Consider the following 57671-nt stretch of genomic DNA (forward strand, 5'->3'; position numbering starts at 1 on the left):
GTTCGTCTCGCGCACTTGCGCGTCGAGATCGGATACGCGCGCGACGCTGCGCGCGCGGCGCGGCTCGCCGTTGCTCAAAACGGCCACGCCGCACGAGTCGTAGCCGCGATATTCGAGCCGGCGCAGACCTCCGACCAGCACCGAGACGATGTTACGTTGCGCTACCGCGCCGACAATTCCGCACATAACGGTTTTTCCTTGAATCGAAGAATCAGGCGTGGGAGACGGACGCTTACGCGCGCGCTAAAAGATAGCGAAGCACCGACGAAAATGTCGTCGCACACTTTGACTGACAGGGGAGTACCGGATTATGAGGCCCATTAAATAGGCGGCGTTGCCTTCCGGATCTACTAGGAAAACGTTAGCGGAATCTGCCAGCAAAGTTTTAGTTCTAGAGATAAAGAATTAATGGCTTTCTTTTTTCCGAGCCACTCTCGGGTTCGCAAAGCCATTCTCTCATCCATGAGACGGGTCGACCACGCCAGTTGACGAAAGCCGCGTGAATCGCACGCGAGCGTTATTCATTTTTAGGGAGAAATTTCACTCCGAGCGGCATCTTATCATCTCCTTGTCATCGTGATAAGAAAAAAATTTATGACGTGCTTGATTGCGACAGCGATTTTGAACGAACGAGTCCCGGAAAGATGCGCGGACAGCGCTCCAAGTACCATGCCACGGCGTTGGAAACTGGCAGCCGGTTGATCTCTTCGCGCCAAAAGAACCCGGCGCCTGCGCCCTCGTTCACGCGAATGTCCTCCCAATGCACGCTGGGCCGATAGAGGAAGAGGGCGGCCAGGCGTCCACGGCTGTCGACGCGCTCGCCGATCGGCTCAAAGTCACTGCGTTGCGCGCATACGCATAGCTCTTCACTTAGCTCACGCGCTGCGGCATGATGCGCACTCTCGTCGTCGGCATCGACTGCGCCGCCCCAGAAGCCCCACATCAACGGCGAGCTCCTCGCCGCGCTATCGCGCATCTGCAGCAGTGTGCGCCCCCGCGAGTCGCGAACGACGATATTCACGCTGCTCAAAACGACAGGACTGACTTGCATATGCTTCACCTTATCGAAGAAACGACAATTTGCGGATTGCGCAATCTGAGCGATCCGGCCGGACACACGCACGTGCTGTCGCTGATCGATCCAGAGTGGGCGGATCCCGTGGAATTCTCTGGATGGCAGCCCGACCGCTGGCTTCTGCTACGCTTCTACGACGACATAGAGCAGCGCAACGATCGCGCGCTGCCGACCCGTCAGCATGTCGCCGAAATTTTAGCCTTCGGCCGCCGCGCGTGCGCCGAACCCGGCGCGCGCCTGTTCATCCACTGTCTTTCGGGAAAGTCGCGGTCGACTGCCGCTGCCACGATGATCTGGGCGCAGGCCTTGCCCTATTGCGACGCGGATACCATCGTCGCCCATCTGTTGCGCAAGCGCCCCCAAGCGTGGCCCAACCTCCTAATGATCCAGTACGCCGACGAGTTATTAAACCGCAACGGCGCATTGGTGAATGCCGTCCATAAGCTTTATAGGCAAGGCCTCAAAGCCGATCCCGACTGGGCTGGTTCATTGCGGCGAATGGGCCGTTCGGCCGAAATCATACTTTAAGGAACGCGCTTCACGGTTTTCCCAGGTGCGAGAAGCTGGGAGAGTATGTTACCCGGAAAAATTTACCGTCGCAAATTCGACACGCGCTGTCATTAGCAACAAAAATTTGACAGAATTTGTAAGTGTTCGGTTAAGATCCGTGTCGGTCATTTTGCCGAGCAATAAAATTACCAGCAGGCCAAAATCCCTCATTGTTTTTATTCACAAACTTCTTTTATAGAAGTTAGAGTTGAGGCGCGTGTTCATGACCGAGGGTGATGAACGGGCGCACATTAAAATTTAAAGGCGGTTGCACCGCTGCGTATTATTCGAGGTTCTCTTGGTTATCGATAAGATTGCCGTATGTGGCTTGGGTTATGTGGGCCTGCCGGTCGCTGTCGCATTTGCGCGCCGTTTCAACGTAATTGGTTTTGACGTAGATAGCCGTCGTATCGAGTCTCTTCGCAGCGGAGAAGACTGGACCGGCGAGATCGAATCAGACGTGTTGAGCGCGTCGACGATGCGCTTCACTGATCAGGCAGCGGATCTCACCGACTGCAATTTCTTCGTGGTCGCCGTGCCGACTCCGGTCGACGAAAAATGCAGCCCGGATTTCTCGCTGCTCGTGCGTGCATGTCAGACGATCGGGCCCGTGCTGCGCGCCGGCAGCATCGTCGTGTTCGAGTCGACCGTCCATCCGGGCGCGACCGAGGAAATCTGCGGTCCTGAACTCGAGAAGGCGTCGGGCCTGCGTTGCGGCATCGACTTCAAACTCGGCTACAGCCCCGAGCGTATCAACCCGGGCGACCGCGAGCATCCACTGGAAAAGATCGTCAAGATCGTGTCGGGTCAGGACGACGAGTCGTCCGAAATCATCGCCGACGTGTACAGCCAGATCATCGAGGCGGGCGTGCATCGCGCGTCATCCATCAAGGTCGCGGAAGCAGCGAAGGTGCTGGAGAACACGCAGCGCGACATCAACATCGCGCTGATGAACGAAATGTCGAAGATCTGCGATCTGGTCGGCATCTCGACTTCGGAGGTCTTGGCGGCGGCGGGCACGAAGTGGAACTTCTTGCGCTTCACGCCGGGTCTCGTCGGCGGCCATTGCATCGGCGTCGACCCATACTATCTGACCTCCAAGGCGCAGGAACTCGGTTACCACCCCGAAGTGATTCTCGCGGGCCGGCGCATCAATGACGGCATGGCCGATCACGTCGCGTCGCGCCTCGTGCAGATTCTCGCCCGCACCCACCGACTTTCGCCGACGACGCGCGTGGGCGTGCTCGGCATGACGTTCAAGGAGAACGTGCCCGATATCCGCAACTCGAAGGTTGTCGATCTATATCGCGGTCTAGAGCGCTTCGGCATCGCGCCGCTCGCCTACGACCCGATGGCCGACAAGGCGCAGATGGAGCATGAGTACGGCATCACGCTCGTCGCGAAGTCGGAGCTCGCCAATATGGACGTGCTGATTCTGGCGGTGCCGCATCGCGACATCATGGACAGCATCTGGACGGATCTGCCGCACATGATCAAGGACGGCGGCGTGCTGTGCGATCTTAAGTCCGCGCTGGATCGCAGCCGTCTGAAGTCCGATATCCAGTACTGGTCGCTGTAAGCGAGCTTCTTCGATCCTCTAGTCAGAATCTGTCATGGCCGTTTCAAAGCTGCTGATTGCCCCTGTCGGTACATGCCGTATTCACGGTCCGCTCCGCAAGGGCGTGTCGCGTTACCCCGTCGAGGCGCATACGTTGCGCAACTATGGATTCGTGCACTGCAGCGCAGAAGTGCTCCAGCAATTGCGCTTCATGTTCGGCACGCAGTCGGTGCCGGCCCACGTTCGGCGGCTGGCGTTCCGGCCTGACATGTCCACGGCCGAGCTGGAAAAGCCTTATGTTCCGGCGGATGTGTATGTAGTCGAGTTGTCGTCGCGCAAGCTGCTGACGGCGGATGGTTACCCCATCCAGGCGAATTACACGGGGCGCTATTTCGGTGATTTCTTCGCCGACCGCAGCCGGGCGCGCACGTTCTGGTCGATGGCGTCGGTCGAGCAACAGGCGGAACGCCGCACGTGGCTCGACACCGATTCTGTGTTCCGCCGATTGTCGACCGAGGACCGCGATCTGCTCGCGAGCATCGTCCGGCGCGTGCAGCCCGATGAAGAAGTGGAGCGGGAGATGGCGGAGATCGCCGAGATCGTCGGCAACGACAAGCTCGTATTCGTTACGCACGTCGATGCCAAAACGCCCGACGGCGACCTGATTGAGCAGCGGCATCAACTGATTGAATTGGTGAAGACGTGCGCCGCGCGCCTCGGTGTGCGTTGCTACGATCCCACGTCGGCCATGTTGGAACTCGGGCAGGTAAACGCGCTGGAACAAGGCGGGCGCGACTTGACTCATTACACGACTGAATTCGCTGAACGGCTTTTCGATGACTGGTATGTGAATTACCTCATCCAACGCATCGGTCCGTCGGCTCCATTGCCGATGCGCTCGCGCGTCGATTCGGTTACCGCCATTGAAGCGGCATGGAGCGCAGGCGATCTTCGTGGAGCATCGCGTCGCGTGCACGCGGTCTTGCGCGCGAATCCGGCACACGGCGGGCATCGCATGCTGCTCGCGCGCATGCAGTCCGAGTTGGGCGATTACGAAAGCGCCATCGCAAATGCGGAAAAGTCGAGAAGTGAAAGCGGAATGACCGACCAGACCGACGAAATATTGATGCGATGCAATTTCGAACTCGGACGGTATGCGCAAGCGTACGACGTCGCCGCCGGCCTGCTGCGCGGCGAACACGAAACGGCAGAAATTCTGCGTATCTCCGCGCTGTCGGCGACTCGGATCGAGAAGCATGAAAATGCGATCGTCAACTGGAAGCGTTTGTTCCGCCTCTCGCAGGACAGTGTCGAAGCCGCGAGCGCGGTGCTCGAACTTTTTGAAGCCTTGGGCGACGAGCAAGCCCTCGGTGAATGGGCGAACGAAGTACGCGACGCGTTGCCGTCTCATGCGCCGAGCTACGCCGTCCAGTGGAAGCGCGGTGTTGCGTCCGGCAACCGTTCCGCGTTGCGTGCGCTTGCCGACGACGCACCTGGTCTCGACAATCAACTGCTCCTTTCGCTCGCGAACCTTGCTTCGAGCAAAGGCTTCGCGCTCGCGGCGGCGGCGTTGATTGAGGCGCAGGACCCGGACAACCGCAACGCGGAAGTCGCGCAATGGATCACAACACAGATGACGCAGTGGCTCATGGATGCCGAACGGGCGCTCGAGCGTGACGACTTGCTCGTCGCGGTCGACCGCATCGGGGCGAGTTGTCTGCTCGATCCGACGAACAGGTCGGCCATGCGCGCGGAATGGACGCTCGAAAAGCGCTTGCAGAAAGATGTCCGCGCTGCATTCAATGAGCGCAATTACCAGTGGCTGGCGGACCTCGTCGACAGCGTTATCGAAGCGGGTTTGTCTTTCCCGGAAATGGACATGCATCGCGGCCGGGCCGCCGAAGCGCTCGGTGACGTGAACGCGGCGGTGAATTATCTGCGGCGTGCGGCGGATCAGCCCGGTGCTCCGATTTCCGCGCGTCTCTATCTCGCACGCGTGGCCGCGCGCAGCGACTGCTTTAAAGAAGCGCTTGAGGCCTTCGAGCAACTCGCGTCGGACCGCCATGCCGATCAGGCCCTGCAGAATGAGGCGCTGCGCCAGCTTGGGATCGTGAGAACGCGCTGCATTCGGGCCGCGCGTGAACTAAATGCGCGTGGAGCGCACTGCGAGGCGTGGGCGCTGCTCGACTTGATCGGGGGCGACGTCGATGTCGCGTCCGAACGCAAGCGCGTGCTTTCGTCTCTACACGCCAGACTGCGGTTGGTCGACTCGTCCGAGCCGAGCGCGCGCATCGCGATCGCCCAGACCATCCTCGGCCTCGCACCCGACGACCAGGTTGCACTCAAAGCCGCCGCCGTCGCAGCGATGCGATTGCAACGCTACGGCGAGGCGCTGCCGCACTGGCAGGCGCTGCGGCGGTCATCCGAGAACGAGGATTACATCCAAAGCAACATTAATCGATGCGAGACGCTCATCGCGCGAGCGAACCGCCCGGCGAGAGCCGCTCTTAAAACGCTCGTTCCGTCCGACTGACTCAGGCCCGTGAGTATCGATCTATCGTACTCACGGACAAGGCACGTCACTTGTCTGTACTCCTTACGACATCAAGCTCATCGATGAAAGAAAAAAACAACGAGCAGAAACCGGCTGTCGTCGTCACTTTGACGGATGAGCCGGGGACGAACGCGGACGCGGCTGACGCAGTGACAAGCGACGCTCTCGAATCGGTACGCGACGAGCTCGCGCACCTGGTCGCGCACGCGAGCGCCGTTCAGGCCGCGCAGAAAGCGCTCGTGGAAGCGGAGCGGGTCGCGACCGGTCATCTCGGCGACTGGACCGTGCGCTTCATGCTGCTTCAGTTGAAGGAGGCGGCCGGTCATACGGCGCAGATGTTCGAGCAATGGTCCGAATTGCTGCTTGAGCAGCCGGACAATCTGCGCATCGTGCGCTATTGCGCGTCGCATCTCGTCAGGGAGCATCGCGACGCCGAGGCGTTCGCGCTCATCGATCGATACATGCCCGAAACGCTCGACGATCACCGCGCGGGTCTCGCGCGCGCCGAGTTGCTCGCGGATATCCGCGCCTTCGCGCCGTCCGATGCCCTGTTCCGCAAGCTGATCGAGCAGCATGGCCGCCGGGAGCTGCGGGTCGCGTTCGCGAAGCGCCTATCGAAGCGCGGCCTGCTGGCCGATGCTGTTGAGACGCTTGCACCCGTGGCCGCGACCCTCGCGCCGGAAACGAAGGCGGGCCAGCTCGCCGCATCGCTCGCCGGCGACTACGCGTTCTTCAGGCGCTTCGAAACGGAAGACGGGCTCGCGGGCCGCGACATCAAGATCATGTCGATGAAGCACGCGATTCTCGCCTTCCGCGATCGCGCGATCGCCGAGCCCGATCCGCGGAGCGCGCCGTCGATCGCGCTGGTCACCGGCAGTCTCGGACCTGGTGGCGCGGAGCGTCAACTGACGCGGCTCGCCTGCAATCTGCAAAGACTGTCGAAGCTGTCGGAGGACGCGGAGCGCGGCCCGAAAGACGTCGCTATCACGCGGCCGAAGGCGGTCGAAGTACTCGTGAAGCAATACACGGATCAGAGCGGCACGGGCAAGCATCGTATGGACTTTTTTGCCGGTAATCTGCACGAAGCGGGCGTGCCGCTCGCGGAAATCAACGCGCTGCCCGCTGTGGCGGTGAGCCATCAGCCGGTCGATGACGGCGATCTGCGCCGTCTGCTCGAAATGCTGCCCGCGCCGGTCCACTACGGCGTAACGCGGCTCGCGCCGCGCCTGCGCGAACGCGGCTTCGACGTCGTCAGCCTGTGGCAGGACGGCACCTGTCTGTTCGGCGCGCTCGCCGCGCTGCTCGCGGGCGTGCCCGTTATCCATCTGGTGTTCCGCGGTTTGCCGCCGAGCATCCGCAAGGAACGCGACCGGCCCGAATACGAAGTGCTGTATCGCGCGCTCGCGCAGGTGCCGGGCGTGCAGTTCGTCAGCAACAGCCGCACGGCCGCCGAGGAATACGCGCGCTGGCTCGATCTGCCGCTCACGCGCTTCCAGATTCTCTACAACGGCGTGCCCGATCTCGAGACGAACGCGCCGGCCGAAGAGCGCGCCCGCTGGCAAGCCTTCGTCGACGCGACGCCGGACGCAACCGAAACCATCGGCGGCGTGTTCCGTTTCGAGCCGGACAAGCGTCCGCTGCTGTTCATCAAGCTTGCCGCGCGCTATCTGAAACGGCGTCCGCACGCGCGCTTCATGATCGTCGGCGACGGGCGGCTCCAGGACAAGGCGATGGAGCTCGCGGCCGAGCTGGGCGTTGCGCATCGCCTGCTGTTCGTGGGCCTGTCGTCGCACGTCGGCTTCTGGTACTCGAAGATGGACGCGAAGGTGCTGCTGTCGCGCTACGAAGGCTTGCCGAACGTGCTGATCGAGGCGCAACTGCTCGGCATCGCGACCTTGTCGACGCCTGCGGGCGGCGCGGGCGAATGCTTCGTCGACGGCGTGACCGGGCACCTGCTCGACTGCGCAGAGCAGCCCGACCTGAACGCGGCTTGCGACAAGCTCGCCGCGCTAATCGACGGTTTCCAGGCGGACGACGCCATACGCGAGCACGCGCGCCATCGCGCACGCATGCTGTTCTCGGTCGACGCGATGATTGAACGGTTCTCGGCGCTATGTGCGCCTGTTGAGATCGCCGTCGCCGACGAAATCGACTACGACGAAATCGCCGAAAAGCCACTGCCGGCCTGACGCGATTCACAGATATTTCGAGACGCTTGTCTCTCACGGTTCTTGAAGACGAAACATGAAGTCGACTGACCTCCGGCGCAGGCGGTTCGCCCGCTGGCTACCGTCATCCACCCGCGCGGCCGCGCTACTGCTGGCCGTATCCGGCGCGCTCGCGCTGCAAGGCTGCGGCCTGCCGCGCAGCGGGCCGCTGCGCAGCGAAGTCGATGCCGCGCGCGATAACAGCAGCATCGTGCTCGTGCCGGTGACCGAGGAACTCGCGCGCGCGAGCCGCGGACCGGCACGCGCGAGCTTTCCCGCCGCGTTCCTCGGCGCCACGCCGTTCGAGTACGAGCGTTTCGCGCCGGGTGACGGCGTCCAGGTCACGCTCTGGGAACACGGCGGGCTCGGCCTCTTCACCGCGGGCGATCGCGGCGCGTCGGATCTCGGCGAGCAGATCGTCGATCGCGCCGGCGATATCCATCTGCCATACATCGGCACGGTGCGCGCGCAGGGGCTGACGCCGGCGCAATTGCGCGACGCCATCATGCGGCGCGTGAGCCGTCTCGTCGTTGGTGCGGATGTGAGCGTGCAGGCCACGCCGCGCCGCGGACAAACCATTACCGTGCAGGGCGATCTGCTGAAGCCGGGCGTCTACCCGCTCGGCCACGACACCGAACGTCTGAGCGGCGTGCTCGGACTCGCCGCGCCGAACCAGACCAATGCGGAGCAGCTGTCGGTCACCGTGCGGCGCAATGGCGTCGCGGGTTCCGTGCGGCTTGCCGATATCTACAGCAATCCCGCCGAGGACGTGGCGCTGCGCCCTGGCGATTCAATCGTGGTGAACGACATCGTCGAACGCCTGACGGTGCTGGGCGCGGCCGGGGTGCAAGGGCGCGTCAAGCTGTCCAAGCGCAACTACAGCGTACTGGATGCGCTCGGCGACTCGCGCGGCCTGAACGATTCGCTCGCGAATCCGCGCGCGGTCTATCTGCTGCGCCGCCCGTCGTTGCCGCAGAACGTGGAGCCCGCCGATACGCGTGCGCAGGTCTATCAGTTCGACTTCACGCAGCCGGGCCAGATCGTGCTCGCGGGCGAGTTCGTCGTGCGTGACGGCGACGCGATCCTGATTTCCGATGCGCCGTTCACGCAGGTGCAGAAGCTGCTGTCGACCTTCAGCGCGACGCTCGGCACCGCGCGTTCGGTCAGCGCGCTGTCCAACTAGCGCGGACGCGATGAGCAACAACGATCGCATCTCGAAGTGGCGCGCGCGTCAGGCGGCGGGCAATGCCATCGGCGCGGGCGCGTTCAGCCGGCCCGACCCGGCGACGGAGCAGGTCGACGCTCGTCTGGTCGACGCCGTCGAAGGCAAGGATGCGGCGTCGGCGGAACCTTTCGGCGCGGCGGCTTTTCAGGCGCGCAAGCGCGCCTTCGTGCCTGAGCAGCCGGAGCAAAAGGAGCATCCGGAAGACGAAGCGACGGCCCATGACGGCGAGCGCCCCACGACGCTGCTGGCGCGCATGCTCGCCGCACTGCGCGATCTGCCGCGTCAGACGGTCGCCGACCGCCGCGCCGCGTACGAGGCTCTGAGCGCGCAACTCGATGACGAAGCGGCCGACGAGGAGCTCGGCGAAGAAGCCGCCGATTTTCGCAGCCGCACGCTGCGCACCACTATCCGTCTTCTGGAAGACGATATCCGGGCGGGCGTCGATGTCTTCGCGGCCGGTTACGCGCCTGCGACGCTGGCGGCGCACGAAGCGCGTCTTGCATCCGGCTACGAAATGCGCGCGCAACGCCGCCGCGACGAGCAGGCGCGCGAGGCACGCCGCCTCGCATCGCGCCAGGACACCGCGTTCGAAGTCGAGCTCGCACCCGACGAAGCCGCCGACGTCGCCACGCTGCGCCGGCGCATCGCGATGCTGCACGCGCGCCAGCGCACGGTCGCGCCGGACGCCGAGCGTTCGAAGCTGTCCGCGCTGCTTCCGCTTCTGATCCTGCAACTGCACACGATCCACGGCGAAAGCCGCTTCGCGCTGGTGTGGGCGTTGTGCGGTCCCGCCGTGCTGCTGGCGCTGATCTCGTCGCTGTATTTCCTGACGGGCACGCATTTCATTCTCGGCATGGACGTGCCGACGTTTTCGTTGCTCGGTGCGACGACATGGATCATGTTCCGCCAGATCATCTTCCGCAGCAGCACGGCGTACGTTTCGGCGCGCGGAGTGCTGAATCTGCCGAGCATCACGCCTCTGATGAACGTCATCGTGCAGGCGACGATCTATCTCGTCATCTATCTGCTCGTCTTCGTGATTCTCATCGGCATCGGCTATCGCTACGACTTCGTGAGTCTGCCGGCGAGCTGGTCGACCTTCGCCTGCTATGTCGTGTCGATGGCGATCGGCGGCACCGCGATGGGCCTTCTGTTCGGCACGATCGCGACGAGTTGGCATTTCTTTCTGCGCCTCGCCGCCGTCATCGAACGTTTCCTCGAAGTGTTCAGCGGCGTGTTCTTCGTTTCGGAGCAATTGCCCGAGCAGTTTCGCGCGTACTTTCTGTGGTCGCCGTTCGCGCATGGCATGCAGCTTTTGCGCTCGTCGTACTTCGAGAGCTACAAGTCGACGGACGCGAGCTTCTCCTATTACCTAACGTCGCTCGTGTTGCTGATGGTCGTCGCGCTCGCCTGCGAACGCCTCGCCCGCAGCCGCGTTCAGCCGATGTAAGCGCCATGATCAGTCTCATCGACGTCACCGATTCGCCCAAGGTCTTCGGCTCGCATCTACCGTTGTTCAGCCACGCGGATCTCGATCTGCCCCAGGGACGCTACGCGCTGCTTTCGCGCACGCCCGAGTTGCATCGCAGCGTCATCGACGTGCTCGCGGGCCTGCGTCCGCCGCGCGAGGGCTTCGTCAAGCATCACTGCCGGGTGTCGTGGCCACTCGGGCGTCAGGGCTTCATCCGCGGCAAGGCGAGTGGGCTGCATATGATCCACTTCGTGTCGTCGCTCTATGAGCTCGACGCGCAGGTGACCATCGAGCTGGTCGCCGATCTGCTGACCACGCCCGAGCATCTGGCCCGTCCGATGGAGCACTGGCCGCTCTATACGCGGCAGGAGTTTTCCTTTGCGTTGGCGCTCGCGGCGGCGTTCGATGTCTACGTGATCGAAGGCGCGATTCCGTTCGAGCCATGCCGCTTTACGCGTCTGTGGCTCGCGCTGTTCGAAGAGCGTCTCGTGGGCCGGACGTTGATACTTTCCACTTACCGCCAGAATCAGCTGGCGGATTACTGCACCAAAGGTTTGGTTTATGAGCGAAGTAGCCTTCGAATCGAGGAAGACCTCGACGAGTGCATCCGCCGATATTCTACGCGGCGTTCCAGAAGCGAATCCGCAGACGCAGGAGAAGAGCTCCCGGCCGACGCCTTCTCAGGCGCACAGTTCGGGCTCTGATAGCGAGTCGGCGATCGACGCGCGCGTCCGGGCGCGCGCCGCCGCGCAGCGCGAGCGCCGACGCCGCCGCTGGGTCACCCTCAGCGTGATTCTCGCGCCGGTGGTGCTTGCCGTCGTCTACGCGAATTTCATCGCGGTGCCGCGCTATTCGGCCGACGCGCGCTTTTCCGTGCGCTCCAGCAGCAGCCAGTCCGCGTTTCCGGGCGCGGCGGGCGGGCTGCTGACGACGGGCGACAGTTCGGGTCTCGCGGGCGGTTTCGTCGACGGCTGGGCGGTCAGCGACTTCCTGAACTCGCGCGACTGCATGCAGCAGGTCGACCGCAAGATCGATCTGCGCAAGCGTCTCGCGCATACCGGCCTCGATCCCGCCACGCGGCTCGCGCCCAACGCGACGGAAGACGAGCTGTACCGCGCCTACAAGGCGTCGGTGAAGGTCTCGTACAACATGATGGAGCAGGTCGATGTGATGAAGGTGAGCGCCTTCTCGCCGCACGACGCCGCCGTGATCTCCGACGCGCTGCTCGAGACCGCGCAGGAATTCGTCAATCGCATGGACGAGAAGGGCGTGAGCGATGCGCTGAAGGTGAGCCGCCAGGCGGTGTCGCTCGCCGAAAAGGATGCGCGCGCCGCGCGCGCGGCGCTGACGAAATGGCGCGTCCAGCACGGCAACATGGACCCCAACGCCGATGCGACCATGCTACTCACGCTCGTCGGGCAGATCGAAGGCGAGCTGAACGCCGCGCAGATCAATCTGGACAAGATCCGCGCGGTCGGCAATCCGGATCATCCGATGCTGCGGCCCGCGCAAACGCTCGTGACGACGCTCGAAAAGCGCCTCGCCGATACACGCCGCCGTCTGAGCGGCGCGGGCAACACCGAGGCGACGCAGTTGCGCGAATATGAAGAGTTGCGCAACGCGCAGACCTTCGCCGATTCGGCGTTAACGGCGGCGCAACAGAGCTACCAGCAGGCCTTCACCGACACGCTGCGGCTGCAGCGGTATCTGAGCGTGATCGCAAAGCCGCTGCCGGGAGACCGGCCGTCGAGCCCCGATACGCTCGTGCTGCTGCTCGAAGCCCTGGCGGCGGGCTTCGTGCTTGCGCTGGTCGTGCGTTTCGGCTGCGCGCTCGGCAAGGAGTTCCGTCATGGCTGAGGTCGCAACGTCCGCAACGAACCTCGCGCCGGCCTTCGAAGCGTGCCGCAAGGCCGTGCGCGCGGGCAACTGGAGCGAAGGTCTCGCCGCCTGGCGGGACGCGCTCGATACCGGCGCGGCGCCGTCGGCGCAGGACACGCTGTATCGCGTCATCGCGCGGATCCGCTCGGAGTCCGATCCGCTGACGGGCATCGCTGAACTCGATCCGTCGATGGTGACCGACGAAGCGGCGCGCATGGACGTGCGCCGCTTCGTCGTGACGCCGCTCGTGCGCGACGGCGCGCTCACGCCCGCCGCCACGGCCTTGCGCGTGCTGGTGCAGGCGTGGCCGAATCGGGCCGACGACCGGCGTCTCTTCGCGAGCGTGCTCGGCCGCCTGAAGCGCTGGGATGAAGCCATCGAACAGATCGATGCGGCGTCGCAAATCGATCCGCATGACACCGGCCTTCTGGCTTCGCGCATCCAGTTGCGGCTGCAGGCGTCGCAGGTCGCGGACGCGGCACGCCTCGCCCGAGCGACGCTCGATGCGATCGAAGCCGGCGACGCCAACGCCCACTTCTGGTTGACCGCGCTGATCCGCAACGGCGACGGCGCGTTGGCGGCGCAGCTGGCCTCGAAGCTCGACGCCGCCGTGCTGCCGAACGAACGAGCGGCAGCCGCGGCGGTCCAGGCGCTGCTCGCCGACAAGCGCATCGGCGCGGCCATCGCCGCAGGCGAGCACGCGCTCGCGGCGGGCCACGAGGGGGCGGCGCTGCGCTCGGCCATCGGGCAGGCGTATCTTGCGCGCGGCCATCACGACGACCGCGCCGTGCATGCGCTGAATCACTTCGCGCGCGGCGTCGAGCTCGCGCCCAAGGACGTGCGGCTGGTGTCGTCGTACGGCGAGGCCTTGCTGCGCGCGGGTCAGTATGCGGAGTCGATCGAGCCGCTGAAGAAGGCCTGCGAGCTCGCGCCCGAGATGGAGCATATGCGCGCGATGCTGGCGCGGGCGATGCGCTACGCCGGCCGCCACGGCGATGCCGCCGAGGAACTGCTGACGCTCGTGCGCCAGCAGCCCGAACGCCTGCGCTTTCAGCGTGCGGCGGTCGCGGCGCTGTCGCAGTCGGGACGCAAGGACGAAGCGTCGACGCTGTACGAAAGCTATCTGAAGAAGCGCGCCGACGTGCTGCCCGCGACTTTCTCGGAAGCGCTCCAGCAGCTCGACCAGAAGATCGACTCCACGCCGATTACGCAGGCGCGGCTCGACTGGGCCTGGTCGATGAGACGCGACACTGCCCATATCAATCGCGCGGAGTGGGAACGTGCGGCGCGCTGGGGTTATCTCGTCGACTATCTGTTGCTCGAATGGCTGGAGTGCCGGGAAGCGCAGATCGAAGAGGCGATGTCACTGCTCGGCAATCTCGACGAAGCCGAAGCCTTCTTCGCGCCGCTGCTCGCCACCGGCAAAGGCTTCGTGATCGCGACGGCCCACGTCGGCCCGATGTACGCCGGTCTGATGACGCTCGAACTGCTCGGCATTCCGTCGCGCTGGCTGTCGACGACGCCGAGCGTGACGCGAGCGAGCTACGCGTCGGCGCTGATTTCCACCGCCGATCAGACCGAAGCGCAAGTGGCGAAGGAATGCCTGCGCGCGCTCCAGTCCGGCTACGCGGTGTGTCTCGCGGTCGAAGGCGCACCGAATCCGTCGGCGCCGCGCGTGATCTTCGAAGGCCAGGAGGTCACTTACTCGAGCTTCGCGTCGCGGGCCGCCTATCGGCTCGGCCTGCCGTCGCTCTTCTATGCGCCGCGCTGGCAGAAGGGCGAGATCGTGCATACCTTCGAAATGCTGCCGAATCCTGAGCCGGGCGAAGATGTCGAAGCGTTCGCGCTGCGGTGGCAAGCCGCTTACTTCGGGCATCTGCGCGATCACATCGCGGGGCCGCCGGAAAATCTGCGGCTGAGCGGCGGCATCTGGCGTCATGTCACGAGCGTCGATCGCTCGGACGACGGCAGGCACGCGAACGGCGCCGCACGGACGGCGTCAGAATCGAAGCACGCGTCCGGCGACATCACTGAAAACATCGACGAAACGGTTTGAATGAACGTGAAAGCAGAACTCTTTGCAAATGAATCGAACGGTCCTGGCTGGATGCTGGACGAGACCCAGGCGAGCTTGTGCGAATTCCTGCTCATGAACCGCTTCCGCTGGCTCGTGACGGGCGCAGCAGGCTTCATCGGCTCGAATCTGGTCGAATCGCTGCTGATGCTCGGTCAGGACGTGCGCGGCATGGATAACTTCGCGACCGGCCATCAGCGCAATCTCAACGAGGTCGAAAAGCGCGTGGGCGCGGACCGCTGGTCGCGTTTCTCGTTGCAGCGCGCCGACATTCGGGAGATGAGCGATTGCGAACGCGCGGTCGAAGGCATCGATTACGTGCTGCATCAGGCCGCGCTCGGTTCCGTGCCGCGCTCGGTGAAGGATCCGATCACGACCAACGACGTCAACACGTCGGGCTTTCTCAATATGCTCGATGCGGCGCGCCGCGCGGGCGTGCAGCGCTTCGTCTACGCGGCGTCGAGCTCCACGTACGGTGACGAGCCGAACCTGCCGAAGCGCGAAGAGCGCATCGGCAATCCGCTGTCGCCGTATGCGGTGACCAAACTCGTCAACGAAATCTATGCCGGCGTGTATGCGCGCACGTATGGGTTCGCGTCGGTCGGGCTGCGCTACTTCAACGTCTTCGGTCCGCGCCAGGATCCGGACGGTGCGTATGCCGCCGTGATCCCGAAGTGGATCGCCGCGATGCTCGCCGACGACGACGTCCACATCAACGGCGACGGCGAGACGAGCCGCGATTTCTGCTTCGTCGGCAACGTCGTGCAGGCGAATCTGCGCGCCGCGCTCAGCAAAGATCTGACGGCGAGCGAAGTCTATAACGTGGCGGTCGGCGGGCGCACCACGCTCAACGATCTTTTTCACGTGATCCGCGACGGTCTCGCGGGACTGGGTGTCACCTACGAAAAGGGCCCTGCGTACCGCGATTTCCGCGCGGGCGACGTGCGTCATTCGCAAGCCGATGTCTCGAAGGCGCGCGCCCAGTTGTCGTATGCGCCGCTGTTCGATCTGCGTGCCGGCATGGCCGAAGCGCTGCCGTGGTATCTGAACTTCCTGCGCAGCGAAGCCCAGCGCGCGGCGGGCTGAAGGCGCATGATGAGCGGATCGTTCATGCGGGGTTTTCCGGGCAAGCGCATCGTGAGTCATTCGATCTGCACAGTGGGCGTGTTGTCGGCGCTGACGAGCCAGCCCGCCGCCTCCGAGGACTGCCGCGCCGCAGATACGTCATGCGCGACGGTGTCGTCGCTTTTGAGCCAGCGCGAAGGGTACGGCCGCGCGGCGACGGGCGGCCAGGGCGGGCAGGTCGTCGTCGTGACGTCGGCGGAAGACGCTGGCCCCGGCACGCTGCGCGACGCGTTGCGCGAGGCGAAAAGACGTCCGACGTGGATCCGCTTCGCATCGGACATGACGATTGCGCTCGAATCGCAGATTCGCGTGCCGTCGAACGTGACGATCGATGGCCGCGATCATGCGGTGAAGCTGCTCGATTACGGCCTCGCCATTTATGGCGCCGACAACGTGATCGTGACGCATCTGACCATCGACGGACGCCTGCGCACATTCTCGCAGGCGATCAACGTCGCGAACGGCTCGCGCAATGTGTGGATCGATCATCTGGATCTGTCGCGCTTCGCCGACCGGCTGCTGAATGTGAAGAACGGCTCGACCGATGTCACCGTCTCATGGGTCAAGTTCCATGACGACGACAAGGTGATGCTGCTCAACAACATCACGTCGGACAACTTGTTCAAGAACTACGCGCGCGACGGGATCGCGCGCGTCACGCTGCATCACAACTGGTTCATCGACACGGTGCAGCGCAATCCGCGCGCGCAGTTCGGGACGTTCCACCTGTACAACAATTTGCTGGAAAACTGGGACTTCTACGGCATGAGCTTCAGCCTCGAAGCGAAGGCCACGGTGGAAGGTAACGTCTTTATCAATCATTCGCAGCGAGCCTGTACGGAGCCGCCGTTCTTCCCTACGGTGGAGGGCGTAAACGCGAGCTATTGCTCGTATATCGCCAATGCGCCCGCGAGGAGCACGCTCGTCAACGGCGAGTCGGACCGCAAGAATTACGAGCGCACACGCGAGAAGTATCAGTACAAGCAAGACTATCGCGCGTTTCTCGCTGTGCGCGACAACCTGTATCTCGGCGATGCGCAAGCAGTGCTGGAAAGCTACCACCCCGAAGCCGTGCCCTCGCAGCCGTATGGTTATAGGTACGAGCGTCCCGATATACAGTTGGTTAGCCGCATTCGAGCGCACGCTGGTAACGTTCCTCCGACAAAATAACGTTGTACCGGTAGAGCGCAAATTAGAGTTGCGGAACGCTCGGTACCTTCCATAGCGTCGATAGTCAAAACGTTAGCAAAAGGAGGCGACGTACCGCCGAGCGGCCGAGAAGCACTGATCGTAGCATTTCATGAAGGGACGCCCGACTTAGCGCTACTAAATGACTGATGAGGGTCGACTGTTGCCCGGTAACGACTCGGCGGCGAGCCGGGGCGGCCGCACGGCCGCGGATTGGGACGAGCCAGGCCGGTCCCGGACGCTCACCTTCGAATTGCAATCATCTCGTCCACCTCAAGGCGGATGGGTAACCCCACTTGACTATGTTTGGGTCCGTCGAACACATATCGCCGGCTGAAACAAAGAATTATTACAATCTTGGCCGCAGACAACAATCCAAGTCTTCGACCAGCGATTACCAGGCCTACTCAACTAGGAGCTTTTTCACCATGCGGTGCATGATTTGCGACTCTGGTATGCGGTACTTCTTCAGTAAGACGTTCGCCGAATTCGATCTTGATACGGTCGAATATTGGAAGTGTGGATATTGCGGATTTTGCGCCTCCAAGACCCATCTGGAGATGAGCGAAACTCGTTGGGCAAAGCTGAACGACGCGTTCCATTCGAAGACGCACCATGCGGAAGACAATCCTTACAACCGGAATCAGCGCTACTTCAATCAGGCGCTGATGTTGTCGCTGCTTCGCAAGCAAGACGCCATCGGGCAAGGGAAATGGCTCGATTGGGGTTGCGGCATTGGGGCTGTATCGAAACTTTTGCAGAACTATTTCGACGTGACGTTGAGCACATACGATAGATACTTTCTGCCCGAAGTTAACGTGGTAGCGCAGGAGGACATGCGACCCCGCAGCTTTGATCTCGTGCTTAATACGGCGGTGTTCGAGCACGTCCGGGCACGTGAAACTCTCGACGAGATCGAGTCTTATGTTGCTCCTTCAGGTGCGTTTGCAATTCATACGCTGGTTCCCGAGCATGTGCCGCAGAATCCTGACTGGATGTACTTGTTACCGGTGCATTGTGCGTTTCACACCAATCGGAGCATGCAGATTCTGATGGAGCAGTGGGGTTATCAGTGCTCCGTCTACAACGAGCATGCGAAACTCTGGGTGTTGTTCCGCCAAGAGCCAACAGCAATCGAATCCAAGGTCGAGGCATTGAACAAGGCGATGGGTTGGTCATACGTGCGTTATAAAGCCGGCTTTATGGACTACTGGAAGTGATTCCATATTGACTCACAGCGGCAAGAGGCGAATACGATCCCGGAGGGGCGGTCAGCGGCGTGTTTGCCGCAGTGTTCGTTGCCCTCACGGTATTCGCCTCCTGGGCCCAGCGCGTTGACGACTACTCGCTTGACGACTTTGCGCCGAAAACGTCCCCCATCTGTCGCGCACGTTTCACATCGTCTGAGTGCAAGTAGATTGAAGTCGTGGCCACCGACGCATGTCGCAGATTGTCTCGAACCGAAGTGAGTTCGGCGCCGTTGGACAGCGCCAGCGAAGCGTGTGAATGCCGCATCCAATGGGGGGTCGCTGCGCGCAACTTTTCGGCAAGCGGCGGGTGGTCCGCCTCCAGGACCTGCCCGACTTGCCGGAAAAACCGCTTCATCACCGCCCAAAGCCGTACGCCGCTAATCGCCTGGTGCGTGTCCGAGTCCAGATGGCCGATCAACGGGGTATGGAGAGCCCAGCGTTCCCGGGAAACGGGCAGGTGTCGGGCGAGCAAATAGGTCATTAGCGCATTCCAAGCCAGTGGCGGCAGGGCGACTTTGCCGACCTTTGACCCTTTGCCGGTGACGCGCAGCCAGTGGAGTCCCCTGGGATCGGTCTCGATCTGCCGCAGCGTGGTGCCCACCAGTTCACCCGCCCGGAGTCCCGTCGCCACGCCGAAGTCCAGCAGAAACCGCAGCCGCTGCGCCGCCGGCGCCGACCAGTCGTATGAGTATTCCAGGCCGTCCGCGATCACCCGGATTAGTTGCCATTCGCTTTCAGTAAAAGCGCGCGTGGCATCGAGCGACGCCGCGCGCGTCGCACCGCGAACCTTAACCCCCGAGAACGGATTGGCCAACACGTAGCGTTGCTCGATCAACCAGCGAAACAACGCATTCAGAATGGAGAGCGCGTGCGCCGTGGATCGCGCCGATAGGGCGCCTGCAAAAGGGCGCCAATCGGGTGAATTACGTGGGCGCAGTGGCCCCACCCACCGCGCGTGCGGCGTGGGCCGGCGCAGGAACGCGCGGTACGCCAGCGCATCTTCGGTCGTCAGCGACGACAACGCGCGGCTGCGCTCCACGATCGCCCACAGGATCAGGCGCTCGACTTCTTTGCGGTACGTGCGCTGGGTGGCCGGCGATTCGTGCAAGGCGAGCCACGCCTTGATGGCTTGGTAGTCGTTGTCGGCATCGAGGGTACAGGTGGCCGACGGTGCCCGGAAGGTGCCCGCCGACCCATCGACTTCATGCGGAAGCTTCAGCGACTCCCACGGGACGACGATGCCACGGGGTTCAGACAGGATCAACGCGCGCGCCCTCTCGGTCAGGGCCGGGTGCGCAGCAAAGAAGGCTTCGATGGCTTTGGCGCTGGCCGCCCCCAGGTCGGGAATGACGGTCCACCACAAACGTCGACGCGGAATGCGCACGGTCAGGTCAGCCAGCGTGACGATGCCGTAGGCATGCAGCGCGCGCACCGCGCGAGGTGAGAACCAGTGTTCGACGGGGTCGACGATGTCAGGCACGGGAGGGCGCGCGTGACGCAGGGCGTCGACCGCCTGCGCCACCGCATGGACGTGTTGCTCACGCGTCGCGGCCGGGTGACGTAGCACGGCTGCGAGATCAGCGCGCTTGAGCTGCTGCGCCCGGTCGATCAGCTTACGGCGAATGCGCCCGATCGCACCCCGTGACGACTGCGTCGGCTTATTCGACTGATGCGACTGATGCGACTGATGCGACGCATGCGGCAGGAAGCGTTGCACCGCTTCACGCGAGGACAGGCCGGCGGTCCACGCGCGCAGCGCGGCCAGTTCGTCGGCCGTCGGAAAATCGGAGAGATCGGGCAGGCCGGTATCGGAGGTGTCGGCGGGGTCGGAGGCGGCCGACGCCAGGCGCGTTTTCATGAAGGCGAGTTTAGACCAGAAACGCACCTATTAGGATAAGCGAAGTTATCTTGACGGCCACGTTTCATGGCAGCTTCTTGCGGGTTTCGAACGCCAGAGACGCTGATGCGACGCCGCCGCCCCTGTTCGCCTTCGGAGTCCTTGCGCGCCGGTCTATTCACGGCGATGGCGCTGGTGTGGGAGACCGGCATCAAAGCTAATCCTTCTAATACGAGTTATCAGGATTAGAAGCCGTGCCAGGCGTCTTTTGTTTTGCCCGGCGACTCCCGCGCAGTCTCCCTGCCGGTTAGCCGATGGCCTTTGGTCACAGACGACGGACGCACCGCGGTGAGGGAAGATCCGCCCCCATAAACACCGACCTTTCTAATCCCAGCGTATCGGTCCGGCCGCCGTGATGAGCCCCGCCGCCCATCATTTCAGGAACACCGCGGCTTAGCGCCCGCCGCTGAAGACGCCACCGAGCACGGACGACGAACCGATGCCGACGGCGCCAATTTTGCCGGTGTCCTCCCGTTCCAGGGTGCGGGGGCTGCATTGCTGCGCACCGAAAACTCGCACCGTGCTAACTCTCGTTATCACCGGTGCGGTTTTTGAGAAATCGAGAAAACGGCGGTGAAGGGCGTTTTCACCGGCGAAAATGGCTGGAGCTGGGCAAAACGGGCGTCGATGTGCCGTATTTGAAGGAGGTCCCAGACACCGTGCTCAGGATGCGGCACCTGGCCCAGTCCGACTAAAAATTCCGCGCTTTTTGCGTCCGATAGGCGAAACACTGCCAGTCGTACCCGCTGTGCGTCCGTGCTGAAGTACATCGACCGTCCCTTAGGGGGCGGCTCCAGCAATTTGGGCGGAGGTCGCAGCGAACGCATGTTGTCAGCGTCGGATATACGACTTCGCCCTTCCGGGGCTAGCGTCCCTCGCTCGGGCTGTACATGCGCTCGCAGAAGGCCGCGCTCGCGCCGAGCCGTCGAGAGAGGGCCGAGGCGGCCCGCAGTTGCGGGGCGATGAGCTCGCGCGTTTCGCGCGCCACGCTTAGGCGCGAGGTCGGACCGGTCAGCGTCAGCGCGGCCATAAATTCTTCGCCGGGGCCGAATACCGGCGTGGCAAACCCCGCTTTGTGCACATCACGCGGGCCCGACGCAAAGAACGGAATCAGCGGCGGCTCGGAGAAGATCGGCTCGCGAAGTCCCCAATAGCGGATCACTTGCCCGATGGCGGTGTCATCGAGCGGGAGCGATGTTCCCGCGAGCCGCGTTTCGCGCAGCCCTTCGGATGGCTCCGCGCGGAAAAGGCATAACCGCTTGCCGTTGTCGAGCACGTAGTACGAAGCGCTTTCCTTCGTCGCGGCGGCGAGCGAGAACAGCACCGGCTCGACCACCGACGACAGATGGAACGACTGCTCGTAGAGCTTGCCCAGATAAAGCACGCGATGGCCGAGTCGATACGTGCCGTCGTCGGAACGCACGACATAGCCCATGCGCTCAAGCGAGTTCATCAGCCGGTACACGGTCGTCTTATGCATGCCCGAAGCAGTCGCGAGTGCGGCAAGCGAGAGTTTTTCCTTGCCGAGCTTGAAGCAGTCGAGCAGGCCGAGCGCCCGTTCAACCGCGATCACACCGTCATTCCCCATCCCGTCTCCTTAGCGAGAACTCGGCCAAAACGCGCCGATCTGACCTCTGTTCAAGCTCCGCACGCTTCACTGGCCCAATTGAAGGGAAGCACTCATCTGCGCTGCCCTAGCACCCATCCGAATTCCGTCGGACACGGCGACATACCACGCGGAATGCCACGCGATGACTCCCCATCTGGCCGAACTAGCACCGACGACGGCTGTGTTGGCGCCGGCCGCTGCCAAAGGCGGCATGACATGGGCTGCGCACCGGCCAGGAATTTATACCCCTGGGAAAAGCGGTCGGCGACGCGCATCGCCGATTCCCACGTGGACTGATCGATGATCTCGACGTCCACGCCCGCTATGCCGAGTCCCTTGTGCAACCTAATGGAGCCGGCTTCGTCCGTGCTGTCATCCCTCTGAGTGGCGCCGGTGGTTGAGAACGCCCAACGCTCTGCCCCGTCGATCGGCCACAAGGTGCCGGCGACTTCGGGTTTTCGATCTGACACAGCACGAACGCCTGATTTTTCATCACCGAAGAAAGGTCCGCGCGGAAATAGATCGAGATGCTCGGCGATATGGCCATGCCCGCTGCGACCAACGCCCAGCGCCGTGCGAATTCGGCTGTTTGCACCATCGGCGGCGATTAGATAGTCAGCGCTCATCTCGAAAGCATTGACGACGACGAAGGCAGCAGAGCGGTGACGCCGCTGCTGTCTTGCTCGAACGCTATGGGCTCAGTCTCGAAATGCACCGTCACTCCTCGCTCTCGGGCAGCCTGAAGCAGCACGGGTTCCAACACAGACTGCGGAACCGCTATATTCGGCCCAGGGCTCATCCGCCCCATGCTGGCCAAGCGCGCGCGCATCTTGTGCAGATTCTCGGTCATCGCAGGTGGTCGCGCCTGCGCAAGCGTGGGTCCAGCCAATACACCGAACGACCCCAGAGTGGGACTTACAGCCGCGATCGCGTCCGCAAGGCCTAGTTGACGGAGTATTTCCGTGCTGCGCGGATGAAAGCGCCGGGCGCGCGGTTGCGTCGACAAGGCTGCCTTCTTTTCAAGGACGACCGATGTGATGCCTTCGCGTTCCAGCAAGAGAGCTGCGCTCAATCCCGCTATCACCGCTCCGGAGATCAGAACCGGAGTGTGGCGCTTTGCGCCGCTTTCAGGGCCCCCAACCGAGCCGGCATCCGCAACGCCTTCTGAACGCATGACCACATACCTTAACTAAGCTCAGTTCGTGGACGTTTTCCCTTAATGCTGTTAAGAAGTCAAGCATGGCTTTGAAAAAAAGAACTACCCCTGTGGCACTGCGCGCGCTCATGGTTTGCGTCCGCAATGCGGGTTGCGGACGCGATCGTCGCTTCTAGAAGCCTCAAAGATAGGTGTGCTCGAGTCCTCGAGTAGCCTAAGAATTCTTCACGGAGCTGCGCGACGATGCTGCATGGCATTACGTCACGGGGGCGAAAACCGGGCATCCGGGTGGCATCTTTCGACGCAAGCCGATAACGCCGCTACCACCTTCGCCCGTATTGCGACGCTCGTCAAAGCCTCAGGCGTAGGCCGCACGATGGACTACGAGATGATTATTCGAACCGTAATCACGACAGTAGACGTCGTCATTTACATGGCCGACAGGAGATAAAAGAGTCTGCTACGGCTTCGCGTATCGGCGTCGCCAGCGTGTGAGCCAATCCTTCGCAGCGGGCGGTCGCAAGCCGGGCCAGTTCCTACCACTCCCGTGTGACAAGCGGTGGCCATTCGAACGGCCGGTTCCTTCAGGATCCCGGTCATGACCGCCGATTGGTTGTCGTCGAGGACTGGTCAGGTCGCCGCCGCCTCGTCACCCATTTTCACGGCGGTGTCCTCCAGACACTCGATCATCAGGCGAGCCGCCTGACTGAGCGGACGGTTACGGTTCCATAGCACGCCTGCCGAGCGCAGCATACGCGGCAGTTCCAGCGGTAGCACCTTGAGCGGTTGTGCCTTGTCGCTCGCGGCCGCGCGCGCCATCACCGAGATGGCATCGGTGAGATAAAGGTATGCGCGAATCAGATGCACCGACTGGGTTTCGATGTAGTTCTTGTCGACCTCGATACCATTCTGAACCAACCAGCGTTCCAGCGGCTCCCGCATCTGCGAGACGGGCGGCGGCAGCACCCACGGGAAACGGTTTAGATCCGCCCACTGCAGACGCTTGCGCAGCGCGAGCGGATGAGTCGGACTTGTCACCACCAGCAATTGTTCTTCGAGCAGCGCTTTCTCTTCGAAACCGCTGGACGGCCGAAAGGATTCCAGTCGGCCCACAACCAGATCGATCTTGCCTTCCCAGAGCTGCGGCAGCAGCACCGGCGAAGTGTTTTCGATCACCTGCGCATTCGTGCCCGGTGAACGCTCCTTGAGCAAGGCGAGCGCTCGTGGTAGCAGTACCGAACTCGATGCCGGATACACCCCCACGTTGACTTTTCCGCCAGTGCCCGAACTCAGCGCATTAAGTTCGTCCCGCACGTGCTGCAGGTCGGTGAGCATCCCGCGCGCGTGCCGTATGAGGCATTCCCCGTAGACGGTTGGACGCAGGCCTTGCTGCGTGCGAGTGAACAACTCAAGCCCTAGGCCTTTCTCGAGTTCGGTAAGCGCCCGTGACACCGCAGGCAAAGTGACATGCATGGCTTCGGCCACCTTCTTCAGACTGCCAAGGTCGTCGATGGCGACGAGCAGGCGCAGATTGCGGGCTTTAAGGTTCAGTTGCAGATACCAGTCGAGCTGAGTAGGCACGGTTAACCAATTCTTTAACTAGGTCGCTCAGTTTACTCAATCGACGCTAGCCATGACAACTGGAAGAATGCAGCGCAGTGACCTCGCGCCAGAAGAGCGCCGGCACAACAACAGTATGGATGTCCTCGATGGTGACAGAGCACCCTCGGCGATGATCCAAATGAGGAGACAACCGAATGCTTCAATCTGCCCATGCGGCGCGTCGGCGCCTTGTCCGCTCGTTTCGTCGTCCGAGCCTGCGGAACACCTTGCTCGTGGCCATGCCACTCGTTCTAGCGACCGGCGTTCATGCACAGAGCTCCGTGACGCTGTACGGAACACTGGATGCCGGCTTGCTCTACCAGAGCAAGAATGGCGGACCGGGAGGCGGAGGAAAGAGACACGATAGCCTTTTCATGTTCAACGGCGCGGGCAATCAGTCGGCCAACTACTTCGGCATGCTCGGAACGGAAGACCTGGGCGGCGGCTGGCGCGCGGGCTTCAATCTGCAAGGGCAGTTCGATATAGGCAACGGCGCGCTGCAATCGAGCGGCTCGCTGTTCAGCCAGAAAGCGAATCTGTTCATCGAAAATCCCTTCGGACGCTTGACCCTCGGAAAGCAGATCGATCCCGCGTATGTCGCACTCGTGAAGGTCGATCCGCTGGAATACAGCCAGTCGTTTAGCGCGGCGGGTCCCTGGTATCTGCTCGAAGGCAAGAACACCGTCCCTGCCCAGACTGTGTGGGAAAGCAATTCAGCGAGTTATAGCTACCGCGGACACGGCGTTTCGGTTGGCGCCTTGTATCGCTTCGGCAATACGCCTGGAAGCCTCTCGCAAGGCCGGGCAATTTCGACCGGCGTGTCGTATGACAACGGCACGTTACTCGGCGCTGCAAGTTTTCTGGTGCAAAACGATTCCACCGGCCAGCGCGATCTGAGAATCTGGGCACTGGGCGCGGGCTACCGGATAGGTGACTTCACGATTCGCGGCGTGTATGAAGACTTCGATTTGCCGCAAGGCAATGCGGATGTCGTGATCGGTGTGACGCCGCGCTCTCATGTGATCATGCTGGGCGGCGGTGTGACGTGGAAGATGACGCCGGCGCAATCGCTGACGGCAGCTTATTACTTCACCGAAGACAGAATGAACACGACCAACGCGACGTCGAGCTATGTCATCAACGACGACTACTGGCTAACCAAGCGAACCAAGTTATACGGCTTTATCGGTTTGATGGCTTCCAAGAAAGGAGCAAACGGGTTGACGAACATTATCACCGCCGCGCATACAAGCGGATATCCCGGTGAGAATACCAACGTAGTGGGGCTCGGTGTGCAGCACAAGTTCTGATTCGCTCATGCATGAGGTGTACCGCATGCATGGCGCCGCGTTCGGAAAAGCCCGACCCTTCAATATAACCGCGACCCCGCATAGGGTGTCGCACATCGCGAGCCAATGAGGTGTCCATGGCGTGTAAACAGAATGTACGAGAGTTTGCTGCGAGCTGGCCGGATTCGTCCGGGCGCGTAGGGCTGGGTTTTGTGAGCGGGAGTTGATGTCATGCTGCTTCCTTTGCGTGATCACACGTTGTGTTATGACCTCGTCGGTCCCGAGTCAGGCGAAGTCGTGGTGTTCTCCCATTCGCTCGCGGCTGATCTCGGGCTGTGGGCCGAGCAGGTGCCGCCGCTGCTGGCGGCGGGTTATCGGGTGCTGCGCGTCGATTTGCGCGGCCATGGCGGCAGCCGAGGCGCGCCCGGCCCCTATACTATCGACGAACTCGCCGACGATCTAATCGCCGTGGCTGACTCGACCGGCATCGAGCGCCTGCATTTCGTCGGGCTTTCCATTGGCGGTGCGATCGGTCAGTCGCTGGCCTTGCGTCATCCGCACAGGGTGGCGTCACTGATGCTGTGCGACACGCAAAGCGAGTCCTTCCCCGATGCCGCGAATCACTGGGGTAAGCGAATCGAGACGCTGCAACAGACCGGCACCGTGGAATCCATCGCTGACGAGACGATGGGCCGCTGGTTGACCCAAGGATTCCGCGAAAGCCATCCGCAGCGCTGGCAGCAGATTCGCGCCACGGTGGCAGGCTGCACCGTGGCGGGTTATGTCGGCTGTGCGCAAGCGCTGGCCAACTTCAATTACACCGGCCGCCTGCACGAAGTGACGGTACCGGTGCTGGTCACCTGCGGCAGTGAGGATCCGCGCGCCACGCCCGAGGAAAGCCGCCGTATTGCAGCGCTCTTTCGCGACGGGCGCTATGAGGAATTCGTCGGCGCGCGTCATGTCCCTAACGTCGAGCAGCCGGAGAATTTCAACCGGGTACTGGGCGCGTGGCTGCAGGAGACACGCGCAAGTCGATGACATTCTGACCACCGCGCGACCGTTGCCGAAGTTCCCGGCGGCGGCCGGGACAAAAAAGAAGGAGACAGTAGCGTGAAAAATTTTAAAGCACATCTGGTCAGTGCCTTATGTACGGGGTTACTCGTATCCGCTGGAGCGGCGGCCGCGGCTGCGGGATCGGACTACCACCACTTCGACTGGGATGAAGTCGCACCCGGAGTCTGGTTCGGCCTTTCGAAGCCCGGTTCATTCCAGAGCGGCAACGTGGCCATCGTGACTCTGCCGAGCGGTGGCGAGCTGGTGGTGGATACGCAGACCGCCGGTTTCCTAGGGCGAGAGATTCTCGCCAAGGCGAAGGAAGTGGGTCACGGCCCGGTCAGGTACGTGATCAATACGCACCTGCATCAGGATCATGTCGGCGGGAACATCGCCTTCGTCGACGACAATCCGCACGTGCAGATCATCGCGCATCAGGATACGTGCACCGGCATTCCCCAGAAGACGATTGTGCGCATGCGTGATCGTCTGCCCATGCAGGGCAAGGGTCTGGAAGACATGCAGGCCCAGCGCGCGAAGCTCGCGGACACCGACCCGCAAAGCGCGGCGCTCGACCGCCGCATCAAAGGCACTCAGTTCTACCTTGCAGATACCAAAAACTTCCACTGGGCCATGCCGAATCTGTGCCTCAATCTGAAGCCGGGTCAGGAAAAGGTGATTACCGACGGCGAACGGCGCATCGAAATTCATTACTTTGGGCGAGCGCATTCCACGGGCGATCTCGCCGTGTTCCTGCCGAAAGAGAAAGTAGCCATGGTGGGTGACCTGTGGGGTCAGGACACCGGCTACAAGTTTCTCGACGCAGGCCTCGACGGCCGCGACGGTTCTGCCCTGGAGACGCCTGCCACGCTCGAAGGTGTTCGCCGTCTCGACTTCGATGTTGCGCTGACCGGGCACTCGCCGGTGATCCATGACAAGGCGAGCCTCGACGACGCCATCGCCGATGGCAAGCAAATCATCGGTCAGATCAGCACAGCCGTGAACAGCGGACAGACCGTGACCGCGTTGCTGCAGAAGATGCCGCCGCCGGACAAGGCGCCGCCGTTCGTCGCCGACGTCTGGCGCAATACAGTGATCAATGCATTCGAGGAAATCCAGTTGCGAGAAGAGTTGGGGCTGCCGCTGCCCGACTATGCACGTGAGAAAAGCGATACACAGTGAAGAACTGAATCGCAGTCCAGTCGTGTTTTACGCGATGCCAAACAGGGTCAATGCCGCTGAACGCACGGGCATAAGCGCTGCCGCCCCGGCAGCCTCCCATTCAAGCTTGTAAGCGAGGGGACGGCCCATGCCGCCGTGGCCTTCCGTTGTCGTGTCCTTCATTCATTCTTGATTGCGCGTTGTATCGCAAGGACGCCGCTCGCAGATAAAAGGTCACACCAAGAAGATATGAAAAAGCGCTTACTGGTCTTCACGATTGCTTCGATCAGTTCGATCTCGGCTGCGCACGCGCAAAGCTCAGTGACTTTGTTCGGCGTGATCGACGAAGGTATCGCGTACACAACTAATATCAAAGGAGACAGTGCGGTCAAGATGGCCAACGGCATTCGCTGGCCAACTTACTGGGGATTGAAGGGCAGGGAAGACTTGGGCGGCGGATGGAACGCCATTTTCAATCTGCAATCCGCGTACAACATCAATACGGGGGCCATGGCGACCAGCGGCGTGCTGTTCGGTCGGGTTGCGCAGGTCGGCCTCGCCAGCAAGCGTTATGGTCAGGTGACAATCGGCCGACAGGGCGAGTTCATGAACGACTTTCTCTATCTCGTTCCTGAATCCGACCAGTACCTGACCACTTACTCGATGGCGCCCGGCGGCTTGGACCGCATGGCGGGCGGCCAGTTGAGCAACTCGATCAAGTATCGCTCGGGGCCGGGCCCCGGCTTCACGTTCGGCGTGATGTACGCGTTTCCGACGACCGGCACGGGGACGGCGGTCAATGGTTATGGCCGCAGCTTCGAGCTTCGGTATATCACGCCCGTGCTAGACGCAATCGCTGTCTATACCCAGATCAGCGGATTGAGCGTGACGCCAGCGTCGGCGATGGGGACGAGCTTCTTCCTCGGCTATCAGCTCGGTTTCGGCTCCACCACGGCGGTGCCGCTGAAAAGCTTGAGCGTGGCGGCCCTCGGTATCAGCTATATCTTTGGCCCGGCTACGGCGGTGGTCACGTACACGAATGTGCATATGGAGAGCGCCCGCGATTCGGGCTCACTGCAGACGCTCACGCTCGGTGGCGTTTATCACTTCACGCCGGCGTGCGAGTTCGAAGGGGCCGTCAGTTCATCGCGTCTGAGCAGTTCGCGCTGGTATCAGCTGGTCGGCACGCTCGATTACTTCCTCTCGAAGCGAACCGACGTGTATCTGGCGGCGGACCTGGAACGTACCAGCGGCGCGGGGCAAACGGCTGAGCTGTTTCAGTCGGGCGGCCCTTCCTCTACGTCGTCGCAAGCAATCATCCAGCTGGGCCTCAAACACTACTTTTAATCGAGCCGAAGTGCTTCTGGATTAACGAAGCGCTCAAGGACAGGCCGGCATTTACTCAATCGACAGCCGCCCTGGCTTAATCCATTCTTTCGGATCAACTCAATTCTTTCGCCATGCACTCATGATCATCGACTGTCACGGACACTACACGACCGCGCCGAAGCAACTGGATGCGTATCGTAAAGAACAGTTGTCTTGCGCCTGTTGCGGCGACGGCGGCAGGCTTGCCCAGCTGGCTCGACCGGCGGTTTCGGACGACGAATTGCGCGAGAGCCTGGAAGGCGCGCAGCTACGTCTTCAACGCGAGCGCGGCACCGACCTGACGATCTTCTCGCCACGTGCGGTGGGCATGGGACATCACCTCGGCAGCGAGCAGACCAGCGAAGACTGGGCGAGCGTCTGCAACGACCTGATTCACCGCATCCAGACGTTGTATCCGGCGAACTTCGCCGCCGTCTGTCAGCTGCCGCAAAGCCCAGGCGTGGCGCCGAAGAACTGCATTCCGGAGCTCGAGCGCTGCGTGAAGGAACTCGGTTTTGTCGGTTGCAATCTCAACCCGGATCCGTCCGGCGGCTATTGGACGGATCCGCCGCTGTACGACACGTGGTGGTATCCGCTGTACGAGCAGCTCGTCGAACTGGACGTGCCCGCGATGATCCATGTCAGCGGTTCGTGCAACCCTCATTTTCATGCGACAGGCGCGCACTACATCAATGGCGATACCACTGCGTTCATGCAGTGCCTGACCTCGCCGCTGTTCAAAGACTTCCCGACACTTCGCTTCGTCATTCCGCACGGCGGAGGCGCGGTGCCTTATCACTGGGGCCGCTATCGCGGTATTGCGCAGGACATGGGCTTGCCGCCGCTGGACGAACTGCTCCTCAACAATATCTTTTTCGATACTTGCGTGTACCACCAGCCGGGCATCGATCTGCTGCTGAAGGTGATTCCTACGGAGAACATTCTCTTCGCGTCGGAAACCGTGGGTGCGGTACGCGGGATCGACCGCGAGACAGGCCACTTCTTCGACGACACCCGCCGCTATATCGATGCGGCAGGTCTCGGCGCGAAAGCGACTGCGGAGATTTTTAGCGGCAACGCTCTGCGTGTTTACCCGCGTCTGGCCAAACGGTTGAACGCATGAGTCGGCGAAGTGCCATGCCGCTCCCTCACTTGAACATTCCATCGATCGGGCATTCAAGCCGCGTCACGCATTAGCTGCGTGATGGATCACATGCGCCATACCGTCCATGAAAAATATTGTCGTCAAGAACATTACTCGCGCTCCCGCCGATGTATGCGCCGCGCTCGCCGAACAAGGCGTGGCCACGGTGCACGAAGCCATGGGGCGGGATCGGCTGATGCAGCCTTATCTGCGCCCGATCTTCGCGGGCGCCATGATCGCCGGTCCGGCCGTCACGGTGCTGGCCGCGCCTGGCGATAACTGGATGCTGCACGTTGCAATCGAACAATGTCAGCCCGGCGACGTGCTCGTGGTCGGCGTCATGACCGCCAACACCGACGGCATGATCGGCGACCTGATCGCCACCGCGCTCAATGCGCGAGGCGTGTGCGGCGTAGTGATCGATGCGGGCTGCCGCGATGTGCGCACGCTGACGCAAATGAACTTCCCGGTGTGGTCGCGCGCGGTCTCGGCGCGGGGAACGGTTAAGGCGACATTGGGGCAGGTCAACATGCCGGTCGTCTGCGGTGGCGTGTTGGTGAACCCGGGCGATGTTGTCGTCGCGGATGACGACGGCGTCGTCATCGTCCCTAGCAACGATGCCGCGCACGTTCTTCGGCTGGCTCGTGAGAGGTCAGCGAAGGAAGAAATAGCGCGCGCCCGTTATGCCGCAGGCGAAATCTCACTGGACGCGAGCAATATGCGCCCCGGGCTCGCCGCAGCTGGCCTCACCTACGTGGAGAACAGCGATGAGCTCTGATGCTATTGCGCCCGTGCCCTTGAAGATCGCGATGGCGACCTACGGGCACACCGCCGCGCTCAAGCAAGGCATTGTACCGATTGAAGGCGTAGCACCCGAGTTCGTCGAGATCAAGCCGATCATCTCCGCGTTTCGCCGGATGGTGCGTGACGTTGAATTCGACGTCTGCGAAATGGCGCCCGCAACCTACATGATCGCGCGCGCGGCCGGTGCGCCGTTTAAGGCGTTGCCCGTCTTCATCTTCCGGCGCTTTCATCATGCCGGACTGGTCGTGCGTAAGGATGCCGGCATTCGTTCACCCGCGGACCTCGAACAGAAGCGTGTGGGCGTGCGCGGCTATTCGGTGACGACCGGGATCTGGACGCGCGGCATCCTCTCTGACGATTACGGCGTCAGTAACGACGCCATCACCTGGGTCGTCGACGACGAAGAGCACGTCGCGTCGTTGCGCTTGCCGGACAATGTTCAGAAGTCGCCGGAAGGCAGCTCGCTGGTCGACCTGATCGCGCTGGGTTATCTCTCTGCAGCTTTCACCGGCAATGCGGGTATCGGGCGGGCGGGCGCACCGAAAGAAGGCTGGCAGGCGAATCCTTCGGAGGCCGCGCATCACTATGACGAGCTGTTCCCTAATGCCGCCGAACGTGAACTCGAATGGTATCGGCGGACTGGCATCTACCCGATTCACGGTTTGCTCGTCATCAAGGACGCAGTGCTGGAGCAGCATCCGCATGTCGCACGCGCGCTGTTCGACGCCTGCGTGGAGTCGAAGAACCGATACCTTGCCCAGTTGGCCGCTGGCTCCTCCGACTTCGAGACCGATGCGCACTACCACACGATGCAGGGCATCGTCGGCGCGGACCCGTTGCCGTACGGCATCGAGGCCAACCGGCCCTCCATCGACGCGCTGATCCGTTACTGCTTCGAACAACATCTGCTTCCCCAGTCATTCACCGCCGAAGAACTGTTCATCAATCCACTCGACCAATAAGACGCATCAATATGTCCACCTTTCCCGCAGGCACTCTGACGCTACGAACGAATCTTGCCACCTATCCAGGCACCCGCGCGCTGAAGGAGGGCAGCGTGCAATCGGAGCTGGTGCATCTCGACACGAGCAGCGCACCCCGGTCTGCGCATGACGGATTTAAGCCGATGATTCGCGAAGGGGCTTTCGACGCGGGCGAGCTTGCGATCGTCACGTATCTGCAAGCACGCATCTATAGCAAGCCTTATGTGACGTTGCCGGTGCCGGTGCTCGGGCGCCTTCAGCATCACTGTATTGGCTTCAACCGCGAATTGGGCCTGCTCGAGCCGAAGGACATCGAAGGGCGCAAGGTCGGCGTGCGGACCTACGCACAGACTACCGGTCTGTGGGTGCGCGGCATCCTCCGTCACGAATACGGCGTGGATATCGACAAGGTTCAGTGGATGACCGTGGATGAGGGACATCTTGCCGAATACGAAGATCCGCCAAACTGCACCCGGTTGCCCGCGGGCAGTTCACTCCCGCAGATGATGCTGGAGGGCGAGCTTGCCGCAGCGATCATGGGCATGGAGATGCCCTCTGATGCCCGCGTTGCGACACTGATTGCCGATCCGCTCGACGCGGCGGCGAACTGGTCGGCGCGCGAAGGGCTGATTCCGATCAATCACGTGTTTGTCGTTCACGAATCGCTTTCGCGCGAACGCCCGGACGTGGTCCGGGAAATCTTCCGAATGCTCTGCGAGAGCCGCGCGCAGGCGCCGGCCGACGCGCTCGCGACGCTGCCACCTGTCGGCGTCGAAGCGAACCGTAAGGGTCTCGCACTGGCGATCGAGTGGGCTTTCGAGCAGAAGATCATCTCCAGGCGACTGTCCGTTGACGAGCTGTTCGATGACACCACTGCCTCTCTGACGCTCTAAAGAGCTTCGACTAAATGCTGAGTAGAGACCGTCAGTATTAACACCTACGCACGTACAAGCGAATAAATTGTGCATTGCAATAGATCTATTAGCGATTGATGCTTTTCGACACTTGCCTAAGCAGCGTTCGGCTACAGGATTTGCGGTCTTATCGGGTTGATCTGCAGAAACAGCGTCCTACCATTCCAGCGATTGGGCACTTGAAACGTGTTGTGCGGCGCATCATTAACATTGTCGATTAACGAAACTGCTAACCGGCGGCGCGAATTTACTCAATAGGCACCCGCAGAGGGCGCTTGCCATACTTCGAACCGTTCTGAACTGGACGAGACAGAAATGAAGCAACTACTCAAAGACGCCGGATTGTGGCGCGAAGCGGCGCTGATCGACGGGCGCTGGCTGGACGAGACGCCGCATGGCAGCTATGAACTGCGCAACCCCGCGAACGGCGAAGTACTGGTCCGGCTGCCCCGCTGCAGGGAGGCCGAGACCATCGTGGCCATCGAGGCAGCCGACCGCGCAGCCTTGCAATGGCGCAGGAAGACCGCCAAGGAACGCAGCGAGATCGTGCGCCGTTGGTATGAACTCATCGTCGAGCACAAGGAGGATCTCGCGACGCTGATCACGTTGGAAGAAGGCAAGCCGATTGCGGAATCGCGCGGCGAAATCGACTATGCCGCATCGTTCGTGCAGTGGTTCTCCGAAGAAGCAAAGCGAGTTTATGGCGAAGTGATTCCGGCGACCAAGCCGGGCCAGCGCATTCTCGCGCTCAGACAGCCGATAGGCGTGTGCGCGGCCATCACGCCGTGGAATTTTCCGGCGGCGATGATCACGCGCAAGGCTGCACCGGCGCTTGCCGCAGGCTGCACGATGATCGTCAAGCCCGCAAGTCAGACCCCGATGACCGCGCTCGCACTGGGAGAGCTCGCGTTGCGCGCCGGCATTCCGGCGGGGGTCCTGAATGTGGTGACGGGCAACGACACGCGGGCGATCGGCAATACGCTGACCGAACATGAACTGGTGCGAAAGATCACGTTCACGGGATCGACGGAAGTCGGGCGCGTGTTGCTGCAGCAGTCCGCCGCGACCATCAAGAAGTGTTCGATGGAACTGGGCGGCAACGCACCGTTGATCATTTTCGACGACGCCGATCTCGACGCTGCCGTTGAAGGTGTGATGAACGCGAAGTTCCGCAACACGGGCCAGTCGTGCATCGCTGCGAACCGGATCTTCGTTCAGGCCGGCATTCATGATGCGCTGGCAGAACGCCTCGCCGAATGCACGCGCGAACTTAAGGTAGGCAACGGCCTGGAGGAAGGCGTCAACATCGGTCCGCTGATCGACGCGGCTGCCGTCGAGAAACTCGAAGCGCATCTGAGTGATGCTCAGGCAGGCGGCGCAACGATTCTGGCGGGCGGCCGGCGTCACGAGCTGGGCGGCACGTTCTTCGAGCCGACGGTCGTCAGCGGAGTCTCACGCGAGATGACGATCGCACGCGAAGAGACCTTTGGACCAATCATGCCGCTGGTGCGATTCACCACCGACGAAGAAGCCATCGCAATGGGCAACGATACGATCTTCGGCCTTGCCGCATATATCTTCAGCCGCGATGCGGCACGGGTCTGGCGTGCAGCCGAATCGATAGAGACTGGCATGGTGGGAATCAATACCGGCCTGATCTCAAACGAGGCCGCACCGTTCGGCGGCATCAAGCAGAGCGGACTGGGGCGCGAGGGCTCCCGTTACGGAATCGACGAATATCTGGAAATCAAGTACCTGTGCTGGAACGGTCTGGAAGCGGTTTGAGCGGGCGCACGCGCGTTCTCACAGCACTTCCGGACACGTCCACACCACCTCCGTTGCTCCGTTGCTTCGCACCGGTTGTTTTTCATCACCGAGACATCATCAATGCCTACATATACCAAAGAAGACGCCAAGGCCTGGGCCCGCGAGAACATGCGCGGAGTCGCTAACATTTTGCAACCGTCGTTTTCGAACGATCTGAAGCGTCTCAACGAGCCGGCGATTCGGCACGACGTGCGCATGTGCAAAAAGCTGGGTTTCTGGGGCGCGCTCGCCGTCTCCGAATGTGGCACGACGCCGGAGGAGTACATCCGATTTGTCGAGGTAGCGGTGGATGAGGCCGGTCCGGACTTCCACATCATGTTCCACGCGAGCTTCGACACCACCGAGGAAACGATTCGCGTCGGCAAGGCGTGCGCCTCCGCTGGCGCCGATACGATGCTGCTGTCCTATCCGCCGACCTGGTATCCAAAGTCGGACGAAGACCTGTACGAATACACCACCAAGGTGCTGGACGAGGTGGGCATTGCGACCGTTTTGTTTGCGGTGCACCTCTGGAACTTCCAGCGTATTCATCCGGCCGAGCTGTCGCCGAAACTGGTTGCACGCCTGGCCGATCATCCGCTTGCCGTGGCGCTTAAGTGCGAAGGCGGTGGCAATACCAACGCGCCGCATATCGAAACGCTGCGTACCTGCGGCGACAAGCTGCTAGTCTCGGACCCGCGCGACGGCAACGCGCCGGGCCACGTGCAATGGTTCGGCATGCAGTGGATGGGCACTTCGTGCTTCCAGTTCTATGGCGACAACGTGCCGAAGTACTTCAAGCTCATGCATGAGGGCAAGTGGGACGAAGCGATGGAAATCTTCTGGCGCATTCATCCGGCGCGCCAGGCACGCACTGCTGAAACTGCCACCTACATGGCTGGGGCTCATTTCATCCATCGCCAGAGCTGGAAGTACATGGAATGGTTGAACGGCTTCAACGGCGGCCGGCTGCGTCTGCCAACCATGCGCCTCACCGACGGGACTGCCAAGCGTCTCTCGGACGCGCTGATTCGCTCGAAGATCATCGAGAAAGTACCCGGTGACATGGTCGATTTTTACAACGGCCGTTATCCTATGTGAGACATACCATGATATTGATCAGAGAGGCCGTGATTCATGCGGCAATGGAAGGCGTCAATATCATTGACGACCTGGAGCTTCTGCTAGCTCGCCCGGGCGAGGATGCGCTGGAATTACCCTCGCGCCTGACTATTGACGACAAGCTGGGCGGCTTCCTTCGGATGATGCCCGCAATCTGCTACGGCAGCGGCTACAGCGGGCTGAAGGTGATGAATCTGCATCCGCAGCACGGGGTGCGTTACATGATCCAGTTAATCCGCATCTCCGACGGCGCGACTGTCGCGCTGATGGACGCCAACTGGATCACGGCGTATCGGACGGCGGCCGCCGCAGCGATCGCGGTGCGTCATCTGAAGCCGCCGGTCGCCGAGACGGTGGCGGTGATTGGTTCAGGCGTGCAAGCGCGTGCGCTGCTCGATGCCGCGAGCAGCGTGCTCGATGCGAAACGGGTGTATATCTGCAGTCCGACGCCGGTCAACAGGGAGCGGTTCGCCGCCGATGCGGCAAAACGTTTAAAGGGTGTCGATGTTCAACCGGTGGAAGACTCCCGTGCAGCCATCAAAGCGGCAGATGTAGTCCTGAGCGGTTTCCGGGCGAAGGACAAGCCCGTCATCTTCGCCGACGACCTGAAGCCGGGTGCGCTGGTATGCGGCATCAGCTCGGTGCGTTCACAACACCGCGAAGTGGATGTGTCGGTCTGGCAGACGAGTCGTGTCGTAGCTGACGATATCGAACACGTGCTGGATTCGGGCGACGGTCAAATGGCGGAGGAGGCGGGGCTCGCTTATGACGGGCGAATGATCGAATTGTGGCAGGTGTTGCGTGACCCCTCGCTCGGTCGGCGATCACCGGATGAGACGGTGCTTTACAAGTCCGTCGGCACGGCTGAACAGGATATTGCGCTGGCAGCCCTCGTATATGAGCGTGTGATCTCGCTCGGCCTCGGGGAAGATCTGGGCGAGTTCCCGGCGCTTCGGCCCATTCAGTCGGAACGGGACCGCTTGGCCATCACTGCGCAAAAGAGCGTCTGAGACGCGTGGTTGTTAAAAACAGGAGACAAGGCGAGATGCTGAAGCATGACCTGGTAACGAGGCTCGGCGGTTTATTGTTTGCCGTCTCTGTCCTGGTTGCATCGCCGGCGGTTCGCGCTCAGACGTTTCCGGAAAGGCCCATTACCGCCGTCGTCTACGGCGCGGCGGGAACCTCGCCGGATCTGTTTGCGCGCGCCGTGACGCGCCTGATGAGCGCGTCGATGAATGTGCCTATCGTGATCGAGAACCGGCCGGGCGCAAGTGGCGTGATTGCAACCGAAGAAGTGGTGCGGGCCAAGCCCGACGGCTATACGCTGCTGTTCACAAGTAGTACGACGCTCGTGAATCTCCGCTATGTAATGAAAAACGTGCCGTTCGATTCACAACGTGATCTCACGCCGATCGCGGCGACGTTTGCGCCGGTAGAGGTGCTGGTGGTGCGCGCAGGCCTGCCGGTTCACACTTTGCCGGAACTGATCGATCATGCCAGGACGCATCCCGGCGACGTCAGCTACGGCGCTGCCGGTTACGGTTCGATCTTCCATTTGAATGGTGAGGACTTCGCATCGGCGGCGGGCATCAATCTACTGCACGTCGCTTACAAGGGCCCGCTGGCTGCTCTGCAGGACGTAGCCGCCGGCAATGTCGACATGTCATTCAACTCATTCGGTGGGCTCGCGGCAATGGTCTCGACGGGGCGGGTAAGAATTATCGCCACACTCGACGATCGGCGCTACAAGGGCTTGCCGAATGTTCCGACTGTAGCCGAGACCTTGCCTGGCTACCATAAGGTGGACTCATGGTTCGCAATGATGGGACCGGCCAGGCTGCCGCAGCCGATCGTCGAGCGACTTAATAGCGAACTCAACAAGGCACTGCAATCTCCGCAGATGGTCGACTGGATGAAGAAGAACGTGGCGACGTCGCTCGGCGGTTCTCCGGAGCAGATCGCCCGGATGATCCAGGCGAGTTCCGCGCGCACGGAATGGCTGGTGGGTCAGATTGGTCTTCAACCCCAATGATAAAACGGCGGCACCGGACTAACATGGAGACACAGGTGAAGAAAACAACGACAGGTATCAATGGTCTGCGCAGCGTCGACTTCGGCGTGCCGGACCTAGAAACAGCAGCACGATTCTACGAGGACATCTGGGGCCTCAAGGTGGTGAGCAGGACGGCGGACAGCGTGCATTTGCGCGGCACCGGACCAGACTTCTACATCCTCGGATTGCATCGCCATCCCGAGCCGCGCATGCTGCGGATCGACTTTTCCATCGAGTCGCGCCAACAGGCCGATGCATTGCACGCGCAACTGAGTCAGTCCGGGCTCGCGAATATCACTGAACCGAAAACCCTCTCCGATCCCGGCGGCGGCTACGGCTTCTCCTTCCGCGATCCGGCCGAGGGCCGGGTGTTTCGCGTCATCGCCGACGCCGAGCGCCATTCGGATACCGCCGACCAGGCGGATCTGCCGCGCAAGCTGTCGCACATCGTGCTGAACAGCCCCGACCGCGAAGGGACGTTCTTCATCGAGCAATTGGGCTTCCGCCTGATTGACAAGACGCGCACCATCACCTTCCTCAACTGCAACGACGATCACCACAGCCTCGCGCTCTATACAGCCGAACAAAGCTCGTTCAATCATCTTGCGTTCGAGATGCGCGATCTGGACTCCGTGATGTCCGCCACCGCGAACATGGTGGAGCACGGCGAGAAGATCGGCTGGGGCGTGGGCCGTCACGGCCCTTGCGACAACGTCTTCTGCTATTTCATCGGCCCCGGCGGCTTCACGATCGAATACACCGCCGAGGTCGAACAGGTCGACGAGAGCTATAAAGTAGGCGGGCCGGAAGACTGGAAGTTCCGCCGCGGCCGGCGTGACCAATGGGGACTGGCGTTGCCTTCGGAGCGTATGCGCAGCGCCGAAACGGAAGTGCCATTCTCGAGCGCATTGATCGCGCAGTAATCGGGCGTTCATAGCAGGCGCTTGCCTGCGATCCGTCTCATATCGACGGAAGCAGACGCATCGACAGGACGTCGCTCAGGCAACGCCCGATCACTTTCTACCTCTCGCGATCATGAATCGGAATCTAATGCGTGGGTTTGCCTTCATGGCCGTGGCCCTGTTCTTCGGCGTCCAGGCTTGCGGCTATCGAATCGGAAATCTGGCTCAGGCCGGCCCGGGACTGTTCCCGATGGTCGTCAGTGCGATCGTCGGCGCGATCGGCATCGGCATGATCGTCGGATCGTTCATCCAGAAAGGCCATCGGGCCGACGTACGGCTGAAAAGCATCGGCATCGTGCTGATCAGCCTGATCGGCTTCGCGTTGCTGACCGAGTATGTGGGCGCGCTCGTCGGCGTCACGTTCCTCGTGTTCTTTTCCGCGCTGGCGGGCGAGCGGTACGACTGGAAACGCAACGTGAAAATCACGCTCGGGCTCATGGTCATCACTTATCTCTTCACTGCCGTGCTTGGCGTGAGTCTGAGGCTCTATTGATGGATATCCTGCATAACGTAGTGTTTGGGTTCGGCCATGCACTGACATGGACCAACCTGGCTTATTGCGCGATCGGATGCACGATCGGCACGCTGATTGGATTGTTGCCAGGTCTGGGTCCGCTGGCGACGATCAGCCTCCTGTTGCCGCTCACGTATTCCTTGCCGGCCAACGCGGGCATCATCATGCTGGCGGGGATCTACTACGGCGCGCAGTATGGTGAAAACGTCAGCGCAATCACGATGAAGATTCCGCACGCGTCGAGCATCGTCGCTTGTATCGACGGCTATGCGATGACGCTCAAGGGTAAGGCGGGGCTTGCGCTGCTGACAGCGGGTGTATCCAGCTTCATCGGCGGCACCATTGCGACTGTCGTCATCGCAACGCTTGCACCCTGGCTTGCGCAGATCGCTTTCCTGTTTTCGCCGGCGGATTACTGCGCGCTGATCCTACTCGGCTTCGCCAGCGTGAGTTATGTGTCGTCGAGCGGCGGTATCGTTGCGGGCTTTGCGATGGCCTTGATCGGTGCGCTGCTGGGCGGCATCGGGACGGACTTCGCGACAGGCGTGGCGCGCTTCACATTTGGGCAGCTGTCGCTGGCGGACGGCGTCACTCTGGTCAGCGTTGCACTGGGCTGTTTCGGGATCGCGGAGATCACGCGCAACCTCGACCGTGGCAACACGTTCACGCCGTTTTCAGGAAAGATCGACATGCGCGCCCGCAAAAGCGACATGACTCGGATGCTGGCGAGTTCAATGCGCGGCAGCGTGATCGGGTCGGCACTGGGACTGCTGCCCGGGGGCGGGCCGGCGATTTCTCAATTCGGTGCTTACGCAATCGAAAAGAAAGTGAGCAAATTCCGGCATGAGATTGGGGAGGGCGCAATCGAGGGCGTCGCCGGTCAGGCGGCCGCCAACGAGGCAGCGTCTCGCACGAGCTTCATACCGCTTCTGAGCATCGGCATTCCGGAGAATCCGACTATGGCGCTGATGATGTCCGCGTTCATCATGAAGGGCATCCAACCCGGGCCGGTGATGCTGACCCAGCATCCGGAGACCTTCTGGGGACTGGTGGCGAGCATGTGGATCGGCAACTGCTTTCTGCTATTCCTGAACGTGCCGCTGGTGAAGCAGTTGTTGTCGGTGTTGCGCGTGCCTTACGCCGTATTATTTCCGGCCATCCTGCTGTTTTGCTGCATCGGCGCGTTCAGCGTGCACAACAGCGTGGACGACATTTACATCATGGCGGGATTCGGCTTGCTTGGCTATGTTTGCAAGTGCCTGCAACTGGATGTTCCGCCCTTGATGCTGGGGTTCATCCTCGGACCGATGCTCGAAGAGAACTTTCGCCGCGCCACGACGCTCAGTCACGGCAGCTTCACGGTGTTCGTTGAACGGCCGATCAGCGGGGCGCTGCTGGGCCTCATTGCGCTGCTGCTGTGCTGGAATGTGTATCGATTCCTGCATAGGGTGCATCGCGGCCGCAGCGTGGCCTCGTCCATCTGATCAGCGCCAGATCGCGCTACGCCAGGGAGGGCGTGTCGGCGAGGTCTGCAGCCGCCCGTTAGCGTCCTAAGCATGCCGGGGAAATGCTAGGTTAACTTGGCATTTCACTGGATCGCCTGCTTTCATAGCGAAAATCGAATCGAAAGACTCTTCCAATGACCTGGCGGCCGATGTCCGCTTGGTTGACTCCATGCTCAAGCGCAAGCTGCGCGCACAATCGTCGATCCATGGCGATCTGACCGCCACGCAGATCTCTTAGCAGTTGCGCCTGGAACACGACGGGTCGGTCCCAGCCTCGGCATCGGAACTGGCGCGCGCGGAGGGCATTCGCGCGCAGTCCATGGGGGCTACCATAGAATCGCTCGAAGCGACAGGGCTCTTCACCGGAACGCTGCATCCGGACGACGGCCGCCGCACGATCTTCTTTTCCCTGGCCGATACCTCGTCGCCACGACCCCGGAAGAACCGCAGCGCGCGGCAAGATTGGTTGTCCCAAACCATCCGTTGTCGCAACCCATCCGCGCGCGTCTGTCGCTGCAGGAACAGGAGCAACTCGCCGCGGCGCTGATGTTGCTCAAACGGCTTGTCGAACGGCTTGTCGACGAGTGACGGTCCGGGCTACGACCGAAGGCAAGAGACAATGATCAGGCTTTATCTTTTCCCGTGGTTTTCCGGAACGGCGCGGCTGGCCGGCGCGATGGGGCGGACATGAGCGCGCGCATTCACCGATCCTTCAATTCGCTTCGCGTGTTCAATTACCGCCTATGGGCGGCGGGCGCGCTCGTCTCCAATGTCGGCACTTGGATGCAGCGCACCGCGCAGGACTGGCTGGTCCTGACGCAATTGACGTATCATGATGCATCGGCGGTGGGCACGGTCATGGCGCTGCAATTCGGGCCGCAGATCCTGCTTCTGCCGTGGACAGGCGTCGCGGCGGATCACTTCAACCAGCGCAAGCTGCTAATGACCACGCAGGCCGCGATGGGCGTGGTCGCGCTCGCACTCGGCATTCTGACAATCGCGGGCCTCGTTCAGCTATGGCAAGTTTATGCGTTCGCTTTCGTGTTCGGTTGCGCCTCCGCTTTCGATGCGCCGGTTCGCCAAACCTTCGTCGGCGCGCTCGTCGGCGATGCCGATCTGCACAACGCCGTGGCGCTAAACTCGACGTCCTTCAATGCCGGCAGAATGCTCGGGCCGGCAGTGGCGGGATTGGTGATTGGTTCGGTCGGCACGGGCTGGGCGTTCGCGCTGAACGGCGCCAGCTTCTTTGCCGTGCTGGTCTCGATGTCGCGATTCCGTCTGTCCGAGCTGCGCGAGAACAAGCGGGCGCATCGTTCCAACAAGGGCATGAGCGAGGGGTTCCGATATGCGTGGTCCCGGCCCGAGCTGAAGGCGAATCTTGTCATGCTGTTTCTGATTGGCACCTTCGGGCTGAATTTCCCCATCTTCATTTCGACCATGGCGGTCGGCATCTTTCATGCGGATGCGCGTGGCTACGGGCTGCTGACGTCCATGATGGCCATCGGCACCATGTCGGGCGCGCTGCTGGCCGCGGGCCGCGAAAAGCCTCGCTTCAACGCCTTGCTGATCGGCGGGGCGATCTTCGGGCTCGGTTGCGCACTGGCGGCGCTGGCGCCGACATACTGGATGTTTGCCAGTGCGCTGGTCGTCACGGGTGTCGCCGCCTTGACCTTCACCAACACGAGCAACAGCCTGATGCAGATTTCCACCGAACCCGCCATGCGTGGCCGGGTGATGGCACTGCGTCTGGGCATTGCCCAGGGCGGCACACTGATCGGCGCGCCCGTCGTCGGATGGGTGGCCAATCATTTCGGTCCGCGCTGGGCGCTGGGAATCGGCGCGATGTCCGGCTGTATTGCCGCAGTGCTTGGCTTGGCGATGTGGCGTCGAGCGGTTGCGAGCGGCAGCGAGTAGGCGCTTGCCAGAAGCGGGTCGATGGACTGAAGTAGCTGTTGCTCAGTGGTTCGCGTTTGCGTCGGCTTTGCGTGCTGCGATCAGTACGCTTGGTGTAGATGGTTGGCCAGTTGTTGTTACAGGCACCTTTTGCGGTGTGCTCTTTCAAAACAGGGTGTCGCTGCGGACACCGGAAACACGAACTGCCGAGCCCGGCCATTGACACCGGACGTGCTCTCAGCGGGATACATCGGTGTGGTACATAACAAGCACGGCATGCGTTTCCAGTGCCGCACGCTTGACTAGCACTTTTGCGAGCGAGGATCGTTGCCACGCTTAGCGCCTCGCTGGTCCTTCGGTCTACAGTCAGTACCCACTTTTCCCCGCAGTCACGGCGTTCACATCTTTTACGTCTTTATAGACTGCAAGGAGGCTGTTCGCTGCTCCCGTCAGTAGGTTCACGTCAGTTCCGATAGCCACAAACGTTGCTCCAGCCGCCAGATACTCGCGTGCGTACGCTTCGTCTGGGGCCAGCACGCCCGCTGCTTTCCCGGCCTGCCGGACCGATGCGATGCCGTCGCGGATTGCCTTGCGTACGGACTCGGCGCCTGCCTTGCCGAGCAAACCCATCGATGCGCTCAGATCGGCTGGCCCAAAGAACACGCCGTCCACGCCTTCGACGGCGGCGATTTCCGTGAGATTGCGCAACCCTGTCGTCGTTTCGACTTGGAGCAGCACGCAAATCTCGTCAGCGGCCGTACTCAGATAGTCGGGCACGCGATTCCACCTCGATGCTCTCCCCAACGCTGCGCCTACGCCTCTCACACCGTGCGGCGGATAGCGCGTCGCGGCGACAGCCTCACGCGCCTGCTCGGGCGTATCGATCATGGGCAAAAGAAGTGTCTGTGCGCCGATGTCGAGCAGTTGCTTGATCAACGCAGTGTCGCTGCGAACGGGTCGCACGACCGCGTGCGAGCGATAAGGCGCCATGGCTTGCAATTGAGCGAGCGTGCTGCGCAGATCATTCGGTGCGTGCTCAATGTCAATCAACAGCCAGTCGAAGCCTGTCGAAGCCAATGCCTCGGTCACGTAACCGTCAGCGAACGCGGCCCATAGCCCGAATTGCGGAATGCCGTCGAAAAGGCATCGTTTGAAACGATTGGATGGAAGCTCCATGCTTGTCCTCGTTAAGTATCGACCACGATGCCCCACAGATTAGTGGGCAACTTAGGGTGGGCGGCGTCTTCACCAAAGAAAATGTCCGCCAGGCGGAAACATGTACGATTTACCCTCGTGTCTCGGACGCCGACAAGGCGCACTGTTCCCCTCAAAGGTTCAATCACTCAAGGCGACGAAAGCTATGGCGGAGAAAAAAGGCGCATCGGCAAGCCAAAAGGAAGAAGATGAATCCTCCAGCGTGCGCGTGATAGGCCGCGCTTTCCAGGTGCTTCGCATCCTGGCTTTAGGCGGTGAGCGGGGCGTGAGGCTGACCGATATCGTGACTTATTCCGGCCTGAGTCATCCGACCGTGCATCGCATTTTGCAGACCCTGATTTCCGAGGGCGTTGGCGAGCAGGATGTGGCCACACGGCGCTATCGGGTCGGTCCGGAGATCAGCCTCCTGGGGCTGAGCCGCCCAGCCAACTTTCCGGTACGCACCGCCGCCGAACCTTACCTCGCGGCGCTTGCGAACGAGATAGGCGACACCACGTTTCTGACCATCCGCGCCGGATGGGACTCGGTCGCAATCGAGCGAAAGACCGGTTCTTATCCAATCAAGGTGCTCGCCATCGATGTCGGCACACGTCGCCCGTTGGGCGTGAGTATCGCGGGTGTCATGCTGCTCGCCTCGATGCCGCGCGAGGAGGCGGATCACATCTGCGAGATGAATGCCGCGCGTCTGCCGACTGACGGGCCGCCGATGGACATGATTCGCGCGCGCGTGGAAGCGGCGCGGCGCGATGGCTACGCCTATTCCGCGGAAGGCGTCCTGCACGGCACCCGAGCGCTTTCAATCCCCGTATTCGACGGAGAAGGAAAGACCGTTGCCGTCATCGCGGTCGCCGCCATGGCGGCGCGCCTCGCAGAGCCAGAGTTACCGCGCATCGTCAAAGCAATGCGAAACAAGACGGCCCTCATTACAAAACGACTGACGGAAATGCAGCGGGCCGGCCGCGGACGGGCACGCTGACCGCGCCTCCCAGCGCGCTTCCAAAAAGATCCACCCTGCGGAAATTCATGCGGTTTTGCGATGGCTCTCGATTCCTCGAGATGGAATCATCAAGCCATACGAAACGACAGCGCAACGATGATTGCGCCGTAGGAGACGCGCATGAACGACACCGCCGCCGCACCTTATGCCCCCGCGCAACGACTGGGCATCATCGTGTCGTGCATGCTCGGTTTCGCGCTCGATCTCTACGACGTGCTGATCCTGCCGTACCTGATGCCGTCGATTCAGCGCTCCATGCATGTGACGCTCGGCGATGCGGCGAGCCTCACCACGATCACCCTAGTTGGCTCGGTGGTCGGCGGCGGACTCTTCGGCTGGCTCGGAGATCGAATCGGGCGCAAGGCTGCGCTGCAATGGACACTCGTTGTATTCGCCGTGGCATCGGCGGGGTCCGCCTTTGCATGGAATTTCGCGGCGCTTGCCACGCTGCGCTTCATCGTCGGTGTTGGATTAGGCGGTGAATGGGGTGCCGGGATGGTGCTGTTCAACGAAGCGTGGAACCCGCAGCGCAGGGGTTTCGGCACCGCGCTCATCCAGGGTTCGGCGACGCTGGCGGGCGCTTGCGCGTCGATCATCGGCCTGTGGGCGGTTCAGTCGTTCAGCGTCGATTGGGGCTGGCGCGTCGGTTTGCTGACGGGTGGCGCACCAGTCATCCTCGCCGTCTTCATTCGCTTCTGGATGCCGGAATCGCAGGCATGGGAGCAATACGACCGGGCGCGCCGCGCAGGTCTCACACAGCGCCAGTCCAACACGTTCGCCGCGATGTTCGGCGGTCGCCTCAAGGCGATCTCGATCGCAGCAGCCGTGTGGCTCACCGCTTACATGTTCTGCTACTACGCCGTCGTGGTGTTCGTGCCGAGCCTCATGCTCAACGTCCTCAAGACACCGCCCGAGGTCGTGCGCGCTTCGACGGTCGTCGCTGCTGTGGTGGGCGGCGTCAGCTACATCGTGATGGGTTGGCTGAATGATCGTCTGGGCCGCCGCTTCGGGGCGCTCGCGCCAAGCGTGTGCTGGCTCATCGCGATAAGCCTGTTGCTGTTGGCGCCCGACGCACGCTACGCGGGATCGTATTTGACCTGGCCGATCTTCTGGCTGCCTGTTGTCTTTGCTATTGGCAGCAGTGCGCTGGGCGTGGTCGGCGCATGGCTTTCCGAGCTTTATCCGATTGAAGTCCGTGCGACTGCGGTCTCGACGATCTACATGTTCGGCCGAGCGGCCGGCAGTCTCGCGCCGCTGCTCGTGCCCTTCGCCGCCGGAGCATTCGGCCACGAGCTTCAGCGCGGCATGTTGATCGCGCTGCCCGCTGCCGTCGTTTTCATCGTCGTGTCCTTCGTGTTGCCGGAGACCCGCGGCCGCCGACTCACAGCGGGTGCGGTCGAACCGGAGCGAGCTAAGCGCGATACCCCTCTGCTCAAGAACGGCCAGCGTCGTTAGACACGGCTTCTCATTCAACGACTATCAGGAACAGGTCATGAAACTTCTACGCTTTACTTTGCGCGATGGCGACGCGCTTGCGCGCACCGGAGTGCTGCTCGACGACGGCATCGTCGAAATCAACGAGGTCGCGACGCTGGACGACTTGCTTGCGTCCAACGACATGGTCGCAGTGGTGCATCGTGCAATCGATGCAGCGGGCGCGTCGCGCGTTCCGCTTGCCAACGCGCAGTTGCTTCCGCCTCTGAGCACGCCTCAAAAGATCTGGTGCATCGGCGTGAACTATAAGGAGCGCAACGAGGAGTATCAGGACAACTCGGAGCTTCCTCGCTATCCGAGCCTTTTCGTGCGCAACGTCGGCTCCTTCGTCGGTCACGACGATGCGCTGATCCGTCCGCGCGTCTCCGAACAACTCGACTACGAAGGCGAACTCGTTCTGGTGATTGGCAAGCCAGGACGCCATATTCCGCGCGAGCGCGCGTTCGAGCATATCGCCGGCATGATGCTCGCCAATGAAGGGTCGGTGCGAGACTGGCTCAAGCATGGGAAGTTCAACGTCACGCAAGGCAAGAATTTCGATGCATCGGGAAGTCTTGGCCCGTGGATTGTGACCGCCGACGAGTGCGATCCGTCCGCCGAACACGCTATTCAGACGCGGGTGAACGGGGAGCTTCGCCAGAACGATACGACCGCTCGACTGATGTTCCCGTTCGACGCGCTGATCGCTTACCTCAGCACCTTCGCCACGCTGCAGCCCGGCGACCTGATCCTGACTGGCACGCCCACCGGAACAGGATGGCGACAGGAACCGCCGTGCTGGCTTAAGCCTGGCGACGTGGTGGAGATTCATTCGCCCAATATCGGCACGCTTCGCAACACTGTCGCACAGGAGGCGTGACGTCATGCTCGCACCCGAGATCATCACGCGCCTGGCGCAATCACTCGAAGAATCGGAGCGCAACCGCGAGCCGCTCGATATTTTTTCACACGCACATCCGGACGTCACGATCGACGATGCGTACGCCATTCAGGCCGAATGGATGCGCATTAAATGTGAGAGCGGCCGCTCCGTGATTGGCCACAAGATTGGCCTGACTTCGAAGGCGATGCAGGACGCCGTTGGTATCGACGAACCCGACTTCGGCGTGCTGCTCGACGATATGCTGGAGTACGACGGTGCGAGCATCGATACGTCGCGCTTTCGCGCACCACGCATTGAAGTCGAACTCGCGTTCATTCTCGACAAGCCGCTGTCCGGACCGGGTTGCACGCTGTTCGACGTGCTCGATGCGACGCGTTATGTCGTACCCGCCCTCGAAATTCTGGATGCGCGTTTGCATCGCGTCGATCCGGTCTCCAAGCGAGGCCGCAAGGTCATGGACACGATCGCAGACAACGCAGCAAATGCCGCACTCGTGCTCGGTGCTCGCCCGTTCAAAGTGCATGACTTCGATCTGCGCTGGGTTTCAGCGCTGCTTTACCACAACGGAAGTATCAGCGAGACCGGCGTAGCTGCTGGCGTGCTCGGACATCCGGCCTTGGGCGTGGCGTGGCTCGCGAATCGGCTTGCTCAACACGGCCAATCGCTCGCGAAAGGCGAGATCGTGCTGGCGGGATCGTTCACACGCATGATCGACGTTGCGGCGGGCGATGTAATTCACGCGGACTACGGTCCATGCGGCTCGATTTCCTGCCGCTTTATCTGACGAGGGAGAATGACATGTCCCGCCGTAAAAGCATCTACATACCCGGCTTCAAACACAAAAACCCCATTCCCAACGCCTGCGTGATCGACGGCGTGTTGACGTCGGGAATCATCCTCGGCATCGATCCGCAGACCGGCGAGATGCCAGCGGAAGTTCAGGCCCAGTGCGCCAACATGTTCGGCCATGTTCGGGCAATCGTCGAGGCCGCTGGCGGCACACCGGATGACATCGTCAAGATGACCGTCTGGTTGCGCGACCCTTCTCAACGACAGTCCGTCAACGACGAATGGATCAAGCTGTTTCCTGATCACGACGACCGGCCTGCGCGTCATGCGCTGCCTTTGACAGCGGACGGTCCATCACTCGTGCAATGCGACGTGATGGCGGTTTTATCGCGATAACCACTCCGATTCTCAGGACGTATCTCTATGTCAGACTATTTGCCGTTCGACCCTGAACCGCGCACGCCTTCGAAGATGCCGCCGCCTCTTGCCTGCGACAGTCAGTTCCACGTGTTCGGTCCCGCCGAGCGATATCCGGTACTGCCGGGCGCGGCGTACGAGATGCCGAGCGCGACTATCGAACGCGCGTTGCATCTGCATTCGGTGTTGGGTTTTACGCGTGGCGTCATCGTGCAGGCAACCACGTATGGAGCGGATCATCAGATCGTGCTCGACGGGCTTGCTGCCGCTGGCCCCAACTACCGTGGCTGCGCGAATGCGGTCGTGCTCAAGGAGCGTGACGATGCCTACATCGCAAAACTGCACGATGCCGGCGTGCGCGGTGCGCGCTTCTCACGAGCAGGACTCGGTCCGTCGATGGACGAGAAAGACATTGAACGGGCGCTGGCGCGTGTCAAAGAACTCGGTTGGTATGTGAAGCTGCAGCCGGAGCCGGGCGGTATCGCATCGACGATTGCGCCGTTTCGCAAGATGAGCGTGCCGCTCGTGATCGATCACATGGGACGGCCAAATCCCGAAGCGGGCGACACCGATCCCTCACTGAAGGTCGTGCTCGAAATGCTCTCCGAAGGCAATACATGGACGATGCTTTCGCTTGGCGAGAAAATCACCAAGCTTGGCCGTCCCTGGGACGACGTACTGCCGATCGCGCACAAGCTCATCGAAGCGGCGCCGAACCGCTGCATTTACGGAACCGACTGGCCGCATCCGGTGTCGCCCAAGCAGCCGCCCAATGATGCCGATCTGCTGGAACTGCTTTATCGCTACGTTCCGGACGAAGCAACGCTCAAGCAAGTTTTGGTGGATAACCCCGCCGAACTTTTCGGATTTTGAGTCAAGGAACACATGATGATCATCGATTGCCACGGTCACTTCACGACAGTGCCAGCGTCCTTCAAGAACTGGCGTGCGAAGCAGGTCGACCATGCAAATGATCCCGCAAACGCGCCGTCCCGCGAGGAAGCGCGCATCAGCGACGACGAGATACGCGATGCTATCGTCAATGGTCAGTTGAAGCTGCAACGCGAACGCGGCAGCGACCTCACGCTGTTTTCGCCGATCGCCGGTCTAATGAGCCATCATCTCGGCAACGAGCGCACCAGTCTCGAATGGGCCGAGTTGTCAAATGACGTCGTGTATCGAGTAACTGAGCTGTTCCCGGACAACTTTGCGCCGGTTTGCCAGTTGCCTCAGTCGCCGGGGGCGGCACCCGCAAATTCGGTTCCAGAGCTGCGACGCTGCGTCGAACAACTGGGCTTCGTCGGGTGCAATCTCAATCCCGATCCGAGCGGCGGATACTGGACCGGCAAGCCGATGACGGATCGCGAATGGTATCCACTTTATGAAGCGCTCGTGGATCTGGACGTGCCCGCGATGATTCACGTGGCTTCGTCGTGTAATGCGTGTTTTCACAGCACTGGCGCGCATTATCTGAACGCGGACACGTCCGTGTTCATGCAGGTTCTACAGTCAGACCTGTTCAAAGACTTCCCGGCGCTACGTTTTGTAATTCCTCACGGCGGTGGCGCGGTGCCCTATCACTGGGGTCGCTATCGAGGCATGTCGCTTGAGATGCGCGATCGTCCGCTGGAAGGTCTGCTTGATAACGTCTTCTTTGACTCTTGCGTCTACCACCAGCCGGGCCTCGAGCTGCTGACGAAGGTCATTCCCGCTGACAACGTTTTGTTCGGTTCCGAGATGATCGGCGCGGTGCGTGGCCGAGATCCTTCCACTGGCCACTATTTCGACGACACCAAACGCTATATCGACGCATGCCCGGCATTGACTGACGAAGACCGCGTCAAGATTTTCGAAGGTAATGTGCGGCGCGTTTATCCGCGCCTCGACAGGCGTCTGAAGGCACGCGGCAACTAAGGACACAGACCATGTCAGAGATCATCGACATTCACCCCCACATCATCTCCGACGACGAAGGCCGCTATCCGCCTGCGCCTCTTTTCGGCAAACGCTCCGAGTGGTCAAAGGAGCGGCCGACCACGGTCGAAACGCTGATCGAACAGATGGATCGTGCGGGCGTTGCGAAGGCAGCAGTGGTGCATTCATCGACCACCTACGGTTTCGACAACAGCTATGTTGTCGACGGATGCGCGCGTTATTCCGACCGGCTCGTCGCAGTCGGATCAGTGGATGTGCTGGCTCCGAACGCAACAGACGCCATCCGCCGTTGGGTCGAGCGCGGTTTGGTCGGCCTGCGACTTTTCACGGGCGGGAGTACGCAGGCATTCGATGCGAGCGTGCTTGAAGATCCGCGCGCCTATCCCTCGTGGGAGCTTTGTTCGGAGTTGAATCTGCCGATGTGCATTACGACGAGTTCGGCCGGCCTGGCTCAGGTCAAAGCGCTTGCGAAGCAATTTCCCGATGTCGCGATCATCATTGACCACATGGCGCGCCCAAATCTCAAGGACGGCCCGCCGTATCGTCAGGCCAATGCGTTTTTCGAGTTGGCTTCGTTCGACAACGTGTTCCTGAAAATCACGCCGAAGAATTGCGAAGACGCACGGACGGCACTGGCGACACCTGAAACCTTCTTCCCCAAATTGATCGACGCATTCGGCGCGCAGCGGCTGGCGTGGGGGTCGAACTATCCGACATCGCCGGGAACGCTCGGCGAGATTCTCGGCACCATGCAGGAAAGTCTCGCCTGCGTTAGTGCGGAAGATCGGGAATGGATATTGGGCAAGACGGCGCAGCGACTCTACCCGGCGCTTGGTCAACTTTGAAATCGACAGTTTTCACGCAAGGACATCAATCATGAGCGGCGCGCGACTCAACAGCGTCATCCGTGCATTCGAATCCGGCAAGCCGGCGCTGACGGCGTTTTCGAAACTCGACAAGCAAACGGCCATCGAAATGAGCGATGCGCCTTACGACGGCATCGTCTTCGAAATGGAGCACAACCCGTACGATGTGGCCGCGCTCGGCGATGCGCTTCAGTACATGCTAAACCGCAAAGAGATCGCTAATTCGGGCTCTATTTCGCCGCGCGTCACGCCCATTGCGCGCATTCCTTCGAATGGCGTGGAAATGAATCAGGCCTTCGCCAAGCAAGTGCTTGACCGGGGCTGTTATGGCGTGGTTTGGCCGCATGTGTCCACGGTCGAGCAGGCGTATAACGCCGTGGCCTCCTGCCGTTATGCAAGACCCAAAAACACGCCCTTGTATGAGCCGAAAGGCGTACGCGGCGATGGTCCCGGAACGGCGGCACGGTACTGGGGTCTCAATATGGCCGACTACTACGCGAAAGCGGATGTGTGGCCGCTTGCGCCGCATGGAGAGATCCTCGTGGGGCTGATGTGCGAGAGCGTCGAGGCAATCGAAAACCTCGACGACATCTTGGCAAACGTACCCGGTATTGGCCTCATTCTTATCGGTGAGGGCGATCTCAGCCAGCAACTCGGGTATCCGCGCCAATACGAACATCCTGAAGTACTTGGCGCGATGGCCAAAATCGTTGAGACGTGCAAGAAGCATGACGTCGTCGTGGGACATCCTCACGTTACGACGAGGAACCATCAGCGCGTGCTGAGCGAGGGCTTTCGCTTTCTCATGTCAGCGCCTTTACGGAGTTACGGCATCGTGAGCGAGACGCGAGAACTCGCCGGATATTGACGCGATTCGCCATTACACATCAACGGGAAGTAGCTATGTCAACGAGTCAGGAAGTACCGACCTTGCGCGTCAATCTGGACGTGCATCCCATTTCGAGGGCGATGCGGGATGGCCGCGTGAAGTCGGGCCTTGTGAACCTGGAGTATTGCGGACCATGCCCGGCGCACAACGGCTTCAAGTCGATGTTGCAAGAGAACGGTTTCGATGCAGGCGAGATTGCCATCGTCACGTTTCTCCAGGCGAAGGCCTACGGCAAGCCTTTCGTACTTCTTCCCGTATCGATTCTCGGGCGGCTTCAACATCACTGCGCGGTCTATAACTCGGCGTTCGGCCAACTCGCGCCGAAGGATATCGAAGGAAAGCGCGTAGGCGTGCGCTCATACGCGCAGACCACGGGCTTGTGGGTAAGGGGCATTTTGCGTCACGAATACGGCGTCGATCTTGAAAAGGTCCACTGGATGACGCTCGAAGACGGTCACGTCGCCGAGTACGCCGATCCCGCCGGATGCGAGCGCCTGCCGCACGGAACATCCATTGCCCAACGCATGCTGGACGGTGATCTCGCGGCGGCCTTGCTGGGCGCACCGGACATGCCGAAAGATCCCGCTGTCCGCACGCTCATTCCCGACGCGCACGCCGCCGCGAAGGACTGGTTCGCGCGCGAGGGCGTCGTGCCCATCAATCACATGTTCGTCGTGCATGAGGAACTGTCGAGAAGACGACCCGATATCGTGCGCGACATTTATCGCATGATCGTCGAGAGCCGCGAGCTCGCTGAAGGACTTCCGCCGATTTTTCCGCCTATCGGACTAGAAGCCAACAGAAGGAACCTGGAACTCGCCATCGAATGGGCATTTGAGCAGAAAATCATTCGACGCCGGCTGAACGTCGACGAGTTGTTTGATGACCTTACAGGAGCGCTCGGCTGAATAATATCGCGGCTAGAAAAGCCGCTACGACTCGGGATCCCTTAGTTATGCAAAAAATATAATGACATCGGAGACAGAAGGATGATCAAGCAGATTTCAATGTTCCTTGCCTTGGGGTCGTTTGCGGGTGTCGCGTGCGCGCAATCGAGCGTGACGCTCTCGGGCGTGCTCGACGGCGGGGTGCGGTACACGGATTCGAAAGCAGGCGCGACATGGTCGACCAATAACCGGGGATGGTACAGCTCGAATCGGGTCATCTTTTCGGGTAGCGAGGATCTTGGCGCGGGCTGGGCCACGTTCTTCCGGCTGGAGACCGGGTTCTTCCTGGCTACCGGCCAGTTGGACAACACCACCAATGTACTATTCAATCGCGCCTCATATCTCGGTGTACGCGGTCCGTACGGTACGCTGATTGCGGGTCGTCAGTTCACCATCGCGCATGATGTCGCGTACGACTACGACCCGTTCAATCTCCTTTACCCAACCCTGATTCCCGTGTCGGGTGCGTCAGCGGGTTTTCGCGTAAGCAACGACGTCAAGTACATCGCGAGAGTCGGCGGACTCGACGTCCGGGCGGAAAACTCGTTTGGCGGCATGGCGGGCGACTTCAATGCGGCCGCGATGCGCGGTGTCGGAGTTCAGTACAAGTGGAACTGGCTCAAAGTGGGCGGTGCCTACGAGTATCGAGACATTCAGCAGGGTACCTCGACGATTTATCGGCCAAATAACTACTACACATTCGGTGCTGAATTGACGTTCGGGCCTGTGCGTCTCGCTGGCGGCTATATGAACGAAAATCAAACGCAGGCCGCTCCGGTGTCCGACATTCGAACGCTGAACTACTGGGGCGGGGCGACGTACGACCTGAGTCCGAGTGTGCGGTTGGGCGCGGCGTACTACATTACGGACTTGCCGAATCAAAGTGGCAAACGAAGTCTCGGCGTAGGCAGCGTCACGTATGCATTGTCGAAGCGAACCCTGTTGTACGCGGAAGTGGATTACACGAAATACGGTGGCATCTACATCACAAACGCGTCGCTGAATGCGCAGAAAATCCCGCATCAAATCGGTGCGACGATCGGTATGAATCACGCCTTCTGAGGATGGTCCGGGAGGAGAGTCTACATGGCGACGGGAGAAAGCATGAATAGGAATCTGGAAATGACTGGCACAAGCGAAAGGGCGCAAGCGTCGACCGACAGGCCCTGGACGATTCTCTTATTGCTCACGGTCGGATGGATGATCTCGTTCATCGATCGCACCAGTCTGTCCTCCGCCATGGCAGACAAGGCATTTATCCATGAATTTGCCTTGACCACCGTGCAACGCGGATGGCTCGGATCAGCGATTTTCTGGTCGTACGCGATATTGCAGTTGCCTATGGGCTGGGTGGTCGACAGATTCGGCGTCAAGTGGCCTTACACGATCTGCTTTTCTCTGTGGTGCCTCGCAGCAGCCGCCACTAGTCTGACGCATTCGCTTTCTTCTCTTATTGTTGTGCGTTTGCTTATCGGTGCAGCCGAAGCGGTGGTGCTTCCAGCCAGTTACCGCTTCATTGCGAACAGCTTTAACGAATCGCATAAGGGAACGGCAACCGGCATTTTCTCGTTAGGGGGCAAGATCGGGCCGGCCATCGGCGCGGCAGTGGCAGCCTGGCTGATTGTCGTCTACTCGTGGAAAGCAATGTTCGTTATTACCGGATTGCTGGGCCTGATCTGGCTGATGCCATGGATCGCGATGGCCAAAAACGATTTTACGACTAAGGATCAGCTCGCGCTCGCCAAGCGGCGTGCGACAAGCGTTCCGCTTAAGAATTTGCTCGTAAGTCCGGTGGTCTGGGGCGGCTTTATCATGACCATCTCCTACACGTATTTCGTGTTTTACTGTGCGACCTGGATGCCGTCCTACCTGGTCGAACAGCGCGGCTTGAGCCTCATGAGGTCAGGCCTTTTGACGTTCGTCAGCTTCATTTCTGTTGCTATCGTAGCTGTTGCAGCAGGCTGGGCCGCGGATCGCATCATCGCACGCGGGAAAGATCCGCTGATTGTTCGCAAGGCGTTCGTGGTGACGGGCGCGTTGGGCGGCATGACCGTGATATTCGGTGCGTATGTCGAGTCTCAGCAGATGGCGCTGTTCTGGAATGTCGCATCGCTGTCGCTTGCGGGAATCGCCACCGCGAACAATCTGGCGCTCTCGAAACTGACGTTGATCCCCAAGCCCGCGATCGGCCTGAACACTGGCTTGCTGACGATCGCGACGAGCCTTGCGGGTGGAGTGTCTGCCAGTCTGTGCGGTTGGCTGCTGCATATAGGTGGTGGCAGCTACACGTTGCCGATGCTGTCGGTCTGCGTATTTCTCTTTATTGGCGCAGCGAGCGCTGTGATTCTGATGCGACGCGAATGGGCGCCGAAGGTGAACGACGAGGCGATCGTCTAGGTCGGTCGAGGCGCGCGCTCTCGAGCGCGCCTCCGACGTAGGCACGTGACGTTCACTGTCCCGAACTTACCGCGCCTTCCATTTCCGGTCCGTATGCCGCCTCTGCGGCTTTTTGCCTGGACAAAGTCGCTTCGGCTTGCTGCAGACGACGCGGGTACAACGGGTCATTCACCAGCGGGCTATAACCAGCTTTCTCCAACTGCACGAGATGTTCGCGTGCTTGATTGCGGCTGAGTGTTCCGTTCGATTGAGCAAAAGCGAGCGCTGGAATCGCAAACATGAGCGGAACGAGGACTTTGGACAATGAGCGCATGGTTGATCCTTAGCGAAAATTTAAGCTGCCATATGCAGCAACAAGATTAGTGTAAGGGAAAACCCGATACGGGAATACGCTTGTCCGGACCCAAATGCGCGAGATTTCCGCCCAACGGATTTTTCTATGAAGCGGGCAAACTGGTTCGCGTTTGGGCTCGGGCCGGAGAACTAAGTGGTTATAGGGCGCGGGTGCTTCGTTCTTTCAGTTCGCTGCGGATTTTCAATTACAGGCTTTGGGCGATGGGTGCCTTTGTTTCCAACGGCAGGTGTACGCGTTTGCCTTTGTCTTCGGATGCGCGTCCGCGTTCGACGGTCCGGTGCGGCAAACCTTCGTCGGCGCACTCGTCAGCGACGCCGAACTGCATATGGCGCTCAACTCCACGTCCTTCAACGCAGGCAGGATGATTGGGCCGGCGGTGGCGGGTGTCGACACCGGATCCAAAAGAAAAAGCGGTCCACCTGAACCTGATCCTTGGTAACCAGATCGCCATTACGGGCGTCAATGCCGAGGTTTTCAGCAAGCTCTATCTGCATCTGCGTAAAGCCTCGCCGCTCACCGACACAATCATGAACACCGTAGCCAATGGTCGCATGGACTACCTGGCCGCTGACGAAGACTATGGCACCACTTATGGTAGCGGCGGTGGTGTCGATGTCGTCGCAGGTTGCGCCGAAAGCGGTGTGGTCAACGGGCTGGTCGGCATGATCAGGAAGTCCCTTCTGCGGTGAAATCCGCGCGAACCGTCGGCGCGAAGTTCATCGGTGACTGGCCTGATGCATGCCGAGGCCGGCACACGCCGACGCGAACTGGAACTTCACACTTGAGCCACGACCGTGGCCTCAGGTTGCTCAATGACGGTCAGTCTGAAGACAAGGCCAAGGGCAGGTAGCAATCCCAAAACTGACGTTAGAACGTCGCGGACCGACTGATAGCGAACGTCGCTTCATGGCCACCTTGAGGCAACACCGCTGTCATTTTGCTCGCCGCAAACCGGCCATTGCGAAGCGACGGACGAGACCGCAGGAATGCCAGTGGATAGACGCCTTGAGCGGCGACTCTTGGCCGAGCTCGGAAACCCCGTGGCCCGGGCGATGGGTCGTGAGACAAGCCAATTGCCTTCGGTGTGGCGTGGCGCGTACCGGGCAGTCGCTTCATCACATGTGCGCATGCAGTTGACAATCTTATTTCGCTCCATCGATTCCGCATGGGGGGTGCGGCTATTTTCTTGGACTGAGTTATGCCGCGATTCCAAGACTCTGCCGGTATTCAACCGGGCTCAGGGAGCCGAGCGAGAGTTTGATCCGTTTTGCGTTGTACCAGCGAATGTACGAGTCAACGATTTCGATGAATTGATCAATGGTCGTAGCTCGCCAATCACGAGGATAGAACAACTCCGTCTTGAGTCGCCCGAAGAATCCCTCGCAGGCTGCATTATCCGGCGAACATCCTTTGCGCGACATCGACCGAATCAGTCTGGCAGACTGCATACGCGAGAGCCATCCTGGCCAGCGATAGTGCGCACCACGATCCGAGTGAA

At 61.1% G+C, this 57671-nt stretch carries 51 protein-coding genes and 2 pseudogenes (1 of these 53 running past the window's edge); 42 read left to right on the forward strand and 11 right to left on the reverse strand.

Annotated elements, in window-relative coordinates; genetic code table 11:
* Nucleotides 1–186 (reverse strand): annotated as a pseudogene (locus NCS02_RS35275) (glutamine--fructose-6-phosphate transaminase (isomerizing)); the annotation flags it as partial.
* 406 nt (nt 187–592) lie between these two features.
* Nucleotides 593–1051 (reverse strand): NUDIX domain-containing protein, encoded by a 459-nt coding sequence (locus NCS02_RS35280; protein ID WP_250523656.1) that lies wholly within the window; start codon nt 1049–1051, stop codon nt 593–595.
* Here NCS02_RS35280 and NCS02_RS35285 point away from each other — a divergent pair, their 5' ends adjacent.
* The 12 genes from NCS02_RS35285 (at nt 1052) to NCS02_RS35340 (ending at nt 18124) form a co-directional block, all read left to right on the forward strand.
* Nucleotides 1052–1603, forward strand: coding sequence for a tyrosine phosphatase family protein (locus tag NCS02_RS35285; RefSeq protein ID WP_250508296.1), 552 nt, complete (start codon nt 1052–1054; stop codon nt 1601–1603). It begins immediately after the preceding gene.
* Between the two features lie 325 nt (nt 1604–1928).
* Nucleotides 1929–3203, forward strand: a complete 1275-nt coding sequence (locus NCS02_RS35290) for a nucleotide sugar dehydrogenase (RefSeq protein WP_502800932.1) — start codon at nt 1929–1931, stop codon at nt 3201–3203.
* Between the two features lie 34 nt (nt 3204–3237).
* Entirely contained in the window at nt 3238–5715 is a 2478-nt protein-coding gene (locus NCS02_RS35295; protein ID WP_250520715.1) for a hypothetical protein, read from the forward strand.
* Between the two features lie 83 nt (nt 5716–5798).
* The gene (locus NCS02_RS35300) at nt 5799–7925 is read left to right on the forward strand and encodes a glycosyltransferase (RefSeq protein WP_502800929.1); all 2127 of its coding nucleotides are present in this window, start codon (nt 5799–5801) and stop codon (nt 7923–7925) included.
* Between the two features lie 55 nt (nt 7926–7980).
* Nucleotides 7981–9126: a polysaccharide biosynthesis/export family protein gene (locus tag NCS02_RS35305; RefSeq protein ID WP_250508301.1), complete on the forward strand. Its 1146-nt coding sequence runs from the start codon at nt 7981–7983 to the stop codon at nt 9124–9126.
* 10 nt (nt 9127–9136) lie between these two features.
* On the forward strand, nt 9137–10618 hold the full coding sequence (locus NCS02_RS35310; RefSeq protein WP_250508302.1) for an ABC transporter permease: 1482 nt from the start codon (nt 9137–9139) through the stop codon (nt 10616–10618).
* 5 nt (nt 10619–10623) lie between these two features.
* Entirely contained in the window at nt 10624–11343 is a 720-nt protein-coding gene (locus NCS02_RS35315; protein ID WP_250508303.1) for a P-loop NTPase family protein, read from the forward strand.
* Between the two features lie 85 nt (nt 11344–11428).
* Nucleotides 11429–12496 (forward strand): KpsE/RkpR family capsule polysaccharide export protein, encoded by a 1068-nt coding sequence (locus NCS02_RS35320; protein ID WP_250523657.1) that lies wholly within the window; start codon nt 11429–11431, stop codon nt 12494–12496.
* Nucleotides 12489–14573 carry a BTAD domain-containing putative transcriptional regulator gene (locus tag NCS02_RS35325; RefSeq protein ID WP_250508304.1) on the forward strand — a complete coding sequence of 695 codons (2085 nt, stop codon included), beginning with the start codon at nt 12489–12491 and terminating at the stop codon, nt 14571–14573. Before NCS02_RS35320 ends, NCS02_RS35325 begins: the two co-directional genes overlap by 8 nt.
* Before the next feature lie 51 nt (nt 14574–14624).
* On the forward strand, nt 14625–15677 hold the full coding sequence (locus NCS02_RS35330) for an SDR family oxidoreductase (protein ID WP_250508350.1): 1053 nt from the start codon (nt 14625–14627) through the stop codon (nt 15675–15677).
* 24 nt (nt 15678–15701) lie between these two features.
* Nucleotides 15702–16886: a pectate lyase family protein gene (locus tag NCS02_RS35335; RefSeq protein WP_250508305.1), complete on the forward strand. Its 1185-nt coding sequence runs from the start codon at nt 15702–15704 to the stop codon at nt 16884–16886.
* 473 nt (nt 16887–17359) lie between these two features.
* Nucleotides 17360–18124, forward strand: coding sequence for a class I SAM-dependent methyltransferase (locus NCS02_RS35340; protein WP_250508306.1), 765 nt, complete (start codon nt 17360–17362; stop codon nt 18122–18124).
* A gap of 121 nt (nt 18125–18245) precedes the next feature.
* Here NCS02_RS35340 and NCS02_RS35345 read toward each other — a convergent pair whose 3' ends face one another.
* The 6 genes from NCS02_RS35345 to NCS02_RS35370 form a co-directional block, all read right to left on the reverse strand.
* Nucleotides 18246–20012, reverse strand: coding sequence for a site-specific integrase (locus NCS02_RS35345; protein ID WP_250508307.1), 1767 nt, complete (start codon nt 20010–20012; stop codon nt 18246–18248).
* Between the two features lie 575 nt (nt 20013–20587).
* Entirely contained in the window at nt 20588–20821 is a 234-nt protein-coding gene (locus NCS02_RS35350; RefSeq protein WP_250508308.1) for a hypothetical protein, read from the reverse strand.
* 95 nt (nt 20822–20916) lie between these two features.
* A complete protein-coding gene (locus NCS02_RS35355) occupies nt 20917–21639 on the reverse strand; it encodes an IclR family transcriptional regulator (RefSeq protein WP_250508309.1) in 723 nt (240 codons plus the stop codon).
* Nucleotides 21640–21731: 92 nt separating this feature from the next.
* Nucleotides 21732–22286 carry an FAD-dependent monooxygenase gene (locus NCS02_RS35360; protein WP_250508310.1) on the reverse strand — a complete coding sequence of 185 codons (555 nt, stop codon included), beginning with the start codon at nt 22284–22286 and terminating at the stop codon, nt 21732–21734.
* On the reverse strand, nt 22283–22834 hold the full coding sequence (locus NCS02_RS35365; protein ID WP_250508311.1) for an FAD-dependent monooxygenase: 552 nt from the start codon (nt 22832–22834) through the stop codon (nt 22283–22285). Before NCS02_RS35365 ends, NCS02_RS35360 begins: the two co-directional genes overlap by 4 nt.
* Nucleotides 22835–23446: 612 nt before the next feature.
* On the reverse strand, nt 23447–24397 hold the full coding sequence (locus tag NCS02_RS35370) for a LysR substrate-binding domain-containing protein (RefSeq protein ID WP_250508312.1): 951 nt from the start codon (nt 24395–24397) through the stop codon (nt 23447–23449).
* A 176-nt stretch (nt 24398–24573) separates the two neighbouring features.
* On the opposite strand from NCS02_RS35370, the gene NCS02_RS35375 reads away from it, so the two are divergent.
* The 16 genes from NCS02_RS35375 to NCS02_RS35450 all read left to right on the forward strand — a co-directional run bounded on the left by NCS02_RS35375 (nt 24574) and on the right by NCS02_RS35450 (nt 43010).
* Nucleotides 24574–25728, forward strand: a complete 1155-nt coding sequence (locus NCS02_RS35375; RefSeq protein ID WP_250508313.1) for a porin — start codon at nt 24574–24576, stop codon at nt 25726–25728.
* Between the two features lie 210 nt (nt 25729–25938).
* Complete coding sequence (locus NCS02_RS35380) at nt 25939–26745, forward strand: alpha/beta fold hydrolase (protein ID WP_250508314.1); 807 nt, start codon at nt 25939–25941, stop codon at nt 26743–26745.
* A gap of 72 nt (nt 26746–26817) precedes the next feature.
* Nucleotides 26818–27942: an MBL fold metallo-hydrolase gene (locus NCS02_RS35385; RefSeq protein ID WP_250508315.1), complete on the forward strand. Its 1125-nt coding sequence runs from the start codon at nt 26818–26820 to the stop codon at nt 27940–27942.
* Between the two features lie 228 nt (nt 27943–28170).
* The gene (locus NCS02_RS35390; protein WP_250508316.1) at nt 28171–29268 is read left to right on the forward strand and encodes a porin; all 1098 of its coding nucleotides are present in this window, start codon (nt 28171–28173) and stop codon (nt 29266–29268) included.
* Between the two features lie 121 nt (nt 29269–29389).
* The gene (locus NCS02_RS35395; RefSeq protein WP_250508317.1) at nt 29390–30412 is read left to right on the forward strand and encodes an amidohydrolase family protein; all 1023 of its coding nucleotides are present in this window, start codon (nt 29390–29392) and stop codon (nt 30410–30412) included.
* A 106-nt stretch (nt 30413–30518) separates the two neighbouring features.
* Nucleotides 30519–31211 (forward strand): 4-carboxy-4-hydroxy-2-oxoadipate aldolase/oxaloacetate decarboxylase, encoded by a 693-nt coding sequence (locus tag NCS02_RS35400; RefSeq protein WP_250508318.1) that lies wholly within the window; start codon nt 30519–30521, stop codon nt 31209–31211.
* A gap of 31 nt (nt 31212–31242) precedes the next feature.
* A complete protein-coding gene (locus NCS02_RS35405; RefSeq protein ID WP_250508319.1) occupies nt 31243–32199 on the forward strand; it encodes a PhnD/SsuA/transferrin family substrate-binding protein in 957 nt (318 codons plus the stop codon).
* A gap of 11 nt (nt 32200–32210) precedes the next feature.
* Nucleotides 32211–33113 (forward strand): substrate-binding domain-containing protein, encoded by a 903-nt coding sequence (locus NCS02_RS35410; protein WP_250523658.1) that lies wholly within the window; start codon nt 32211–32213, stop codon nt 33111–33113.
* A 336-nt stretch (nt 33114–33449) separates the two neighbouring features.
* Nucleotides 33450–34919: an NAD-dependent succinate-semialdehyde dehydrogenase gene (locus NCS02_RS35415; protein ID WP_250508321.1), complete on the forward strand. Its 1470-nt coding sequence runs from the start codon at nt 33450–33452 to the stop codon at nt 34917–34919.
* A 102-nt stretch (nt 34920–35021) separates the two neighbouring features.
* Nucleotides 35022–36041, forward strand: a complete 1020-nt coding sequence (locus NCS02_RS35420) for a dihydrodipicolinate synthase family protein (protein WP_250508322.1) — start codon at nt 35022–35024, stop codon at nt 36039–36041.
* Between the two features lie 8 nt (nt 36042–36049).
* A complete protein-coding gene (locus NCS02_RS35425) occupies nt 36050–37072 on the forward strand; it encodes an ornithine cyclodeaminase family protein (protein WP_250508323.1) in 1023 nt (340 codons plus the stop codon).
* 35 nt (nt 37073–37107) lie between these two features.
* A complete protein-coding gene (locus NCS02_RS35430; protein ID WP_250508324.1) occupies nt 37108–38094 on the forward strand; it encodes a Bug family tripartite tricarboxylate transporter substrate binding protein in 987 nt (328 codons plus the stop codon).
* A 35-nt stretch (nt 38095–38129) separates the two neighbouring features.
* Entirely contained in the window at nt 38130–39038 is a 909-nt protein-coding gene (locus tag NCS02_RS35435; protein WP_250508325.1) for a VOC family protein, read from the forward strand.
* 145 nt (nt 39039–39183) lie between these two features.
* Entirely contained in the window at nt 39184–39570 is a 387-nt protein-coding gene (locus tag NCS02_RS35440; protein WP_250508326.1) for a tripartite tricarboxylate transporter TctB family protein, read from the forward strand.
* Nucleotides 39570–41075 carry a tripartite tricarboxylate transporter permease gene (locus tag NCS02_RS35445; protein ID WP_250508327.1) on the forward strand — a complete coding sequence of 502 codons (1506 nt, stop codon included), beginning with the start codon at nt 39570–39572 and terminating at the stop codon, nt 41073–41075. Before NCS02_RS35440 ends, NCS02_RS35445 begins: the two co-directional genes overlap by 1 nt.
* A gap of 708 nt (nt 41076–41783) precedes the next feature.
* A complete protein-coding gene (locus tag NCS02_RS35450; RefSeq protein WP_250523659.1) occupies nt 41784–43010 on the forward strand; it encodes an MFS transporter in 1227 nt (408 codons plus the stop codon).
* 345 nt (nt 43011–43355) lie between these two features.
* Here the strand turns inward: NCS02_RS35450 and hpaI are convergent, their stop codons facing one another.
* On the reverse strand, nt 43356–44165 hold the full coding sequence (hpaI, locus tag NCS02_RS35455) for a 4-hydroxy-2-oxoheptanedioate aldolase (protein ID WP_250508329.1): 810 nt from the start codon (nt 44163–44165) through the stop codon (nt 43356–43358).
* Nucleotides 44166–44349: 184 nt separating this feature from the next.
* Here hpaI and NCS02_RS35460 point away from each other — a divergent pair, with 184 nt between their 5' ends.
* From NCS02_RS35460 to NCS02_RS35515, 12 genes are all read left to right on the forward strand, one after another.
* Nucleotides 44350–45180 (forward strand): IclR family transcriptional regulator, encoded by an 831-nt coding sequence (locus tag NCS02_RS35460; protein WP_250520716.1) that lies wholly within the window; start codon nt 44350–44352, stop codon nt 45178–45180.
* A 141-nt stretch (nt 45181–45321) separates the two neighbouring features.
* On the forward strand, nt 45322–46656 hold the full coding sequence (locus NCS02_RS35465; protein WP_250508331.1) for an MFS transporter: 1335 nt from the start codon (nt 45322–45324) through the stop codon (nt 46654–46656).
* A 91-nt stretch (nt 46657–46747) separates the two neighbouring features.
* Nucleotides 46748–47554, forward strand: a complete 807-nt coding sequence (locus NCS02_RS35470) for a fumarylacetoacetate hydrolase family protein (protein WP_502800930.1) — start codon at nt 46748–46750, stop codon at nt 47552–47554.
* Between the two features lie 4 nt (nt 47555–47558).
* Nucleotides 47559–48362 carry a 2-oxo-hept-4-ene-1,7-dioate hydratase gene (hpaH, locus tag NCS02_RS35475; protein WP_250508332.1) on the forward strand — a complete coding sequence of 268 codons (804 nt, stop codon included), beginning with the start codon at nt 47559–47561 and terminating at the stop codon, nt 48360–48362.
* Nucleotides 48332–48763 carry a RidA family protein gene (locus NCS02_RS35480; RefSeq protein WP_250508333.1) on the forward strand — a complete coding sequence of 144 codons (432 nt, stop codon included), beginning with the start codon at nt 48332–48334 and terminating at the stop codon, nt 48761–48763. The genes hpaH and NCS02_RS35480 overlap by 31 nt, the downstream gene beginning before the upstream one ends.
* A 27-nt stretch (nt 48764–48790) precedes the next feature.
* Nucleotides 48791–49657, forward strand: a complete 867-nt coding sequence (locus NCS02_RS35485) for an amidohydrolase family protein (RefSeq protein WP_250508334.1) — start codon at nt 48791–48793, stop codon at nt 49655–49657.
* A 15-nt stretch (nt 49658–49672) separates the two neighbouring features.
* On the forward strand, nt 49673–50698 hold the full coding sequence (locus tag NCS02_RS35490; RefSeq protein WP_250508352.1) for an amidohydrolase family protein: 1026 nt from the start codon (nt 49673–49675) through the stop codon (nt 50696–50698).
* Nucleotides 50699–50709: 11 nt separating this feature from the next.
* Nucleotides 50710–51564, forward strand: coding sequence for an amidohydrolase family protein (locus tag NCS02_RS35495; RefSeq protein ID WP_250520717.1), 855 nt, complete (start codon nt 50710–50712; stop codon nt 51562–51564).
* A gap of 31 nt (nt 51565–51595) precedes the next feature.
* Nucleotides 51596–52453 (forward strand): HpcH/HpaI aldolase family protein, encoded by an 858-nt coding sequence (locus tag NCS02_RS35500; RefSeq protein ID WP_250508335.1) that lies wholly within the window; start codon nt 51596–51598, stop codon nt 52451–52453.
* 35 nt (nt 52454–52488) lie between these two features.
* Nucleotides 52489–53382, forward strand: a complete 894-nt coding sequence (locus NCS02_RS35505) for a substrate-binding domain-containing protein (RefSeq protein WP_250520718.1) — start codon at nt 52489–52491, stop codon at nt 53380–53382.
* An 81-nt stretch (nt 53383–53463) separates the two neighbouring features.
* Complete coding sequence (locus NCS02_RS35510) at nt 53464–54483, forward strand: porin (protein ID WP_250508337.1); 1020 nt, start codon at nt 53464–53466, stop codon at nt 54481–54483.
* Nucleotides 54484–54507: 24 nt separating this feature from the next.
* Nucleotides 54508–55818 (forward strand): MFS transporter, encoded by a 1311-nt coding sequence (locus NCS02_RS35515; protein WP_250508338.1) that lies wholly within the window; start codon nt 54508–54510, stop codon nt 55816–55818.
* Nucleotides 55819–55870: 52 nt separating this feature from the next.
* On the opposite strand, the gene NCS02_RS35520 is transcribed toward NCS02_RS35515, so the two are convergent.
* Nucleotides 55871–56131 (reverse strand): DUF4148 domain-containing protein, encoded by a 261-nt coding sequence (locus NCS02_RS35520; protein ID WP_250508339.1) that lies wholly within the window; start codon nt 56129–56131, stop codon nt 55871–55873.
* Between the two features lie 268 nt (nt 56132–56399).
* Here NCS02_RS35520 and NCS02_RS35525 point away from each other — a divergent pair.
* Together NCS02_RS35525 and NCS02_RS35530 are read left to right on the forward strand one after the other, a co-directional pair.
* Nucleotides 56400–56558, forward strand: a pseudogene (locus NCS02_RS35525) (MFS transporter); the annotation flags it as partial.
* A complete protein-coding gene (locus NCS02_RS35530; RefSeq protein WP_250508340.1) occupies nt 56557–56862 on the forward strand; it encodes a hypothetical protein in 306 nt (101 codons plus the stop codon). The pseudogene NCS02_RS35525 and the gene NCS02_RS35530, both read left to right, overlap by 2 nt.
* A 507-nt stretch (nt 56863–57369) precedes the next feature.
* Here NCS02_RS35530 and NCS02_RS35535 read toward each other — a convergent pair.
* Nucleotides 57370–57671, reverse strand: the 3' end of a protein-coding gene (locus tag NCS02_RS35535) for an IS3 family transposase (RefSeq protein WP_250508341.1). 1240 nt of this gene lie beyond the right edge of the window; only the last 302 of its 1542 coding nucleotides appear in the window; the start codon falls outside the window, past its right edge; its stop codon occupies nt 57370–57372.

Origin of the sequence: Caballeronia sp. NCF2, from assembly GCF_023631205.1 — a bacterium.
Taxonomy (GTDB): domain Bacteria; phylum Pseudomonadota; class Gammaproteobacteria; order Burkholderiales; family Burkholderiaceae; genus Caballeronia; species Caballeronia zhejiangensis.

Coding starts and splice junctions, on each gene's coding strand:
- NCS02_RS35405 (WP_250508319.1), top strand. CDS start 31,243: ATGGCGACCTACGGGCACACCGCCGCGCTCAAGCAAGGCATTGTACCG.
- NCS02_RS35445 (WP_250508327.1), top strand. CDS start 39,570: ATGGATATCCTGCATAACGTAGTGTTTGGGTTCGGCCATGCACTGACA.
- NCS02_RS35360 (WP_250508310.1), bottom strand. CDS start 22,286: ATGAGCGCTGACTATCTAATCGCCGCCGATGGTGCAAACAGCCGAATT.
- NCS02_RS35495 (WP_250520717.1), top strand. CDS start 50,710: ATGTCAGAGATCATCGACATTCACCCCCACATCATCTCCGACGACGAA.
- NCS02_RS35345 (WP_250508307.1), bottom strand. CDS start 20,012: ATGAAAACGCGCCTGGCGTCGGCCGCCTCCGACCCCGCCGACACCTCC.
- NCS02_RS35460 (WP_250520716.1), top strand. CDS start 44,350: ATGGCGGAGAAAAAAGGCGCATCGGCAAGCCAAAAGGAAGAAGATGAA.
- NCS02_RS35380 (WP_250508314.1), top strand. CDS start 25,939: ATGCTGCTTCCTTTGCGTGATCACACGTTGTGTTATGACCTCGTCGGT.
- NCS02_RS35355 (WP_250508309.1), bottom strand. CDS start 21,639: ATGGGGAATGACGGTGTGATCGCGGTTGAACGGGCGCTCGGCCTGCTC.
- NCS02_RS35375 (WP_250508313.1), top strand. CDS start 24,574: ATGCTTCAATCTGCCCATGCGGCGCGTCGGCGCCTTGTCCGCTCGTTT.
- NCS02_RS35415 (WP_250508321.1), top strand. CDS start 33,450: ATGAAGCAACTACTCAAAGACGCCGGATTGTGGCGCGAAGCGGCGCTG.
- NCS02_RS35400 (WP_250508318.1), top strand. CDS start 30,519: ATGAAAAATATTGTCGTCAAGAACATTACTCGCGCTCCCGCCGATGTA.
- NCS02_RS35310 (WP_250508302.1), top strand. CDS start 9,137: ATGAGCAACAACGATCGCATCTCGAAGTGGCGCGCGCGTCAGGCGGCG.
- NCS02_RS35330 (WP_250508350.1), top strand. CDS start 14,625: ATGCTGGACGAGACCCAGGCGAGCTTGTGCGAATTCCTGCTCATGAAC.
- NCS02_RS35420 (WP_250508322.1), top strand. CDS start 35,022: ATGCCTACATATACCAAAGAAGACGCCAAGGCCTGGGCCCGCGAGAAC.
- NCS02_RS35365 (WP_250508311.1), bottom strand. CDS start 22,834: ATGCGTTCAGAAGGCGTTGCGGATGCCGGCTCGGTTGGGGGCCCTGAA.
- NCS02_RS35450 (WP_250523659.1), top strand. CDS start 41,784: ATGAGCGCGCGCATTCACCGATCCTTCAATTCGCTTCGCGTGTTCAAT.
- NCS02_RS35485 (WP_250508334.1), top strand. CDS start 48,791: ATGTCAGACTATTTGCCGTTCGACCCTGAACCGCGCACGCCTTCGAAG.
- NCS02_RS35490 (WP_250508352.1), top strand. CDS start 49,673: ATGATCATCGATTGCCACGGTCACTTCACGACAGTGCCAGCGTCCTTC.
- NCS02_RS35430 (WP_250508324.1), top strand. CDS start 37,108: ATGCTGAAGCATGACCTGGTAACGAGGCTCGGCGGTTTATTGTTTGCC.
- NCS02_RS35515 (WP_250508338.1), top strand. CDS start 54,508: ATGGCGACGGGAGAAAGCATGAATAGGAATCTGGAAATGACTGGCACA.
- NCS02_RS35510 (WP_250508337.1), top strand. CDS start 53,464: ATGATCAAGCAGATTTCAATGTTCCTTGCCTTGGGGTCGTTTGCGGGT.
- NCS02_RS35285 (WP_250508296.1), top strand. CDS start 1,052: ATGCTTCACCTTATCGAAGAAACGACAATTTGCGGATTGCGCAATCTG.
- NCS02_RS35390 (WP_250508316.1), top strand. CDS start 28,171: ATGAAAAAGCGCTTACTGGTCTTCACGATTGCTTCGATCAGTTCGATC.
- NCS02_RS35300 (WP_502800929.1), top strand. CDS start 5,799: ATGAAAGAAAAAAACAACGAGCAGAAACCGGCTGTCGTCGTCACTTTG.
- NCS02_RS35505 (WP_250520718.1), top strand. CDS start 52,489: ATGTCAACGAGTCAGGAAGTACCGACCTTGCGCGTCAATCTGGACGTG.
- NCS02_RS35480 (WP_250508333.1), top strand. CDS start 48,332: ATGCGGCTCGATTTCCTGCCGCTTTATCTGACGAGGGAGAATGACATG.
- NCS02_RS35315 (WP_250508303.1), top strand. CDS start 10,624: ATGATCAGTCTCATCGACGTCACCGATTCGCCCAAGGTCTTCGGCTCG.
- hpaI (WP_250508329.1), bottom strand. CDS start 44,165: ATGGAGCTTCCATCCAATCGTTTCAAACGATGCCTTTTCGACGGCATT.
- NCS02_RS35465 (WP_250508331.1), top strand. CDS start 45,322: ATGAACGACACCGCCGCCGCACCTTATGCCCCCGCGCAACGACTGGGC.
- NCS02_RS35425 (WP_250508323.1), top strand. CDS start 36,050: ATGATATTGATCAGAGAGGCCGTGATTCATGCGGCAATGGAAGGCGTC.
- NCS02_RS35395 (WP_250508317.1), top strand. CDS start 29,390: ATGATCATCGACTGTCACGGACACTACACGACCGCGCCGAAGCAACTG.
- NCS02_RS35520 (WP_250508339.1), bottom strand. CDS start 56,131: ATGCGCTCATTGTCCAAAGTCCTCGTTCCGCTCATGTTTGCGATTCCA.
- NCS02_RS35280 (WP_250523656.1), bottom strand. CDS start 1,051: ATGCAAGTCAGTCCTGTCGTTTTGAGCAGCGTGAATATCGTCGTTCGC.
- NCS02_RS35440 (WP_250508326.1), top strand. CDS start 39,184: ATGGCCGTGGCCCTGTTCTTCGGCGTCCAGGCTTGCGGCTATCGAATC.
- NCS02_RS35350 (WP_250508308.1), bottom strand. CDS start 20,821: ATGTACTTCAGCACGGACGCACAGCGGGTACGACTGGCAGTGTTTCGC.
- NCS02_RS35335 (WP_250508305.1), top strand. CDS start 15,702: ATGCGGGGTTTTCCGGGCAAGCGCATCGTGAGTCATTCGATCTGCACA.
- NCS02_RS35410 (WP_250523658.1), top strand. CDS start 32,211: ATGTCCACCTTTCCCGCAGGCACTCTGACGCTACGAACGAATCTTGCC.
- NCS02_RS35500 (WP_250508335.1), top strand. CDS start 51,596: ATGAGCGGCGCGCGACTCAACAGCGTCATCCGTGCATTCGAATCCGGC.
- NCS02_RS35295 (WP_250520715.1), top strand. CDS start 3,238: ATGGCCGTTTCAAAGCTGCTGATTGCCCCTGTCGGTACATGCCGTATT.
- NCS02_RS35305 (WP_250508301.1), top strand. CDS start 7,981: ATGAAGTCGACTGACCTCCGGCGCAGGCGGTTCGCCCGCTGGCTACCG.
- NCS02_RS35325 (WP_250508304.1), top strand. CDS start 12,489: ATGGCTGAGGTCGCAACGTCCGCAACGAACCTCGCGCCGGCCTTCGAA.
- hpaH (WP_250508332.1), top strand. CDS start 47,559: ATGCTCGCACCCGAGATCATCACGCGCCTGGCGCAATCACTCGAAGAA.
- NCS02_RS35340 (WP_250508306.1), top strand. CDS start 17,360: ATGCGGTACTTCTTCAGTAAGACGTTCGCCGAATTCGATCTTGATACG.